At 34.4% G+C, this 57,671-nt stretch carries 50 protein-coding genes and 1 riboswitch (2 of these 51 cut by a window edge); of the genes, 35 read left to right on the forward strand and 15 right to left on the reverse strand.

The features are described 5' to 3' along the window. From CN601_RS15940 to CN601_RS16010, 15 genes are all read left to right on the forward strand, one after another. Positions 1–1,088 carry the 3' portion of a malate:quinone oxidoreductase gene (locus tag CN601_RS15940; protein WP_098171606.1) on the forward strand. It extends 412 nt beyond the left edge of the window, so 1,088 of the gene's 1,500 nt are visible here — the last part of the coding sequence; its start codon lies off the left edge, out of view; the stop codon is at positions 1,086–1,088. 377 nt (positions 1,089–1,465) lie between these two features. After that, positions 1,466–2,716 carry an ABC transporter substrate-binding protein gene (locus CN601_RS15945; RefSeq protein ID WP_098119060.1) on the forward strand — a complete coding sequence of 417 codons (1,251 nt, stop codon included), beginning with the start codon at positions 1,466–1,468 and terminating at the stop codon, positions 2,714–2,716. Between the two features lie 108 nt (positions 2,717–2,824). Continuing rightward, positions 2,825–3,745, forward strand: coding sequence for a carbohydrate ABC transporter permease (locus CN601_RS15950; RefSeq protein WP_179865580.1), 921 nt, complete (start codon positions 2,825–2,827; stop codon positions 3,743–3,745). 89 nt (positions 3,746–3,834) lie between these two features. Next, entirely contained in the window at positions 3,835–4,593 is a 759-nt protein-coding gene (locus tag CN601_RS15955; RefSeq protein ID WP_179865581.1) for a carbohydrate ABC transporter permease, read from the forward strand. 27 nt (positions 4,594–4,620) lie between these two features. Further along, a complete protein-coding gene (locus tag CN601_RS15960) occupies positions 4,621–5,886 on the forward strand; it encodes a Gfo/Idh/MocA family protein (RefSeq protein ID WP_098171608.1) in 1,266 nt (421 codons plus the stop codon). 100 nt (positions 5,887–5,986) lie between these two features. After that, positions 5,987–6,706: a GntR family transcriptional regulator gene (locus CN601_RS15965; protein ID WP_098171609.1), complete on the forward strand. Its 720-nt coding sequence runs from the start codon at positions 5,987–5,989 to the stop codon at positions 6,704–6,706. A 68-nt stretch (positions 6,707–6,774) separates the two neighbouring features. After that, complete coding sequence (locus CN601_RS15970) at positions 6,775–7,986, forward strand: SIS domain-containing protein (RefSeq protein ID WP_098171610.1); 1,212 nt, start codon at positions 6,775–6,777, stop codon at positions 7,984–7,986. Beyond that, positions 7,983–8,834 carry a tagatose-bisphosphate aldolase subunit GatY gene (gatY, locus tag CN601_RS15975; protein ID WP_098171611.1) on the forward strand — a complete coding sequence of 284 codons (852 nt, stop codon included), beginning with the start codon at positions 7,983–7,985 and terminating at the stop codon, positions 8,832–8,834. The genes CN601_RS15970 and gatY overlap by 4 nt, the downstream gene beginning before the upstream one ends. Positions 8,835–8,838: 4 nt before the next feature. Next, on the forward strand, positions 8,839–9,786 hold the full coding sequence (gene pfkB, locus CN601_RS15980; protein ID WP_098171612.1) for a 1-phosphofructokinase: 948 nt from the start codon (positions 8,839–8,841) through the stop codon (positions 9,784–9,786). Beyond that, positions 9,774–10,706, forward strand: coding sequence for an ROK family protein (locus CN601_RS15985; RefSeq protein WP_098171613.1), 933 nt, complete (start codon positions 9,774–9,776; stop codon positions 10,704–10,706). Before pfkB ends, CN601_RS15985 begins: the two co-directional genes overlap by 13 nt. A gap of 78 nt (positions 10,707–10,784) precedes the next feature. Then, positions 10,785–11,939 carry an N-acetylglucosamine-6-phosphate deacetylase gene (nagA, locus tag CN601_RS15990; protein WP_098171614.1) on the forward strand — a complete coding sequence of 385 codons (1,155 nt, stop codon included), beginning with the start codon at positions 10,785–10,787 and terminating at the stop codon, positions 11,937–11,939. A gap of 337 nt (positions 11,940–12,276) precedes the next feature. Further along, the gene (gene helD, locus CN601_RS15995) at positions 12,277–14,628 is read left to right on the forward strand and encodes an RNA polymerase recycling motor HelD (RefSeq protein WP_098171615.1); all 2,352 of its coding nucleotides are present in this window, start codon (positions 12,277–12,279) and stop codon (positions 14,626–14,628) included. Positions 14,629–14,968: 340 nt separating this feature from the next. Further along, positions 14,969–16,000, forward strand: a complete 1,032-nt coding sequence (locus CN601_RS16000) for an ATP-binding cassette domain-containing protein (protein ID WP_098171616.1) — start codon at positions 14,969–14,971, stop codon at positions 15,998–16,000. After that, positions 15,997–16,800 (forward strand): ABC transporter permease, encoded by an 804-nt coding sequence (locus CN601_RS16005; protein ID WP_098171617.1) that lies wholly within the window; start codon positions 15,997–15,999, stop codon positions 16,798–16,800. Before CN601_RS16000 ends, CN601_RS16005 begins: the two co-directional genes overlap by 4 nt. Before the next feature lie 208 nt (positions 16,801–17,008). Next, a riboswitch (purine riboswitch) is annotated at positions 17,009–17,112 on the forward strand. Between the two features lie 209 nt (positions 17,113–17,321). Then, a complete protein-coding gene (locus CN601_RS16010) occupies positions 17,322–18,617 on the forward strand; it encodes a nucleobase:cation symporter-2 family protein (RefSeq protein ID WP_098119047.1) in 1,296 nt (431 codons plus the stop codon). A gap of 145 nt (positions 18,618–18,762) precedes the next feature. Here the strand turns inward: CN601_RS16010 and CN601_RS16015 are convergent, their stop codons facing one another. Beyond that, positions 18,763–20,064, reverse strand: coding sequence for an O-antigen ligase family protein (locus tag CN601_RS16015; RefSeq protein WP_098171618.1), 1,302 nt, complete (start codon positions 20,062–20,064; stop codon positions 18,763–18,765). A gap of 429 nt (positions 20,065–20,493) precedes the next feature. On the opposite strand from CN601_RS16015, the gene murQ reads away from it, so the two are divergent. Further along, entirely contained in the window at positions 20,494–21,384 is an 891-nt protein-coding gene (murQ, locus tag CN601_RS16020) for an N-acetylmuramic acid 6-phosphate etherase (protein ID WP_098171619.1), read from the forward strand. A gap of 20 nt (positions 21,385–21,404) precedes the next feature. Next, on the forward strand, positions 21,405–22,820 hold the full coding sequence (locus CN601_RS16025) for a PTS transporter subunit EIIC (RefSeq protein ID WP_098171620.1): 1,416 nt from the start codon (positions 21,405–21,407) through the stop codon (positions 22,818–22,820). 57 nt (positions 22,821–22,877) lie between these two features. Here CN601_RS16025 and CN601_RS16030 read toward each other — a convergent pair whose 3' ends face one another. After that, positions 22,878–23,789, reverse strand: coding sequence for a Gfo/Idh/MocA family protein (locus tag CN601_RS16030; protein WP_098171621.1), 912 nt, complete (start codon positions 23,787–23,789; stop codon positions 22,878–22,880). A 420-nt stretch (positions 23,790–24,209) separates the two neighbouring features. On the opposite strand from CN601_RS16030, the gene CN601_RS16035 reads away from it, so the two are divergent. The 11 genes from CN601_RS16035 (at position 24,210) to CN601_RS16085 (ending at position 37,192) form a co-directional block, all read left to right on the forward strand. Next, positions 24,210–25,829 (forward strand): sensor histidine kinase, encoded by a 1,620-nt coding sequence (locus CN601_RS16035; protein ID WP_257131723.1) that lies wholly within the window; start codon positions 24,210–24,212, stop codon positions 25,827–25,829. A gap of 2 nt (positions 25,830–25,831) precedes the next feature. Continuing rightward, positions 25,832–26,626, forward strand: a complete 795-nt coding sequence (locus tag CN601_RS16040) for a response regulator transcription factor (RefSeq protein ID WP_098171622.1) — start codon at positions 25,832–25,834, stop codon at positions 26,624–26,626. Positions 26,627–26,718: 92 nt separating this feature from the next. Further along, positions 26,719–28,026, forward strand: a complete 1,308-nt coding sequence (locus CN601_RS16045; RefSeq protein WP_098119041.1) for an extracellular solute-binding protein — start codon at positions 26,719–26,721, stop codon at positions 28,024–28,026. 85 nt (positions 28,027–28,111) lie between these two features. Beyond that, positions 28,112–28,987 carry a carbohydrate ABC transporter permease gene (locus CN601_RS16050; RefSeq protein ID WP_098171623.1) on the forward strand — a complete coding sequence of 292 codons (876 nt, stop codon included), beginning with the start codon at positions 28,112–28,114 and terminating at the stop codon, positions 28,985–28,987. Positions 28,988–29,078: 91 nt separating this feature from the next. Continuing rightward, on the forward strand, positions 29,079–29,906 hold the full coding sequence (locus tag CN601_RS16055; RefSeq protein WP_098119121.1) for a carbohydrate ABC transporter permease: 828 nt from the start codon (positions 29,079–29,081) through the stop codon (positions 29,904–29,906). A 47-nt stretch (positions 29,907–29,953) separates the two neighbouring features. After that, on the forward strand, positions 29,954–30,589 hold the full coding sequence (locus tag CN601_RS16060) for a YesL family protein (protein ID WP_098171624.1): 636 nt from the start codon (positions 29,954–29,956) through the stop codon (positions 30,587–30,589). Between the two features lie 30 nt (positions 30,590–30,619). Further along, entirely contained in the window at positions 30,620–31,591 is a 972-nt protein-coding gene (locus CN601_RS16065; RefSeq protein ID WP_098171625.1) for an aldose 1-epimerase, read from the forward strand. 33 nt (positions 31,592–31,624) lie between these two features. Then, positions 31,625–32,959, forward strand: a complete 1,335-nt coding sequence (xylA, locus tag CN601_RS16070; protein WP_098119037.1) for a xylose isomerase — start codon at positions 31,625–31,627, stop codon at positions 32,957–32,959. 86 nt (positions 32,960–33,045) lie between these two features. Next, a complete protein-coding gene (xylB, locus tag CN601_RS16075) occupies positions 33,046–34,545 on the forward strand; it encodes a xylulokinase (RefSeq protein WP_098171626.1) in 1,500 nt (499 codons plus the stop codon). A 28-nt stretch (positions 34,546–34,573) separates the two neighbouring features. Beyond that, on the forward strand, positions 34,574–35,557 hold the full coding sequence (locus CN601_RS16080; RefSeq protein WP_098171627.1) for an aldo/keto reductase: 984 nt from the start codon (positions 34,574–34,576) through the stop codon (positions 35,555–35,557). A 30-nt stretch (positions 35,558–35,587) separates the two neighbouring features. Beyond that, positions 35,588–37,192, forward strand: a complete 1,605-nt coding sequence (locus tag CN601_RS16085) for a glycoside hydrolase family 43 protein (protein ID WP_098171628.1) — start codon at positions 35,588–35,590, stop codon at positions 37,190–37,192. Between the two features lie 91 nt (positions 37,193–37,283). Here the strand turns inward: CN601_RS16085 and CN601_RS16090 are convergent, their stop codons facing one another. Both CN601_RS16090 and CN601_RS16095 read right to left on the reverse strand, forming a co-directional pair. Further along, positions 37,284–38,120 carry a hypothetical protein gene (locus CN601_RS16090; RefSeq protein ID WP_098119033.1) on the reverse strand — a complete coding sequence of 279 codons (837 nt, stop codon included), beginning with the start codon at positions 38,118–38,120 and terminating at the stop codon, positions 37,284–37,286. A gap of 216 nt (positions 38,121–38,336) precedes the next feature. Next, a complete protein-coding gene (locus CN601_RS16095; RefSeq protein ID WP_098171629.1) occupies positions 38,337–39,866 on the reverse strand; it encodes an MDR family MFS transporter in 1,530 nt (509 codons plus the stop codon). Between the two features lie 211 nt (positions 39,867–40,077). On the opposite strand from CN601_RS16095, the gene CN601_RS16100 reads away from it, so the two are divergent. The 3 genes from CN601_RS16100 to CN601_RS16110 all read left to right on the forward strand — a co-directional run bounded on the left by CN601_RS16100 (position 40,078) and on the right by CN601_RS16110 (position 43,502). Further along, on the forward strand, positions 40,078–40,968 hold the full coding sequence (locus CN601_RS16100) for a TetR/AcrR family transcriptional regulator (protein WP_098119031.1): 891 nt from the start codon (positions 40,078–40,080) through the stop codon (positions 40,966–40,968). 265 nt (positions 40,969–41,233) lie between these two features. Then, entirely contained in the window at positions 41,234–43,309 is a 2,076-nt protein-coding gene (locus tag CN601_RS16105; protein ID WP_098171630.1) for a carbon starvation CstA family protein, read from the forward strand. Continuing rightward, a complete protein-coding gene (locus tag CN601_RS16110; RefSeq protein ID WP_098119029.1) occupies positions 43,299–43,502 on the forward strand; it encodes a YbdD/YjiX family protein in 204 nt (67 codons plus the stop codon). The genes CN601_RS16105 and CN601_RS16110 overlap by 11 nt, the downstream gene beginning before the upstream one ends. 51 nt (positions 43,503–43,553) lie before the next feature. Here CN601_RS16110 and CN601_RS16115 read toward each other — a convergent pair whose 3' ends face one another. The 6 genes from CN601_RS16115 to CN601_RS16140 all read right to left on the reverse strand — a co-directional run bounded on the left by CN601_RS16115 (position 43,554) and on the right by CN601_RS16140 (position 49,877). Then, the gene (locus tag CN601_RS16115; protein ID WP_098171631.1) at positions 43,554–44,225 is read right to left on the reverse strand and encodes a YdeI/OmpD-associated family protein; all 672 of its coding nucleotides are present in this window, start codon (positions 44,223–44,225) and stop codon (positions 43,554–43,556) included. 111 nt (positions 44,226–44,336) lie between these two features. After that, positions 44,337–46,280, reverse strand: coding sequence for an ABC transporter permease (locus tag CN601_RS16120; RefSeq protein WP_098171632.1), 1,944 nt, complete (start codon positions 46,278–46,280; stop codon positions 44,337–44,339). Further along, entirely contained in the window at positions 46,270–47,031 is a 762-nt protein-coding gene (locus CN601_RS16125) for an ABC transporter ATP-binding protein (protein ID WP_098119026.1), read from the reverse strand. Before CN601_RS16125 ends, CN601_RS16120 begins: the two co-directional genes overlap by 11 nt. A 105-nt stretch (positions 47,032–47,136) precedes the next feature. Further along, positions 47,137–48,141: a sensor histidine kinase gene (locus tag CN601_RS16130; protein WP_098119025.1), complete on the reverse strand. Its 1,005-nt coding sequence runs from the start codon at positions 48,139–48,141 to the stop codon at positions 47,137–47,139. Further along, complete coding sequence (locus tag CN601_RS16135) at positions 48,141–48,827, reverse strand: response regulator transcription factor (protein WP_098171633.1); 687 nt, start codon at positions 48,825–48,827, stop codon at positions 48,141–48,143. Before CN601_RS16135 ends, CN601_RS16130 begins: the two co-directional genes overlap by 1 nt. A 195-nt stretch (positions 48,828–49,022) precedes the next feature. Next, positions 49,023–49,877 carry an O-fucosyltransferase family protein gene (locus CN601_RS16140; RefSeq protein ID WP_098171634.1) on the reverse strand — a complete coding sequence of 285 codons (855 nt, stop codon included), beginning with the start codon at positions 49,875–49,877 and terminating at the stop codon, positions 49,023–49,025. A 251-nt stretch (positions 49,878–50,128) separates the two neighbouring features. Between CN601_RS16140 and CN601_RS16145 the strand changes: the two genes are divergently transcribed. Then, a complete protein-coding gene (locus CN601_RS16145) occupies positions 50,129–50,731 on the forward strand; it encodes a TetR/AcrR family transcriptional regulator (protein WP_098171635.1) in 603 nt (200 codons plus the stop codon). 45 nt (positions 50,732–50,776) lie between these two features. After that, positions 50,777–51,424 (forward strand): MBL fold metallo-hydrolase, encoded by a 648-nt coding sequence (locus CN601_RS16150; protein ID WP_098171636.1) that lies wholly within the window; start codon positions 50,777–50,779, stop codon positions 51,422–51,424. A 147-nt stretch (positions 51,425–51,571) separates the two neighbouring features. Here the strand turns inward: CN601_RS16150 and queF are convergent, their stop codons facing one another. Genes queF through queC form a run of 4 tightly spaced genes read right to left on the reverse strand, consistent with a single transcriptional unit; the run spans position 51,572 to position 53,918 of the window. Next, positions 51,572–52,069 carry a preQ(1) synthase gene (gene queF, locus CN601_RS16155; RefSeq protein WP_098171637.1) on the reverse strand — a complete coding sequence of 166 codons (498 nt, stop codon included), beginning with the start codon at positions 52,067–52,069 and terminating at the stop codon, positions 51,572–51,574. 5 nt (positions 52,070–52,074) lie between these two features. After that, positions 52,075–52,791 (reverse strand): 7-carboxy-7-deazaguanine synthase QueE, encoded by a 717-nt coding sequence (queE, locus tag CN601_RS16160; RefSeq protein WP_098171638.1) that lies wholly within the window; start codon positions 52,789–52,791, stop codon positions 52,075–52,077. Next, positions 52,784–53,260, reverse strand: a complete 477-nt coding sequence (queD, locus tag CN601_RS16165) for a 6-carboxytetrahydropterin synthase QueD (protein ID WP_098119019.1) — start codon at positions 53,258–53,260, stop codon at positions 52,784–52,786. Before queD ends, queE begins: the two co-directional genes overlap by 8 nt. Further along, positions 53,253–53,918 (reverse strand): 7-cyano-7-deazaguanine synthase QueC, encoded by a 666-nt coding sequence (gene queC, locus CN601_RS16170; protein WP_098171639.1) that lies wholly within the window; start codon positions 53,916–53,918, stop codon positions 53,253–53,255. Before queC ends, queD begins: the two co-directional genes overlap by 8 nt. A gap of 1,542 nt (positions 53,919–55,460) precedes the next feature. Here queC and CN601_RS16180 point away from each other — a divergent pair. Both CN601_RS16180 and CN601_RS16185 read left to right on the forward strand, forming a co-directional pair. After that, the gene (locus tag CN601_RS16180; protein WP_098171641.1) at positions 55,461–56,639 is read left to right on the forward strand and encodes a ParM/StbA family protein; all 1,179 of its coding nucleotides are present in this window, start codon (positions 55,461–55,463) and stop codon (positions 56,637–56,639) included. 9 nt (positions 56,640–56,648) lie between these two features. Next, entirely contained in the window at positions 56,649–57,254 is a 606-nt protein-coding gene (locus CN601_RS16185) for a hypothetical protein (RefSeq protein ID WP_098171642.1), read from the forward strand. Between the two features lie 60 nt (positions 57,255–57,314). Here CN601_RS16185 and CN601_RS16190 read toward each other — a convergent pair whose 3' ends face one another. Continuing rightward, positions 57,315–57,671, reverse strand: partial view of an EamA family transporter gene (locus CN601_RS16190; protein ID WP_257131727.1) — the end only. The gene runs 546 nt beyond the window's last position; 357 of the gene's 903 nt are visible here — the last part of the coding sequence; its start codon lies beyond the right edge, outside the window; its stop codon occupies positions 57,315–57,317.

A 57,671-nucleotide genomic window follows, 5' to 3' on the forward strand; every position in this document is an offset into this window, starting at 1 on the left:
AAAATCCTTTATTTAAAGGGATGGAATACTCAGAAGACGCTGGAAAGCTAAAAGAATGGATCCCGCTAATCATGGAAGGACGCACATCTAATGAAGCAATAGCGGCAACAAAAATAGACTCTGGAACAGACGTTAACTTTGGAGCTTTAACACGTATGATGTTTGAGCACTTAGAAAGCAATAATGTTGAGATCAATTATAAACATAGTGTTGAGGACATTAAACGTACTAGCGATGGCTCTTGGGGTGTAAAAGTTCAAAATCTTAACACTGGTAAAACAGAATACCACACTGCAAAATTCGTTTTTATCGGAAGTGGAGGAGCAAGTCTACCTTTACTACAAAAAACTGGTATTCCTGAGTCAAAACATATCGGAGGATTCCCAGTTAGTGGACTTTTCTTAGTATGTAACAACCCAGAAATTGCTGAACAACACCATGCAAAAGTCTATGGTAAAGCCAAAGTTGGTGCTCCACCGATGTCTGTACCACATCTTGATACAAGATATATTGATAATAAAAAGTCATTATTATTTGGACCGTTTGCTGGGTTCTCACCAAAGTTCTTAAAGACTGGTTCAAATTTAGATTTAATTAGTTCTGTTAAACCGAATAATGTGATGACGATGCTAGCAGCTGGCGTTAAAGAAATGGCATTAACGAAGTATTTAATTCAACAAGTATTACTATCAAATGAAAAGCGCATCGAAGAATTACGTGAGTTTATTCCGAACGCTAAGAGCGAAGATTGGGATATCGTAGTTGCTGGTCAACGTGTACAAGTTATTAAAGACACAGCGGCTGGAAAAGGCACGCTCCAATTTGGTACTGAAGTTGTTAGTGCACAAGATGGAACAATTGCTGCATTGCTTGGAGCTTCACCTGGTGCTTCAACTGCTGTTCATGTAATGCTTGAAGTATTAGAAAAATGCTTCCCGCAGCATATGATGGAGTGGGTACCTAAAATTAAAGAAATGATTCCTTCATTCGGTATTTCACTAGCAGACAACCAAGAGCTTTTTGAAGAAATTCAGGCTTCAACATCAAAAACGCTTGGACTAATCCAAAAAGAATTAGTTTATAGCTAATTGTTAAAACAACTAGGAACCTCTGATCGACTTTGATTAGAGGTTCTTTTTTTGGTTATTTCAGAAGCCTATTAGTAGAAAAATGATGAAATATGTCGATTTAAATTTTCGGAAAATTTCTAAAAAGGGGTTCAGGATTTAAAAAAGAGGTGATATACTACATACAACTGGTAATGACATCATTACTAATAAGTTGTTTTGAAGGATAACAGGGGGTGTTAGAAATTTTATGTGAGGGGCAAACAAAATATTTGTAAGCCTTTACATAACAACTGGTAATAACATCATGACAACGTTTGTATTCCAAGGGACGTCTTTTGAAAGAAATTTTTAGTTTAAAAGGCTACTAAATTTTTAAGAGAGAGAAGGGGAACGGGATGAAAAAATGGCTTATTATGCTTTTAACTTTAGCTTTAGGACTACTAGGTTTAGCTGGATGTGGCAGTGATAGTACATCTGGAGATGCGAAGGATGGAAAAGTTGAAATTACTTATGGATTTTGGGATAAAAAACAAGTACCTGCAATTAATGAAATTATAAAATTATTTCAAGAGAAAAATCCTGATATTAAAGTAAAAACTGAACTTACACCATATGCACAATACTTTCAAAAGCTAGAAACAGCAGCAACTGGCGGAGCATTACCTGATGTTTTATGGATGAATGGGCCGCATGTGGTTCAATATGCGGAAGGTAAAGTAATTGTTCCACTTAGCGACTTAGCTTCAAAAGATAACTACAGCTTGGATAATTATCCTAAGTCACTAATCAATCTTTACACTGTTGATGGTAGCCTATATGGGATCCCAAAAGATTTTGATACAACGGGATTATGGTATAACAAAAAGATTTTTGATGAAGCAGGCGTTCCATATCCAGACGATACTTGGGACTGGAATAAATTAAAAGAGGTTGCCAAGAAGCTTACGAATAAAGATAAAGGAATTTATGGATTTGCTGCCTTAATGGGTAACCAAGGTGGATACTATGATTTCATTTGGCAAAATGGTGGACATATTATTTCTGATGACGGCAAGTCTGTCGGATTTAATCAACCTGAGGCAATTGAAGCACTTAAATATAATATTAGTTTCATTAAAGATGGTTTATCTCCAACTCAAGCTCAAATGACAGAAACAGCACCATCGGAGTTATTCTCTTCTGGAAAGATTGCAATGATGTTTGATGGTCCATGGATGGTACCAGAATATAAGAAAAACCCTGATCTAAATGTAGCTGTTGTACCTAAAGGAAAACAGCGCGCAGTTTCTATACATGGTTTAGCTAACGTGATTGCAGCAAACACGAAGCATAAAGATGCTGCTTGGAAATTTGTTCAATTCTTAGGCTCTAAAGAAGCAGCAGAAGTATACGCAAAAACAGGCACAGTAATTCCTGCTTATAATGGTACGCAAGAAGCTTGGTTAAAGGCTGTACCGACAATGAATCTTCAAGCGTTTATTGATGGAGTGAACTATTCAGTTCCATTACCAAGTGTAAAAAACACAGGAGAAATCTGGCAGTATGAAACAGATATCTTGAAAAAGGCTTGGAGTAATGAAGAGAGTGTTGAAGATGCTGCGAAAGAGTTAACAAAAAAAGCAGACGAGGCTCTATCTAAGAACTAGAAAAAATGAAGAGAAGAAGCTCTAGTCATACGAAACTTACTTCTTCTCTTTATTTCCTTAAAAGGAGTGAATACAGTGAAGGAAATGCCTCTACAAGTTGAAGTTGAAATGAAATCAAAAAGTAAGTTAAGGGCACCTAACTTAACAAAGACAAAGAAACGTTCAGACTATTTTTGGGCTTATTTAATGATCGCTCCTACGATGATTGGTTTAGCAATTTTCTACTTATGGCCAATCATTCAAACGGTTTACTTTAGCTTTACTGAGTGGGGAGCATTTGGGCAATATGAGTGGACTGGATTAGCTAATTATAAACAAATGCTACATGATTCTAACCTGTTACAGTCCTTTAAGAATACGGGAATCTATATTCTATTTACAGTACCAATCGGTATTTTCTTATCGATTCTAATAGCCGTTCTCTTGAACCAAAAAATTAAAGGAAAATCTGTTTATCGCACATTGTATTTTTTACCTGTTATTACGATGCCAGCAGCAATCGCTATGGTTTGGAGATGGCTATATAATTCCGACTATGGACTTTTAAATTATCTCTTATCCATCTTTGGAATTAAAGGTCCGCACTGGGTCAGTGATCCAAAGATTGCATTATATTCTATAATTGTTGTAGCAATTTGGAGCGGACTTGGCTATAACATGGTTATTTTTCTTTCTGGACTCCAAGGAATTCCAAAAACATATTACGAAGCAGCGGAGATTGATGGTGCTGGGCCAATCAGGGTCTTCTTTAAAATAACACTACCGTTACTTTCCCCAGTTATATTCTTCGTAACAATCATGTCCTTTATTGGGGCATTCCAAGTGTTTGATTTAATTTTTATGATGATTGGAAAAAGCAGTACAGCTTTGGAAAGTACTCAATCGATTGTGTACTTATTTTACCAGCATGCATTCGTGTTAAATGATAAAGGCTATGCGGCGGCAATCGCAGTCTTATTATTAATTATTATTTTAATCATTACAGCGATTCAAATGGTTTTACAAAAGAAATGGGTTCATTATGATTGAAGGAGGAGTAACCATTGGAAAAAACGAGACAACTTGTTTCTAGTAAAACAATTCTAATCCATTTAATTCTAATTATCGGCTCATTGGCGATGGTCTTCCCTTTCATATGGATGATCCTTACTTCATTAAAAACTTATGCTGAGTCGATTCATGTTCCACCTGTTTTCATTCCAAAGAATTTTCAATGGGTGAATTATAAAGATGTATTTGATTTACTACCATTTTTTAAATTCATGTTTAACACACTAATTATCACTGTCATTCGTACTGGTGGGCAATTACTTTTATGTTCTTTAGCAGCTTACGCTTTTGCAAGAATTGAATTTCCAGGGAGAAATTTTCTTTTCTTAATCGCTTTATCGGTTTTAATGGTACCAGGACAGGTGTTTTTATTACCGCAATATATGATCATGGTTAAATTAGGATGGTTAAATACATTACAAGCAGTAATAGTTCCAGGGTTATTTAGCGCTTTTGGTACATTTTTACTACGTCAATTCTTTATGGGCTTACCTAAGGAATTGGAAGAAGCAGCTAGACTAGACGGTTGTAATCATTTTCAAATTTATTGGAGAATTATGCTTCCCTTAGCTAAGCCAGGTTTAGTTGCTTTAGGTATTTTTACAACATTATGGAGCTGGAATGAATTAATGTGGCCTATGATTGTTAATAGCTCTCCAGATACAATGACATTATCAGTCGGTTTATCTTCTTTACAAGGTCAATACTTAACGAATTATCCAGTTTTAATGGCAGGATCATTTTTAGCAATTTTACCAATGCTTATTTTATTTATGATTTTGCAAAAACAGTTTATTGAAGGAATTGCAGTTACAGGAAGTAAATAAAAACTTTAAGAGGGTTGGAGGAAACTAATTATGAAAGCAGCGTTAATAGGTGCAGGAAGTAGAGGATTTTATGCATATGGGTCATATGCCCTACAGTATCCACATGAAGTTCAATTTATTGCTGTAGCTGAACCTAATAAAGAAAAAAGAGAAAAATTTGCAGAGGCACATAATATACCTGAGAACATGAGATTTGAGGATTGGACTGAGCTATTAGAAAAAGAACAATTATGTGAAGCTCTTTTAATTTGTAGTCCAGACCGTGACCATTACAAGCCAGTCATGAAAGCAATTGAAAAAGGTTATAGTATTTTGTTAGAAAAACCAATGTCACCAAAACCAATTGAGACATTGGAAATAGCTGAAGCAGCAAAAAAACATAATACATTATTAACAGTTTGCCATGTTATGAGATATGCACCATTTTATCAAGCATTAAAGGAAGTAGTTGAGCAAAATGTGATTGGAGACATCGTTTCGATCCAATGGAATGAGAATGTTGGATACTTCCACCAAGCCCACAGTTTTGTACGTGGTAATTGGAGAAATTCAGCTGAATCTAGCTCGATGCTTTTACAAAAAAGCTGTCATGATATGGATATGCTTGCATGGTTAATTGGAACAGAGTGTAAGAGTGTTTCTTCATACGGAAGCTTAACTTACTTTAAAAAGGAAAATGCGCCAGAAGGTTCAACATACCGTTGTTTGGATGGTTGCAAGGTTGAAAAAGAATGCGCGTACTCTGCGGCAAAATGGTATTTACATGATCGAGATGTTTGGCCAGCAAACGTTATTTCGGCAAATTCTAGTCTTGATAGTAGATTAAAAGCCATCCAAGACGGCCCATACGGACGTTGTGTATATCATTGTGATAATGATGTTGTAGACCATCAAGTAGTTAATTTATTATTTGAAAATGATGTAACAGTTGCATTCACAATGACTGCTTTTACAAATGAAACCTTCCGTAACTTTAAAATTATGGGAACAAAAGGCGAAATTATTGGAAATGATACTAAAAATGAAATCGAAATTAACTATTTTTCAGGTAAAAAAGAATTAATCAGACCTTCGACAGTCGATGGTGGTCATATGGGGGCTGATACAAGTATCATGGCTGATTTCATACAATGCGTAAAGGACAAAGATCATGGAAGCTTAACTTCTGCCATCGTATCAGCTAAAAGCCATATGATCGCTTATGCTGCAGAGGAGTCAAGAGTTTCTGGAACAATGATTTCTTTAAAAGAATATATGCAAAATATAAAAATGACAAAAGAGGAAGTTTTGTAGAAAAATCTATTGCGACATATGTGGTAACTTTTTCAATATTATGTATAATATATGTATATTTAACTGGTTATGACAAAGATACCACCTAAAGGAGCTAATCATGGTTGAAAAAGATTCACGACTTCCTCTTTATTATCAATTAATGGATATTTTATTAGAAAAAATCGAATCAGGTGAGTTGGCAGAAAATGACCAGCTACCATCTGAACGAGAATTATGTGATACGTATCAAGTTAGCCGCACAACTGTAAGACAGACAATGCAGGAGCTTGAAAAACAAGGTTATATTTATAAACTTCATGGCAAGGGGACATTTGTTTCGCAAAGGACGTATAACCAAAGTCTTGTAAAATTTTATAGTTTTACAGAGGAAATGAAAAAAGCAGGGAAGACCCCTACTACAACTGTCGTTTCTTTTGAAAAAGTCAACTGTAGTAGTAAAGTTGCAAAGGTCATGAATATACCGGTCGAAGAAGAAGTATTTAAGATTGTTCGGCTAAGGCTTGCAGACGAGGAACCAATGTTATATGAAACCTCTTATGTACCAGTACAGGATTTTAAAAATCTTTCAAGTGAAGAATTGCAACATACGCCAATGTATGAAATCTTTCGAACTCAGTACAATGTGAACATTTCTAGTGCTTTAGAAAGCTTTATGGCAGTAAGTGCAAATAAAGTCGAATCCGATATGTTGAAGATGAGTGAGGGTGCACCATGCCTAAAGCTAAAGCGAATTACTTATGATCAAAACAAAGTAATTGAGTATACGATTTCGATTGCTAGAGGAGATAAATTCACTTACACGGTAGAGCTAAAATAGATACTTGAGTATCTATTTTTAACTCTACTGGTAATGATGACATTAACAGTATGGTAGGAGGAAAAAGGATGAAGCTTTTAAAAGCAAGTGAATATGAAAGAATGAATGTTGGTGCAAGTAACACAGCAAAAGAAATTGCCCAGCAACCTAGATTGTGGAATGAAACAAAAGAACTCATTTTATTTAATAGAGATAAAATTTTTTCATTTTTAAAGAGCATTGAAAATAAACACGATCAATTACGCATTATTTTAACCGGTGCCGGAACATCTGCATTTGTCGGTGACACCGTTCTTCCTTATTTAAAACAAATTGTTAACAGCAAAAAAACAATAGTTGAAAGTATTGCTACAACAAATATTGTTTCCAATCCCTATTCTTATTTAGATAAGAGCCTTCCAACAATTATGATTTCCTTTGCACGTTCGGGAAATAGCCCAGAAAGTTTAGCGGCTATTAACTTAGGTGAACAAGTTATTGACGATTTTTATGGCATTATTTTTACTTGTAATCAAGATGGACTGTTAGCCCAAAAGAAGAAAAATGATAAAAATCACTTAGTTATTTATATGCCGGAGGAAGCGAATGATCAAGCTTTCGCGATGACGAGCAGCTTTACGACTATGCTCCTTTCATCGATTCTTCTTTTCAATCTCGATCAGATTCATACATGGGAGAATACGCTTGATGAAATGATTCGCACAGGTCATTCAATTATTAGCGATAGTGAAGAAAGTATTAAACAACTAGCTAATTCATCCTTTCAAAAAGTTGTCTATTTAGGATCGGGAGTATTTGAAGGATTAGCGAGAGAAGCATCTTTAAAGTTATTAGAGTTAACTGGAGGGTCAATCCCGATTACCTTTGATACTTCATTAGGTTTTAGACATGGACCTAAGTCAATTTTGGATAAGGATACAGTCGTCATTATCTTTCTATCTAGCAACCCATATACAAGGCAATATGATGTAGACATTTTAGAAGAAATCTATAAGGAAACAAATCGTGGAAAAGTCATAGCAATTTCATCGTCATCGGATCATGTAGCCGAATCCTATAGTGACATTTTCTATAATGTAGGACTCCCAAAAATTAATGAAGATATTCTTCTTACCTTCCCATTTATTTTATATGCGCAAACTTTTGCTATGTACAAATCTATTAATCTCGGTTTTTCACCAGATAATCCATCTCCATTAGGAGTAGTAAACAGAGTTGTTAAAGGTGTAAAAATTCATGCCTATGCTAATGAACTAAAAAATGGAGGAGATTTTTCATGATAACTTCAAGAAGTACGATTCTCTCAGATGCCCAGTCTAAAGGTTATGCTGTACCGGCATTCAATATTCATAACATGGAAACGATGAAAACCGTTTTAGAAACAGCACAAGAGCTAAGGTCACCGGTTATGATTGCAGCGACTCCTAGTACGGTTAGTTATATGGGACAGGAATTTTTTATTAATATGATGGAGGCTGCAAAAAAAAGCTATGATATTCCAATTTGCTTTCATTTAGACCATCATGAAAAAGTGGAAGATATTAAAGTTTTAATAGAAAGTGGAGTTCCTTCAGTTATGATTGATGCATCGCATCATAATTTTGAGGAAAATATTCGAATCGTACGTGAGGTAGTAGATTATGCTTCATCATTTGGAGTCGCAGTGGAAGCAGAGCTTGGGCGTCTTAGCGGGATAGAAGATGACTTAGAAATAGATGAAAAGGACCAAATTTATACGAATCCAGCACAGGCTAAGGAGTTTGTTTTTAGAACAGGCATTGATTCATTAGCCGTTGCTATTGGTACTGCACATGGTCTATATAAAGGTGAGCCTAAATTAGATATTGAACGTCTAGGTGCAATACAAAGAGAAGTCGATATCCCTTTAGTTCTTCACGGAGCATCAGGCTTATCTGATGAATTAGTACAAACAACGATAAAAAATGGAATTTGCAAAGTTAATATTGCTACTGAATTAAAGATGGCTTTTGTGAAAGGATTGCGTCAATATTTAAATGAACAACCAGATGCCAATGATCCTAGATATTATTTTAAATATGCTGTGCAAGAAATGAAAATGGTAGTAGCTGATAAGATTAAAATGTGCGGTAGCATGAGTCGAGGATAGGAAAATGATTGCTACGATAACAATAAATCCAGCAATTGATATTCGTTATAATCTTCCTGCCTTTCAGTTGGATGAAGTAAACCGTGTTCAATCTGTAGATAAAACTGCTGGCGGAAAAGGACTAAATGTTTCACGCGTCTTGTGTCAGCTAGAGGCTACAGTTACTTGTACCGGATTTTTGGGTGGGAAAAGTGGCGAGTGGATCGCTGAACAACTTTCAATTTGGAGTTTAGAAAATCAATTTGTAAATATAAAAGGTGAGACAAGATTTTGTCTAGCAATTGAATCAAAAGAAGGGCATACAGAAATTCTTGAACAAGGTCCTGAAATATTGGAGAATGAAAGAGAAGAATTTTTGAAAAATTTCGATATTATTTTGGATTCGAATCAATATATAGTAGCTTCTGGTAGTTTACCAACTGGAATTGAATCTAACTTTTATAGGCAACTAATAGAAAAAACAAATCAAAAAGGCAAATACTTTCTATTAGATTCAAGTGGAGAGTCATTAGCAAACGGCATTAAAGGGAAACCATTTTTAATAAAGCCAAATAAAGAAGAGTTATGCAAGTTAATAGGGTTAAATGACGTTTCGCTAGAGGATATGATTAATTACAGTTTAGACATTTGCCGAAAGGGTACTAATTACGTTTTACTTTCTCTAGGAAAAGAAGGTGCCCTTTTAATAAGCGAAAACAAAATACTAAAAGCTATTATTCCCACTTTGACAAATGTTCATCAAGTTGGTTCGGGTGATAGCATGCTTGCTGGTTTTACATTTGCACATTCTAAAGGTTATCTAATTGAAGATGTTTTCAAGTGGTCATGTGCCTGCGGGATGTCAAATGCTGCATCAGAGCAGACCGGTTCGATTGAATTATCACAAGTTCAGGATTTCTTTAATCAAATAAAGGTGGAGGAATTAGTAGGGGGGAAGGAATGGAATATGTAGTTTGCTTTGATATTGGGGGTACATTCATCAAATATGGATTAATAAATCGTAATGGTCAATTAGCTTTCAAAGATAAAGTACCGACTCCTATAAGTAATATAAAAAGGCTGCTTCCTGATCTTTTAGCCGAGAAAATAAAAAGTCTCCAAAATGACTTTTCAATTGTAGGGATTGGAATCTCATCATGCGGACTCGTTAATCATGAAACTGGTGAAATTTTATTCTCTAATAATATACCTGGCTACACAGGAATGAAGCTAGCTGAAATACTTTCCGATTTATTTAATTTACCAGTTAGTGTCGAGAACGATGTAAAGAGTGCTTGCTTAGGAGAAATGTGGAAGGGTGCCATTCAAGGGAAACAGAATGTAGTGTTTTTAACATTAGGAACCGGAATTGGAAGTACGATTATTGTAGATGGGAAGATCGTGAGTGGTACACGTCATTTAGCTGGAGAATTAGGTCATACTGTAATCGTTAGCGGTGGCCGTTCTTGCGGGTGTGGTCGTAGAGGCTGTTTTGAACGATACGCCGCTACATCAGCCTTCGTAAATGACTTTATTGAGGAAAAAAAGAAAGAAGGCATAACTGTAGAGAATATCTCAGGAGAAGAAGTACTAGCTTTAGTTGAGGAAGGGGACTCGGTTGCATCAACCGTTTATCAAAAATTTATATGCCACATTAGTGTGGGTTTATCAAATATTGTCCACCTTCTAAACCCGGAAGCCATTATAATCGGTGGAGGAATTGTTGAGCAAGGTGACAAGTTTATACAAGACATTAACTCTGAGATAAAAAAAGAAATCATGCCGATTTATAATCAAGATACCATCGTATATGCTTCAATTCTTGGAAACGATGCTGGGTTGTATGGAGCGTGTTATACAACTTTAAAAAAATTAAACTACTTAAAGGTATAATAGATCGAGTTGACAGGCAACATTCCACATAGTGTTGCCTTTTGTTCTTACTTAACGTAATGACATGGGGGGAGCTAAGTGAAGGCAATCAAGGTTGGAAAAATTTATACACCTGAGAAAGTATTTGATAACGGATATATAGTAATTGAAAATGGAAAGATTAGTAAAGTTACCGAGAACAGACCTTCTTGTGAGATTTTAGATTTTTCAAGCTTCGAGGCTATTCCTGGCATGATTGATCTACATATTCACGGACTTGCAGGAAATGACACGATGGATTGTAGTGTCCATGCTTTGCAAGAAATGTCTTTGTCACTTGCACGCCATGGCGTTACAGGCTTTTTACCGACTACACTGACAGATGATTTTGAAAAAGTTAAAAAAGCAGTCGTGAATGTAAGTGAAGTAATAGGTCATACAGACGGTGCAGAAATAATTGGCTCTTATGTTGAGGGACCGTATATTACGAGCGAGCACCGCGGTGCGCATCCTGTAAAGTATATGCGTGAGCTAAATGTGGATGAGTTAACTGAACTAATTAAAATTTCAAAACGTACAATAAAAGTCATTACAATTGCTCCAGAAAAGGAATATGCCCAGGAAGCTATTAAATATTTAACGGAAAATGGTATTCATGTATCGATGGGGCATACAAATGCCGATTACGATACAACAAATAACGCTATCGAAAATGGAGCAATGATCTCAGTTCATACGTTTAATGGTATGAGGGGATTTAATCACCGTGATCCGGGATGTCTAGGTGCCGTTTTAACAAATGATGATTGCTATTGTGAATGTATAACTGATTTACAGCATGTCCATCCTGGAGCAATTAAACTTCTATACAAAACAAAAGGGAAAGATCGAATCATTTTAATAAGTGATTCAATGGCAGCTGCAGATTTACCAGATGGAGATTATACGCTGGGCTCATTAGAAGTTATAGTGGAAAATAAAATTGCCAGAACGGTAGAAACCGGTTCATTAGCAGGTAGTACAACTAATTTAATGGAATGTTTAAGAAATATTAAAAAGGTACTAGAGTTACCTTTAGAAGATCTTTTGCCAATGGTAAGTCTAAACCAAGCAAAACTACTTAAAATTGACACTGAGGTCGGAAGCATAGAGCCAGGAAAAAAAGCAAATATTGTTTTAATTGATCACAAATTCAACGTTAAAGCGACGATCGTAAACGGAAATTTTGTCTATGAAAATGATGAACAAGAATGAAAAGAAAAAGTGGATTTGAATAAAGTTTTGCAGAAGTAGCAAATTAAAGGATGTATTGAAGAAGTTAATATAAAAATTAATTGACCTTACTATAAGTGGACATAACGTCATTTTTAGAGGGTCTTTTTAGTGAATATGGGCAATGTAACTGATTAGTTGAGACGAAATAATGATGATTTTAAATGAGGAGTATTGCTTAAAGTAAAAAAACGTGGTAGATTAATACAGTATATATAATTAAATTTAAGGTGTAGGTCATATTTTCCCTATCTTAATTTTACTATACAAATCCTCTTAAGTCAACCCCCATTTTTATCTTTTAAAAGGAGTGTATGATATGAATACCGAACTTCAAAAAGAACAAGAAAGAGTAAATGATGTATTAGAAGTTATTACTGATCGAATCAGCAGTGTAACAGACGAAACAACTCAACGTAAAAACGAAGTAATTAACGTTCGTAAAAACTTTTGGGATGAAGTTAAAATTAATACAGATAGTTTTGATGACTATCTAGAAACAATTATTAGTTTAAGACAACAGGCGCAATACTTAGCAATAGGTCAAATAAACCATAAGCAAGCTTCCAATCGCTTATCTGCTCTACGCCGAATGAAAGACGTACCGTACTTCGGTCGAATTGATTTCAAAGAAGATGGTGTTCCTGAAACGGAAAAAGTTTATGTCGGCGTTTCAACCTTAATGGATGATACTGGAGAAAATATTTTAATTTATGATTGGAGAGCACCAGTTTCGAGTGTTTATTATGATTATCCACCAGGTCCGGCTGAATATGATACACCGGGTGGTAAAATAAGTGGCGTATTAGACCAAAAATGGCAGTACATTATTCGTAATGGTGTCATTGAATCAATGTTTGATACTAGCCTTACAATAGGGGACGAAATTTTGCAGCATGTGCTTGGCAAAGGAACAAACAAGCATATGAGAAGTATAGTAGCCAGTATTCAAAAAGAGCAAAATCAGATTATACGTTATGACAAAGGTCGATTGCTAATTGTTCAAGGTGCAGCGGGCAGTGGAAAGACATCTGCAGCTTTACAGAGGATTGCTTATTTACTTTATAAATATAGAAATTGGATAAAGGCCGATCAAATAATTTTATTTTCACCTAATGCAATGTTTAATAATTATGTATCAAGAGTTTTGCCAGAACTAGGCGAAGAAAATATGCAACAAGTCACATTCCAAGAATACTTAGTGCATAGGCTTAGCGATGCTTTCCAAGTTGAGGATAATTATGAACAATTAGAATACGTTTTAACAGCTATGGATGATCCTTCTTATAAGACAAGAACTGCGAGTATCCGATTTAAAGCTTCAACTCATTTTTTCGAGACTATTAAAGCATATAGGCAATCTTTAGAATCGTCTGGAATGGTTTTTCGAGGGTTTAAATTCAGAGGAAAATCAATCGTTACAGCTAAGCAAATTTCTGAAAGATTTTATAGCACCGATACGACTTTTAAATTTAACAACAGACTTGAGAAATTAACTGAATGGTTGAACAAAATAATAAATGATACAGAAAAAGCTGAATTGAAAAAAACATGGGTACAAGATGAAATTGAATTGCTTAGTAAAGATGATTATCAAAAAGCATATAAATTTTTACAGAAAAAGCGTGGCTCCACAGAGGACTCATTTGATGATTATGAACAAGAAACTAGGATCTTAAGTAAAATGATTGTACGTAAAAAGCTAAAGCCACTTCGTGAGTGGGTTAAAGCATTACGTTTCATTGACATAAAGGGAGTTTATAAACAGTTATTTTCTGAACCAGCTCAAATTGAGCAATGGATTAAAGGGGATACGCCAAAAGAGTGGGAAGATATTTGTCAGTTAACATTAAAGATGTTAGATGAAGGTAAATTGCTTTATGAAGATGCTACACCGTATTTACTTTTGAAAGAATTGATTCAAGGTTTTCAATCGAATGTTTCAATTAAATTTGTGCTTGTAGATGAAGCGCAAGATTATTCTCCGTTTCAATTCGAGTTTTTGAAGCGCTTGTTCCCAGCAGCAAAAATGACAGTACTTGGTGACTTCAATCAAGCTATTTTTGCACATGCCAGCGAAATGGGAGATTTCAATGTGCTGAAAGATTTATACGGGCCGGATGAAACGAATGTCATAAATCTGACTCGTAGTTATAGATCAACCGAACCGATTGTAGAGTTTACTCGAAAACTCATACCAGCAGGAAATCTAATTAATGCATTTGAACGTTCTGGTGAAAAGCCAGTATTAACACAGCTATCAAATCGAGAGGATCTGCACAGTCAAATTGCTTCTAAAATTGAGGAATTAAATAACAGTGACTTTAATACAATCGCAGTTATTTGTAAATCGACTGAAGAAAGCATAGATGCATATGAAGCGTTAAAAGAAATAGAAGGAATTAAGCTTGTGAAGAGAAACTCAGTTGAATATGAACAAGGTGTAGTCATTATTCCTGCATATTTGGCAAAAGGAATTGAATTCGATGCCGTTATAATATATGATGCATCGGCTCAAGTTTATGGAGATGAGAGTCTGAGAAGATTATTCTACACTGCATGTACAAGAGCAATGCATCAATTACATTTATATAGCTTAGGTGAAGCGACCACTTTTTTAAGTGGGGTTTCTTCTGATTTACTACTAAATCAAACGATTGTGCATGATTAACTAAAATAGGGCTACCCCATCAGTCAGGCTATTTGACAGATGGGCGCTCCTTTTTTAATTGAACAGTTATACCCCTAAATCTCATCCTTATTTTCAATTGTCCTACACATACTCGGCAGCCCAGCTAAAGACCCACCACTAAAATTTTTTACTTTTAATTGAATCGATTTTAAATCGACTCTATTTTTAGGACTTCTTTATTAAAATTCAAAAACACTCTTAAAGAAACTTTTACATTATAGTTCATACTTAATTCACAATTTATGGATATATTCATTGTGTAATCAGTCAAAAACAATCAAAAAATCGTAAAGTAAGAATTTGAAAAGGAGGAACTACATTGGAATTTATAAACAAAAAAATAATTACCCCAAATAATGGAGATTTGGCAGTAGAAGCACGCGGATTAGTTAAAACATTTGGTGAAAATCGTGCAGTCGACGGAGTAGATTTAAATGTTCGTGCAGGTAGTATTTATGGTGTATTAGGACCAAATGGAGCAGGGAAAACAACAACTATTAGAATGCTAGCTACGTTACTTCGACAGGACGCAGGTACTGCACAAATATTTGGATATGATGTATTAAAAGAGGCTCAAATTGTACGTCAATTAATTGGAGTCACTGGTCAGTATGCATCAGTTGATGAGTCTTTAAGTGCAACGGAGAATCTTATTATTTTCTCAAGATTATTAGGCTTAGGAAGAGCGGAGGCACGTAAGAAAGCAGCTGATTTATTAGAGGAGTTTGATTTAACGGAAGCTGCAAAACGTCCACTGAAAAATTTCTCAGGCGGGATGCGCCGTAGACTAGACTTGGCGGCAAGTTTAATTGCTCAGCCACCACTTATCTTCTTAGATGAACCAACAACTGGATTGGATCCTCGTACACGTAATCAAATGTGGGACACAATTCGTCGTTTAGTGAAAAGCGGTTCAACGGTGTTACTTACTACACAGTACCTTCAAGAGGCGGATGAACTAGCAGATCGAGTTGCTGTTATTGACCGTGGTCATGTAGTAGCAGAAGGTACCGTGGATGAATTGAAAGCTTCAGTTGGAACTTCTTCATTGCAATTAAAAATCCAAGATGTTAGGGATATTCAAGAAGCACGTCAAACTGTAGAGCGGGTACTAAAAGTAAAGTCGAATGTAAAACCAGAAGAAGGAAAGCTTACGGCTCCTATGGCGGACGCTGACCTAGTAACTGATCTACTAATTGCTTTACGTGATGCCGGTATCCAATTAGTAGAAATGAGCGTACAAAAGCCTACGCTTGATGAAGTATTCCTTACTATTACTGGAAATGGATTAGAAAATGATGGTTCAAAGGAGTTTGATAAATCAAAGGAAATGGAGGGAGTTAGAGCATGAGTACTTCAACTGCGTATCGTGAGCTAAAAAATAGAACGAGTTTCAAGCAAACTGTAAAAAATTCGTTTACAATGGCCTATCGTGGAGTTCTAAAGATAAAGCGTACACCTGAACAACTGTTTGATGTTACACTACAACCAATTATTTTCACACTGATGTTTACTTATATATTTGGCGGAGCAATCTCAGGAGATGTTAAGAGCTACTTGCCAGTAATCATACCAGGGATTTTAGTGCAGACTGTAATTACTACATCAATCGTTACGGGTGTACAATTGCGGGAAGATATGGACAAAGGCGTATTCGACCGATTTAAGTCACTTCCAATAGCACGTATTGCCCCACTAGCAGGAGCACTATTAGCAGATACTATTCGTTATACGATTGCAACTGTACTTACTTTTAGTATGGGATATATTATGGGCTATCGTCCAGAAGGCGGATTAGGTTACGTAGCATTAGCCGGACTTCTTGTCATTGTATGCTCTTGGGCAATTAGCTGGATTTTTGCCTTTTTTGGAGTAATTGCACGTACGGCTTCAAGTGTACAAGGGATATCAATGCTTGCACTATTCCCATTAACTTTCCTTTCAAATGCTTTTGTACCAGTAGATACAATGCCAAATTGGCTTCAGTGGTTTGTAAAAATAAACCCAGTTTCTCATCTAATAACTTCAGTAAGAAATCTTACGAACGCAGGAACTGCTGGATCAGATTTAGTGATTTCTCTGATTGGTGCTGCTGTAATCGTAGCAATATTTGCACCGTTAACTGTAAAAGCATATATGCGTAGAACATAAGAGAAGGTGTTCCGATTAGGTGTTTCCAAATGGAACACCTCTTTTTGTATAGTAAGAAAGTAAAAATTGGTAGCAGTGAAGAAAAATCGACTTAGATTCCAAATTTAGGTATAAGTGTAATTGCTTATCTGACTAAGGTTTGTTAAACATCGAGTTTTCTTTATCATTTCTACTTGAAAATATTGAAAAGCTTGTGTAACATAATTTAGGTACAAATAGATAAATAACTCATATAATCATGGGGATATGGCCCATAAGTTTCTACCGGACGACCACTATAATCGACCGACTATGAGTGAAAGCACATCTAGGGTTCCGCATACTTGTCTATGACATATGGCTGGTCCGAGCGATGTGGGCACATTAGTGCTACACCATTAGGGATAAAAACCCAGAAGGACAGGTTTCACTTGAGAGAAACAGACTCAAGTGGAGCCTGTCTTTTTTTGTTTTATAAAAGAGTAAGAGTTGTACGCCAATAAATATAAATAGGTTTAGCAAGGAAAAGGGAGAGAATCAGATTGTTAAGTAAACAAAAAGCATTTACATTAGGTTTTCAGCACGTAATGGCCATGTACGCAGGTGCAGTCGTTGTACCGCTTATTATTGGTGGAGCACTTAAACTGAGCCCTGCTCAGATTGCTTATCTGATTGCAGCCGATTTATTTACTTGCGGAATCGCAACAATCCTACAAAGTATGGGGACAAAATACTTTGGTAGCAAATTACCAGTTGTTTTAGGTTGTACCTTTACTGCAGTAGGACCAATTATAGCTATTGCATCTACTTCAAACTTACCAACAGCTTATGGGGCAATTATTATTTCTGGGATATTTGTTATAGTAGCTGCGCCCTTTTACGGAAAGCTTTTAAAGTTTTTCCCTACAATTGTAACAGGATCAGTTGTAACGATTATTGGACTTTCTCTTATACCAGTAGCTATGAATAATGCAGCGGGCGGTCAAGGAAGTGCAGACTTTGGTCAAAAACACAATTTATTATTAGCACTTCTTACACTTGTAGTCATTTTAGTCATTAATCGATGGGCTAAAGGATTTTTACGCACAATTTCAGTACTTGTTGGTTTAGTAGTTGGAACAATCGCAGGATACGCAATGGGGATTGTTCATTTTTCGAGCGTATCGGAGGCATCATGGTTTAGTATTGCTCAGCCATTTTACTTTGGAGCTCCAAAAATCAGTTTTACAGCCGTTATTACAATGATTATTGTGTGCATTGTTAGTATGGTGGAATCGACTGGAGTATATCTTGCAGTTGGGAAAGCGACTAACCAAAAAGTAAAACAGGATCAGATCGTAAATGGCTTACGCTCAGAAGGACTTGCGATTATGCTCGGTGGAATTTTTAATGCATTTCCATACACGGCTTTTTCTCAAAACGTTGGCCTAATCTCACTTACAAAAGTTAAGTCTCGCGAAGTGATCTACGCCGCGGGAAGTATCATGGTAATTTTAGGATTATTACCTAAACTAGCAGCATTAACGACAGTTATTCCAAATGCCGTTCTTGGTGGAGCAATGATTGTTATGTTTGGTTCTGTAGCAGCTGCTGGAATATCAATTCTTTCAGAAGTTGATCTAGGAAAAGGCGATAACTTACTAATCGCAGCTTGTAGCATAGCAGTTGGATTAGGTTCGGCAACGCTACCTCAAATGTTTGATCAACTACCGGACTTCTTAAAAATGTTAATGCAAAACGGCATCGTAACCGGTTCATTAACGGCAATTATTTTAAATCTATTCTTAACAAAACGAGATATAGTAGTAGAAGTGCAAGCTACGAAAAAAATATCATAATTCATCTAAAAAGACCCCTAAACTAAACAGTTTTGGGTCAGTCTGAAAATCAAATTTTGTGGACGATGTCTATACTACTAAGACCCCAAACGAAACAAGTTTGGGGTCTTTTGAACTTTCATTTCAATTAAATCATCATTATTTCTTATAAATTATTATATTTATTGCTAATAATTTTTGATTTTAAATAATGAAATATCGTGTAAGAACTGACGACGATCCTAGCTGTGCTACCGTAAATACTTCTATGGAGTGACGAAATTTCTATATTATATTGAATCCGTTTTGAATAATGATCCCAGCATCCGAGGAAGACGACCGTTAAAAAGCCAATTTGTGGAGAGAATATTGGCTCATCAAAAATCCCCGTAAACAAAATAATGGGCAATCCAAGTATAAAGCTGTTCACTAAACTCTTCTTATTAAGTTTAAAAAAGAATAAATGAATGCATTTTGCAATATTTACACTAGCAAGTATTAGGAAAGCTAGCCCACCTAATGTTCCATATTCTGCAAACATACCAAGTAATATATTATGGGCATGTGGTGTGTATTGATTATATTGCATGAAATATTCTTGACCAAAGCCGATTGGCGTCACACCAAAGAATGGGTGGTTTTCCCAAATACTATATGAGTTTTTCCAAATATCTACTCTTTTTTGGCTCGCCTGAATAACAGAATCTGCTCTTGGCATTATATAAATCAAAAATTTATAAAAGATAAGGCCAATGAAAGAGCAAGTAAAGAAAAGTACTCGATTTAGTCTGAAGATAAATAGCAAGTAAATTGAAATCATCGTTGCAAATCCGGCTCTAGAGCCAGTTAGAAAAACTCCGTAACTAAGTAAGAGCTGAATTGGAAGTTGCCAAGCTAAACAATTGTAATGTTTCTTTCGAATGCTAGCGAGTAAGCTACCGAATAGAAAAGAAATAGCAATTAATAAAATATACACATTAAAATTTGGATTGTAAGCACAACCAATCAGACGGTTAAAATGTATTGGTCTAGCATCCCAAAATAATACAGTACCTAATAAATAGTCAATGGCCTTAGGAAATACTAACCATTTGGATATCCATCCTATTACACAACTATAAACGCCCCCGAAGATTATGATTAAACGAAACCTTTGAAATAATTGACTTCTTTCCGACCCTAAAATCCTACAATATAAGCCCCAGTAGCCAAGAATTAGGATACTGACTAGTAAATATAAACCATTTCTACCTAAAAGAGCAGCACCAAGTGTAGAAATAAGAAGGCATAAGAAAAAATACGAACTAATTGAATAAATGAAACGCTTATTAATAAACCAATGAGTATAAAGTGTTTGTAGCCCAATCACCAGTAGTAACAACATACCTAATGGAGGTAAGAGAAAACAAAAAAGTATGCTTTTCTCTAATATAGACAAACTTTTGTAAACATGTATAAACTTTTTCATTGTGTACCTCTTTTGTTAAGTGACATAAATATCCTTAATCATTGGGAGGATGATGTTTTTTAGCGGCTTGTTTTTATTTGTGGAGTGAATGTATTTATAAATTGGATGTGATTAAAATTACAATCATATTTAAAATACTTAGGTTTAAAATACCACATTAGTTTATTAATTATGTTTTGAAAATGTAAATTGAATTTAAACTTTTATGTTCAGCCTAATAAATGTAAAACGATTAAATTTATGCATCTTTTTAATAAAAATTAACAGAATAAATTTTGGTAAATGTGTATTTTATGTTAACAAAACGTGAACATAAAATAAGAAAATTTTCCCTTATAAATATTTAATGTTGAAATTTTATTTCAAAGATAGTTATAATAAGTATGAAATTAAATTTACTTTCAAATAATTACTTGAGGTGAAATACACATGCTTGAGAATTTAACAACTGAATCAAGAAATGAAAAAACAATGAATTTAGATGAAATGTCTATAGAAGAATTTTTAACAGTAATGAACGAAGAAGATGCAAAAGTTGCCGCTGCTGTTCGAAATGAAATTCCTAATATCTCAAAAGCTGTTGAAAAAATTGTAACGGCTTTCAAGAGTGGTGGTCGTTTAATTTATATTGGTGCAGGTACAAGTGGCCGTATCGGATTATTAGACGCGGTAGAGTGCCCTCCTACATTTGGAACAAGTCCAGAAGAGGTAGTTGGATTGATTGCAGGTGGAGAAAAAGCTTTTATAAAAGCCGTTGAAGGTGCTGAGGATAGCGAAGAACTTGCCATCCAAGATTTAAAGGATATTAAGCTAAGTAAAAATGACATAGTCGTAGGAATTGCAGCAAGTGGTCGTACACCTTACGTGATCGGAGGTTTAAAATACGCTAAAGAAATTGGTGCAGCTACTGTGGCAGTTAGCTGTAATAAAGATTCAAAGATTGGTCAAGAAGCAGAAACTGCAATTGAAGTAGTGAATGGACCTGAAGTATTAACTGGTTCAACAAGATTAAAAGCAGGTACTTCTCAAAAGTTAATTTGCAACATGTTATCGACAGCATCAATGGTTGGTATTGGAAAAGTATACGGTAATTTAATGGTAGATGTTCAATCTACAAATGAGAAGCTGGTTGAGCGTTCAAAACGAATTGTAATGGAAGCAACATCTTGTACGTATGAAATTGCCGAAGAATTTTTAACGAACTCAAATCAAAGTCCTAAAGTAGCAATTGTAATGATTCTTACTGGATTCACTTATGAACAAGCAATTGAACAATTGAAAAAGTCAGAAGGATTTGTCCGAAAAGCGATACAAAAATAAATCTTTTGGGGGATAAAAAGATGGATAAATATCAAAGAATGGCTTCTGAAATAGCAGACGCTATTGGTGGTACTGATAATGTAGTTTCGTATACGAACTGTATGACAAGACTTCGTGTCAATGTTGCAGATCGTAGTTTGATCAATGAAGAACAAGTTAAAAAGATTAACGGAGTTCTAGGAACTGTTGATGATGAGACTTATCAAATCATTTTAGGACCTGGTACGGTAACAAAAGTAGCTGAACAGTTTGGTCTTTTAGACAACAATTCAACAGGAAAGACTAAAGCTACTTCATCAGAAGCCTTAAAAGATAAGGGCTCAGATATGAAAGCCGATATAAAAAAGAAAAATAACACTCCATTTAAAAATTTCTTACGTAAAGTCGGTAATATCTTTATTCCACTAATCCCAGCATTCGTTGGGGCAGGTTTAATTGCAGGTATTGCATCGATTTTATCAAACAATATAACTGCACATAATTTGGATGCAGGAACTTGGTCACAATATGTAACAGTATTAAATGTAATTAAAAATGCAATTTTTTCATATTTAGTAATTTACGTAGGTATTAATGCTGCGAAGGAATTTGGAGCTACACCATCCCTTGGGGGAGTAATTGGTGGTGTAACACTTTTAACGGGTATGGTTCCTGAACAACCAATTAAAAACATCTTTAATGGTGATCCATTGGCTCCAGGTCAAGGTGGTATTATTGGTGTTTTACTAGCAGTGTATTTATTATCAGTTTTAGAAAAACAATTACGCAAAATTGTTCCAGACTCTTTAGATATTATCATTACACCTATGATTGCTTTACTAGTAGTAGGTTTGCTTACAATTTTCTTCATCATGCCATTTGCAGGATTTATTTCTGACAACTTAATTGGCGCAATTAACTGGATTATTGCAAAAGGCGGTATTTTTGCAGGATTTATACTAGGTATGGGATTCTTACCATTAGTAATGTTAGGCTTACATCAAGTTTTAACACCAATTCATATCGAGTTAATCAATACAACTGGTGCTACAGAATTATTACCAATACTTGCAATGGCAGGTGCTGGTCAAGTTGGAGCAGCTTTAGCACTATGGTTACGTTGTAAAAAGAATAAATCTTTATCAAATATGATTAAAGGTGCTCTTCCGGTAGGTATTTTAGGTATTGGTGAACCATTAATTTACGGTGTTACTCTACCTCTTGGTCGACCTTTTATTACTGCTTGTATCGGTGGTGGTATTGGCGGAGCTGTAATTGGAATGTTTGGTAACGTTGGAGCAATTGCAATTGGTCCTTCAGGTGTGGCATTAGTTCCACTAATTGCACACGGAATGTGGCTTAAATATTTAATTGGATTACTTGCAGGTTACGCAGGTGGATTCGTCCTTACGTATTTATTTGGAACTCCAAAAGACGCAATGGCTGAACAAGAATAAATAACATAAATATAACCCGAATAACTAGACATAAAGTCTATTATTCGGGTTTTTTATTTAGTTTATATTGGAATCGATATACTGAACGATTTTTTCGCAAATTTCATGAGTGATTAAGGAATCGTCTATTGAAGGATCTGGTGTTTTATTCTGTACTATACAGTCAAGAAAGTGATCTACGATTTGATAAAAACCGCGCTTAAATAGAGTTGGTTCCCAATCACCAAATTTAGTAAAACTAATTTCTCCATTATGATAATGAGTAGTTTCGACTAAACCACTTACAACAAATTTACTTTCAGGTGTCATATATTCAATAATTTCTTCCGTGACACCATTGTTCCTGTTCATTATTCCAATAGCTGTGCAACCATCACCAATTAGCTGGATGACTAGATGTTCAAGTAAGCCATCTTTTTTTAAGAAGTTTATGTTTAAATCAACCACTTTAGTCGACATTAAGAACCTTAGCGTATCTATCACATGAATAAAATCTTCTACAACAAACCTCCTAGAATAGCCAGGAAAGTTAAATCTATTTTTTTGCATGATAATTAAGTTGGCTTTTCCATGTAAAGTGAGCTCTTTTACTCTAGGGATAAAACGTCTATTAAATCCAACCATAGCTATTTTTCCACTTTCTTCAGCTAACCTTACAATTTCTTTTGTTTCATGAAAATTTACCGATATAGGTTTATCAATATAGACATTAATGCCATTTAATAATAATTTTTTAGTTACTTCGAAATGGGCATCAGTGGCCGTACTTACGAATGCCGCATCAATATTCTTCTTTAGTAGTTCTTCAACTGAATTAGCGGTTTCTGCAATTCGATATTTTTTGGATAGACTGTCTAATGTTTCTTGATTTCTCGTACAAAGCACTAATTCTATATTTTCTTTCTCTGAAAGAACAGGTAAATAAGCTTTTTTAGCGATATCACCTAAACCGATTATGCCGATTCTCATATAAAAACACCTCATTGCATTTTATAAATTGAAAAATAATAGTCCATAAAATAGATATATGTATGTAATTTTACTAAAAAATAGGTAAATCTGTTAAGTATTGTACTATATTAAATTTTTTTGAAAAGTTTTCTAAAAACTATTTATTTACTGCAGCTTTTCTCTTAATACCTACTGCGCTCGTTTTTTACAATATAGGCGTTTTTAATATTCAGACTAATACTAAATATAGTATGATAACTTTAAGGAAAGCCCTTACAACAATTTATTACTGAAAAGGTGATTACAATCGTCAACATTAGACTACGGTTGAAAAAACTAAATACTTTACGCAATCAAATATTGGCCGTTTTCTTGATTGTTATGATGATTGTTTTATCCATTGTATCAATTATGGTGTATAACCAAGTTGGAACTTTGATGAAAGATACAACAAAGAAACAAATCAAAGAAACGGCTGTTGAAGCAAACGGAAGAATGGAAACCTTGTATAAACAAATTGATACGTTATCAAATCAATTAATGACAAATGAGACAGTTCAACAAATATTACTCGGCTTGAAGAATGGAGAGAGTGTTGATTTTAATAAAAGACAGTCATTAATTAGAGTAATAAATAACTCTTTAGCTTACTCAAATGGGATCTCCTCATTTGAGTTATATTCTTCAGAGGGAAAACGTATTTATCCTTTTGGCGAAAAGGACATATCTAGTGTGATTGATGAAAAGTGGGTAAAAGAAGCGGAAGCAGAAAAAGGAAGATTGGTGTGGGTAGGTAAAGATCCTAAAAATAGTAATTACTCTTATGCGATTAGAAGGGTTAGCTTAATGGATCGATGGTTTTCAAATGGCGGCTATTTAGTGGTTAGGATATTAAATAGTTATTTTCAAGTTGAAGAAAGCAATTTAGCTCCTGGAGAGAAGGATTATATGATGCTTCTTGATAGGGATTTAACACCAATAACAGACAATTACGGTATTAATATTCAAAAGTTTTTACTAGACGGATATGAAACGATAGAAGTAAATAAAAAGCAATATATGATTGTTAAACAGCCATCTACAAAAACGGGCTGGACACTTGTCATCTTAAAGCCTACAAGCTTTTTAAATGAACGGGTAACGCCAGTAAGAAAAGCCACTCTTTTCTCTGGAGCCATTGGATTCATTATCTTTGTAGTATCTTCAATTATACTAGCGACAATGATCACTAGACCGATTAAAAAGCTGACAAATACAATGAAAAATGCAAAGATGGACGAGCTAAAAATTAACAAGGAAAGTCCAGCTTCATTAGAAATTATTGAGTTAAATAGGACTTATAACCAAATGGTTGAAAATACGAATCATTTAATTCAAGTCGTTTATGAAAAAGAATTACTTCGTAGCCAAACTGAGTTGAAAGCTTTGCAGGCTCAAATAGATCCACATTTTCTTTATAATACGTTAAATGCGCTTTATTGGTCTTTGGACGAAAAGGGTGAGGATGATTTAGCGGAAATAGTCATCGCAATGTCAGGGCTATTCCGCTATACAATTGGAAATGAGAATAGTAGCGAATGGGTGACGATTCAAGCTGCCTTAGAACAAATTGAACGTTATTTACAAATCATGAAAATGAGATTAGGAGAACGATTATCGTGGGAGATTTCAGTTGAGCCTGATCTATTAAACATTAATATACCGAAGCTCCTAATTCAGCCATTAGTTGAAAATGCAATTATGCACGGAATAGAAAGTAATCGAGAACAGGGGATTATTTTAGTAGGGATTAAAAAGATAAATCATTCAGCTAATATTTTAGTCACTGTGAAGGATAATGGTCCAGGAATTGATAAGGAGACACTAAGTGACCTTAATTTAGCAATTAAAAACAATAATGTGTCATCCTTTAAAGGCATGGGAATGGCGCTCACTAATATTAATAAAAGAATTAAATTATATTACGAGGGGTATGAATTAAACGGTCTTCGTTTAGAAAGCGAGATCGGCAAAGGTACAACTGTATTATTCGAGGTTCCAGACAAAGGTGGGGAATAATAGTGGATGCAAAAACAATACTAATTGTCGATGATGAACAAACAACAAGGCAAGGTCTGAAAAAAACACTAGAGAAATGGTCAAATGGAAGGTTTGAAATTCTTAGTGCCGCTAATGGTCAAGAGACATTTGAACAAATGAGCAAGACAAAAATTCATCTACTAGTCACAGATATTTGTATGCCTGAGATGAATGGGTTAGATCTATTAAAAAGTCTTAAGGATAAAGGGTATAAATTTGTTTCTATTATTATTTCAGGTCACCCGGATTTTGAATATGCCCAGGAGGCAATCCGACTAGGGGTTGTAAACTATTTACTAAAACCGGTAAGTAAACAAAAGTTAATTGAGGCTATTGAACAAGCGCTAGAAAAAGAAGCGAGTATTGAACGCATTGAATATATAGAAAAAGTCGCTGATAAAAAATTATTAAAAGTAGAGCAAGTGAGTAGCCAGTCTAATACGATTAAGGAAGCAAAAAAATTTATTAATAAAAATATAAGCAACCAGATTTCATTAAAAGAAGTCGCAGAAGCAGTGCATTTAAACGCAAGTTATTTTAGTGTGTTGTTTAAAGAGCAAGTTGGATTGACGTTTAGTGAGTATTTGACTCGAAAGCGACTACAAATTGCAAAAAATCGTCTGCTGACGACAGATTTACAAATTGAAGAAATTGCCCTAGAAGTGGGCTATCAGACAGCTAAATATTTCATCAAAATCTTTAAGGATTACGAGGGAATAACGCCTAGTAAATATAGAAAAGTCTCTGAACTTGATGAATCTTTAATCCAAAAATAGTGGAATTTTATCCAATCGTGGTTACCTTACCGCGATTTTTTTTTAATGCTAGAATTTATTTGTAAGGAAAATTCAAAAAATGGAGGTTTGACATGTTTAAGAAAGCGTATTCATTAATGTTAGCACTAGTTCTTATATTGATGGTTGCTTTAACTGGTTGTGGTAGTTCTGATAATGCCTCTACTGAAAGCGGTTCCAAAAAAGTAATTAAGTTTATGCATCTTTGGCCAGCTGGAAGTTCTAAGCAACAAAACCTAATTGTTTCAGACATTATTAAACAATACGAAGCCGAACACAAGGATGTAAAAATTGAAGTAGAAGTTCTTGAAAATGAGCAATACAAAAACAAGATTAAAGTTCTTTCTTCCTCTAATGAATTACCTGATGTTGGATTTACTTGGGCAGCAGGATATATGACTCCATTCGTAAAAGGTGGACTTTTCGCAGATTTAGATGACGTGTTAAATAGCGGATTAAAAGATTCTTTCGTATCTGGTACAACAGAAGCATATGCAATTGACGGTAAAACTTATGGTCTACCACTTGAATTAAACATTGCTCCAATTTATTACAATAAAGCAATCTTTAAAAAGTACAATCTTCAAGTACCACAAACATATAGCGAGTTCCAAAATGTTGTTAAAACATTAGCTGGAAAAGGTGTTGCTCCAATCGCATTAGGAAATAAGGATCGTTGGACAGGTTCACTTTGGTATATGTACTTAGCAGATCGAATTGGTGGATCTGAAGTATTAAACAAAGCAATTAATCGTACAGGAACATTTGAAGACCCTGCGCTTGTAACAGCAGCAAAAGAGGTTCAAAACTTAGTAAAAGAAAATGCATTTAATAAAGGATTTAATGGTTTATCTAATGATGAAGGAAAATCTGAATTCTTAAATGGAAATGCAGCAATGTATCTTATGGGAACATGGGAACTACCAAACTTTACAACGAACGAAGAAATTCCAAAAGATTTCCGTGACAATGTAGGCTTCTTTAAATTCCCTACATATGAAGGTGGAAAAGGAAATATTAATAGCTGGGTTGGTGGACCTGGAGTGGGACTATTTGTAGCAGAACATTCGAAGGTAAAAGCAGAAGCGAAAGACTTTGTTAAATTCTTTGTTCAAAAATGGGGAGAGCAATCCGTTGAAAAAGCAGGCGTAATTCCGGCAACAAAAGTTGATACTTCAAAAGTAAATTTACCACCATTATATATTGATGTATTAAATCAATTAAACCAAGCTAGTAACTTAACGCTATTTGCAGACGTACAAATGAGTGCATCTGTAGCTGAAACTCACTTAAATTTAATTCAGTCTTTATTTGGAAATGAAGTGAAACCAAAAGATTTTGCTAAACAACAAGAGCAAGCTTTAAAAGCAGAAGATAAGTAATTTCTGACTTTATGAAAAAGGGCATATAGGTTTTAATCTTATATGCCCTTTTATTACTAACTAAAGAGGAAGGAGTTGAAACGAAATGAATAAAACAATGTCGAATAAAAAAATAATTGCGCTGTATATTACACCAGCTCTTTTTCTAGTTCTTGCTTTGATTTACGTTCCGATTGTACAAACAGGATACTTTGGCTTAATGAAATGGAATGGAATCGGGGAAAAGGAATTCATAGGCTTAGAGAATTATTCCCACTTATTACATGATCCTCTATTTTGGAAAAGTGCTTTCCACTCCTTTTTATTAGCCGTATTTTCGGCAGTCAGTTTAATTGGTTACTTGTTCATCTCATTTATACTTGCTGGAAAAATTAAAGGTGCTGACCTTCTTAGAAAAATTTATCTAATACCAATGCTACTTGCCTCTGTTGCAATTGCACAGCTTTGGCTTAAAATTTATCACCCAACTAATGGGATATTAAATAGCATACTTGTTTCTCTTGGAGTTCATAATCCTCCTGCTTGGTTAGCAGAAACTAACCTAGCGTTATACGCGATTATTATTCCGATTATTTGGCAATATGCAGGTTTTTATATTTTGATTTACTATGCAGCTCTTAAAAATATTCCTGAATCTCTAATTGAAGCGGCAAGGATTGATGGGGCGACGCCATTACAAATTGCAATAAAAATAAAACTACCATTAATTATGAATGTTGTTAAAGTCACGATTGTTCTTGCGGTAGTTGGATCACTTAAGTATTTCGATTTGATTTATGTTATGACAGGCGGAGGACCAAATGGTTCTAGTGAAGTAATGGCTTCCTATATGTATCAAAAAGCTTTTAAAGGCTTTGACTTTGGATATGCAAGTGCAATTGGCTTTTTCTTATTAATTATTTGTTTAGTTGTTACTTGGATTATTCGAAAATTTCCTGAATCTAATAATGATATTTACTAAATAGAAAGGGGGATTATAGGTGGATACGGTAAGAGCTTCAGGATCTCAAGCTATTGTAACGGAGAAGAACACAGACCGTAGTACAAATAGAATGTTAGGAAAAATTGCTTATGGGCTCATGTACCTTTTCCTTATAGTCGTAGCGATTTTTCAAATTTTTCCGATCATCTGGCTATTTCTTTTTTCATTAAAAAATAATCAAGAAGTTTTTAATATGTCTCCTTTTTCTTTACCTGAAAGCCCAAAATGGGAGAATTATACAAAAGTTTGGACTGAAGGAAACATAAGTCAGTACTTCTTTAACAGTGTGACCTATACAATTGCTGCTGTTATCTTAACGGTTGTACTAGCAAGTATGGTTACCTTTGCAATAACAAGAATGAATTGGAAGGCAAGTAAGTGGGTATTAGGAATATTTATGGTAGGTTTAATGATTCCAGTCCATTCAACGCTTATTCCATTATTTAATACGTTTACGAAAATTAATTTAATTGATAATCCACTTTCGGTAATACTTGCATACACAGCTTTTAATCTACCAATTACGATTATGATCTTAATTGGATTTTATGAAGCTTTACCTAGAGAAGTGGAAGAAGCTGCAATTATGGATGGGGCTTCGATTAACCATATCTTCTTTAGGATTACGTTACCAATGACGTCTCCGGTAATTGCTACTGCTGCAATTATCAACATGATTTACAACTGGAATGAGTTTGTTTTCGTTAATACGTTTATTAGCTCAGATAAATTTAAAACATTAACAGTAGGTATTCAAAACTTTATTGGCCAGTATACAACTGACTGGGGAGCAATCGGAGCTACGTTAGTGATCAGTATTTTACCAATTTTAATTGCTTTCTTTATTTTAAGTAATCGAATCGTTGAAGGAATTGCGTCTGGGTCAGTAAAAGGATAATCACTATAGATAAAGGTATTAATGTTTTCGTAAAGGAGAGTGATTAGATGATACTCGGAAAAACAATGGGGAAACTGTTTACGGTATGTGAATGGATTATGAAATTAGCGTACGTCAATCTACTATGGTTTCTCTTTTCAATCGCAGGACTAATCATATTCGGTTTTTTCCCTGCTACAGTAGCCCTTTTTACTATTGTTCGTAAATGGATTTTAAAAGAAACGGATTTGCCGATTTGGAGAACATTTCTCGCTGTATTTCTTAAGGAATTTAAAAACGCTAACAAACTTGGATCGGTTTTCATATTCAGCGGAATATTCCTAGCTTTTGATGTGTTTTACATTCGAACGGTAGAAGGGCTATTCCAGTTTATACTAATCGTTCCTTTATTAATCATTGCAGCTCTTTACTTAATGATTTTACTTTATATTTTCCCAATCTATGTACATTACGATTTCAAACTGAAGGAATATATAAAAAACGCATTCTTTTTAAGTATCTTTCATTTTCATATTACATTGTTAATGCTAATTAGCTTAGTAGCCATTTTATTTTTACTGCTGTACGAACCAGGATTAACTCCATTCTTTGGTGCTGTATCAATTGCGTGGATTTTCATGTTTTGTGGAATGTACAGTTTCAATCGGTTAAACGTAAGAAAAAGCAAGATTAGTAATGTCTAGAATTTAGAAATGACAGAACGGGGAATAAAGATGAGTACTTATGCTGAAGAAATCTCTTTTTTAGACGAACCAGCGATTAAAGCGGGTAATAGTGAATTGGAGATTATTATTATTCCTGGGTGGGGTTCGAACTTGATTTCCATGGTCCATAAAGGTTCAAATACAGAGCTTTTAAGAGTTCCGACCTCTACTAAGGAATATGTAAACAATCCAGTTCTGTTTGGTACTCCAATTTTATTCCCGCCTAATCGAATTGATCGAGGTAAGTTTAGCTTTAATGACAGGACTTACCAATTTGAAATTAATGAATTAGATAAACAGAATCACATCCATGGCTTTGTTCATACAAGGAAATGGGAGGTAGTAAGTATTGAAGTCAATGATCATACAGTAAAAGTTGTTACTGAGTTTGATTCAAGTAAACATGATGATGTTATGGCTCAATTTCCACATCACTTTATGATCAGGATGAACTATATATTAAATGATAATTTATTTGCTAAAAAAGCAGAAATTATAAATAAAAGTAATGAGTCTTTACCGTTAGGATTTGGATACCATACTAGCTTTTTATTCCCTGAAGAAACGTCAATTCTCAAACTTCCAGTTAAGAAACGTTGGAAACTAAATGATCGATTCTTACCAACGGGGGAACTAGAAGATATTGAATACAAAGATGAGTTAAGTGAAGGAATGAGCTTGTATGGACTAGAGTTGGATGATGTTTTTCTATCTAGTCCAAATGCTAGTGGACTCCAAACAGCACAAATAATGAATCAATCAACGGGAATTGAGATTAACTACACCGTTGATCAAAGTTTTAAACACTGGGTCGTTTATAACAAGGATGGGAGAAGCGGTTTTTTATGCCCTGAGCCTTATACGTGGGTAACCAACGCTCCAAACCTTAAAGTAAATGAGGAATTGACTGGCATACAAAGGATTGAGCCAGATGATATGAAAGTATTGCGCACATGGATTGTTATTTCACATAAGTCATAGAATTTAAAACTACTATTTTAGGAGGAATTAAACATGAGTTACTTTACTAATATTAATAAAATTAAATTCGAAGGTCCTAAATCAAAAAATCCTTTTTCATTTAAATATTATGATCCTCAAAGAATCATCAATGGTCAAACAATGGAGGATTTACTAAGATTTTCAGTTGCATACTGGCACACATTTACTGCAGACGGTTCAGATCCATTTGGAGCAGGAACAATGCAACGCCCTTGGAATCACTTAGCAGGATTAGATCTTGCTAAAGCCCGTGTAGAAGCTTCATTTGAATTTTATGAAAAGCTAGATGTTCCATTCTTCTGCTTCCACGATTCAGATGTTGCACCTGAGGGAAATACATTAAGTGAAACTTATAAAAACCTAGATGTAATTGTAGAAATGATTAAAGAATATATGAAAACAAGTAAAACAAAATTGCTTTGGAATACAGCAAATATGTTTACTCATCCTCGCTATGTAAATGGTGCTGCTACGTCTAACAATGCAGATGTATTTGCATATTCAGCAGCAAAAGTAAAAAAAGGATTAGAAGTTGCGAAAGAACTTGGAGCAATCAACTATGTATTCTGGGGTGGACGTGAGGGCTATGACACACTTATGAATACTGATATGAAACTTGAGCAAGACAACCTAGCGCGATTCTTCCACATGGCTGTAGATTACGCAAAAGAAATTGGATTCGATGGCCAGTTCCTAATCGAACCAAAACCAAAAGAGCCAACAAAACATCAGTATGATTTTGATGTAGCAACTGGACTAGCTTTCTTACAAGCTAATGGTTTAGAGAAGCAATTTAAATTCAATATTGAAGCGAACCACGCAACACTTGCGGGACATACATTTGAGCATGAATTACGTGTTGCTCGAATTAATGGAATGCTTGGTTCAGTCGATGCCAATCAAGGAGATAAATTAATTGGTTGGGATACGGATGAATTCCCTACAGATCTATATTCGACTACACTAGCGATGTATGAAATCATAAAAAATGGCGGTTTAGGAAAAGGCGGATTAAACTTTGATGCGAAAGTAAGAAGGGGCTCATTTGATGTAGAGGATTTATTCCATGCTCATATTGCTGGAATGGATAGTTTTGCAATTGGCGCATTAGTAGCAAGTAAATTAATTGAAGATAAAGTATTTGAAAACTTTATTGAAGATCGCTATAGCAGCTTTACTTATGGAATCGGCAAGGAAATCGTAGATAATAAAGCAAATTTCCGTACACTTGAAGCATATGCGTTAAATTTAGGTGAAATCCAAAATAAATCTGGTCGTGAAGAGCGTCTAAAAGCAGTATTAAACCAATATTTATTAGAAGCGATTTCTGAATTCGCAACGGTTTAAATGACCATAAAATGTGCTGGGAATTTCACTATTTCCAGCACATTTTTCTCATACGATGGGATTAAAAATGATAAGGGATGATTGTTATGAAATATGTAGTAGGTATTGATTTAGGTACAAGTGCTGTAAAGATTTTATTAGTTAATCAGTACGGCGAGGTTTGCCAAGAAGTGTCTCGTTCCTATCCATTAGTTCAAGAGAAATCTGGATATAGCGAGCAAAATCCTGAAGAGTGGGTTGAAAAAACAATCGATGGACTTACCGAGTTAGTTAGAGATTTTAATGGACATCCGAATGATATTGAAGGGATTAGCTTCTCAGGTCAAATGCATGGTCTAGTGTTGTTGAATAAAGAAAAAAACTGCCTTCGTAATGCGATTTTATGGAATGATACAAGAACGACTAAGCAATGTGAATATATCAATGAAATCGTAGGCGAAGAATGCCTACTTGGAATAACGAAAAATCCAGCTCTTGAAGGATTTACTTTACCAAAGCTTCTTTGGGTAAAAGAATTTGAACCAGAGATTTTTGAACAAGCATCAGTATTCTTGTTACCTAAAGATTATCTTCGCTATCGTCTTACTGGTGAAATTCATACTGAATACTCAGATGCAGCGGGAACATTACTGTTAAACGTAAAGGAAAAGCAGTGGAGTGAAGAATTATGTACTAAATTTGATATTCCTTTACATCTTTGCCCGCCAATTGTTGAGTCACATAGTTGCGTAGGAACAGTTACAGAAGAGGTTTCTAAACTGACAGGACTTAGTCGCGAAGTAAAAGTATTTGCAGGTGGAGCAGATAATGCTTGTGGCGCAATTGGCTCAGGAATTTTAAAAGAGGGTAATACGCTATGTAGTATTGGTACTTCAGGGGTTGTCCTTTCTTATGAAGAGCACGGCGACCACAACTTTAAAGGTAAGGTTCATTATTTTAACCATGGTAAGGAAGATGCTTTCTATTCAATGGGTGTAACGCTTGCAGCGGGATTTTCTTTAAGTTGGTTTAAGGATACGTTTGCAGAGCATGAGAATTTTGAACAATTACTAGAAAGTGTAGATCAAGTTTCAATTGGTTCAAAGGGTTTACTGTTTACGCCATATTTGGTTGGTGAAAGAACGCCGCATGCAGATTCAGTTATAAGAGCTAGCTTTATTGGAATGGACGCATCACATAAGAGAAATGACTTTGCAAGGGCTGTCATGGAGGGAATTACTTTTTCATTAAATGAGTCAATTGAGATTTTCCGACATAACGGTAAAAAGATTGATTCAATTATTTCGATTGGTGGCGGTGCAAAGAATCCTGTATGGCTTCAGATGCAAGCAGATATTTTTAATGCAACGATTATTAAACTTTCGAGTGAACAAGGACCTGGAATGGGAGCGGCAATGCTTGCTGCGTATGGTTGCGGTTGGTTTGATTCATTAGAGGCTTGTGCAGAAGATTTTATTAAACCAATTACTTCATATAAACCAATTGAAGAAAACGTTAAAAATTATGAGAAGCTTTATTTAATTTATAAACAGGTTTATACAAAAACGAGGGAACTAAATGTGATGCTTTCGGAATTTAGAAAGTAGTACAAAGAGCTAAAAGGAGGGGGTCTACTTGAATTACCGGGAGCTTGGTAATACAGGTTTAAAGATTAGTGAGGTAAGCTTTGGTACTTGGGCTATTGGTGGAGCGTGGGGAAAAACAGATGATAATGAAGCATTAAAGTCATTGCAACACGCGATAGATCAAGGTGTGAATTTTTTTGATACTGCGGATGTTTATGGTGATGGACATAGTGAGGAGCTACTAGCTAAAGCAACAAAAGGGCTAGAAGATAAAATATATATTGGAACAAAGTTTTGTCGAAAAGGTGACATCTTTGCACCAGAAAATTACTCATATGAAGCGGTTAAATCCTATTGTGAAGATAGTCTGAAACGATTAAATCGTGATGTGATTGACTTATATCAAGTTCATTGTCCAGCTACTGAAATATTAAAGGATGGACAAGTGTTTGATGTGCTAGATCGTTTACAAAGTGAAGGGAAAATCCGTCATTATGGGGTAAGTGTAGAGACGGTTGAAGAAGGGTTGATTTGTTTAGAGAACCCAAATGTGAAAAGCCTACAGATTATCTTTAATATTTTTCGTCAAAAACCATTAGCGGACCTACTTCCTGAAGCTTATAAAAAAGGAGTAGGAATTCTTGTAAGATTACCATTGGCTAGTGGGCTATTATCTGGTAAATACACGGTTGATCATATTTTTGAAGAAGATGACCACAGAAACTTTAACGAAAATGGAGCTGCCTTTAATATTGGAGAAACATTTGCAGGATTGGGATTTAAAAAGGGCGTAGAGTTGGAGAATCGAATTAACTGGATTACTGAAGATAGGTCAACTATGGCTAGTGCAGCACTTAGATGGATTTTAGATCAAAAGGAAATTACATGCGTCATTCCTGGATTTAGAAACCAACACCAAGTGAATGAAAACTTAGAAGCAATGAATATCCAGTCTTTTTCGAAAGCTGAATTGGATCAGTTAGAGCTGTTCTATCAAAAAAATGTTTCTGAGTTTATTAAAGGAGCTTACTAAAAAATAAAGATTCATATGGAGGAGTTTAAAATGGCTAAAATCAGCAATCCAATTTTACCAGGATTTAATCCGGATCCAAGTATTTGTCGAGTTGGGGAAGATTATTACATCGCAGTATCAACATTTGAATGGTTTCCCGGAGTTGGAATTTACCATTCAAAGGATTTAAAAAATTGGCGCTTAGCATCAAGACCTTTAAACCGTTTAAGTCAATTGAACATGATGGGTAATCCTGATTCAGGCGGTATTTGGGCTCCCGCATTATCATATCGAGACGGACAGTTTTGGCTAATTTACACTGATGTAAAAGTAGTCGAAGGTCAATGGAAGGATTGTCATAATTACCTTGCAACATGTGACACGGTTGATGGAGAATGGTCAGATCCAGTTTACTTAAATAGTACAGGTTTTGACCCATCCCTATTCCATGATGAGGATGGAAAGAAGTATTTAGTCAACATGGTTTGGGATCACCGTATAAGCAATCATAGCTTCTATGGTATTTCACTACAAGAGTACAGCGTAGAAGAAAGGAAACTGATTGGAAAAGCAGAGGTAATTTTTAAAGGAACAGATATTAAACTGACGGAAGCACCACATTTATATAAAATAAATGATTACTACTACTTATTAACAGCAGAAGGCGGCACGAAATACGATCACCAAGCGACGATTGCCAGATCAAAACAATTAATGGGTCCGTATGAAGTACACCCAGAAAACCCGTTGATTTCGTCATTCCATGCTCCAAGAACTCCACTTCAAAAAGCAGGACATGCATCAATTGTTCAAACACATACTGATGAATGGTTTCTTGTCCATCTAACAGGAAGACCATTACCAAGAGAAGGTCAACCGTTGTTAGATCCTAGGGGCTTTTGTCCATTAGGAAGAGAAACGGCAATTCAAAGGCTTGAGTGGAAAAACGATTGGCCTTATGTTGTGGGGGGAAATAGTCCTTCACTTGAAATAGAAGGTCCAAAAATTGGTGAAATAAAATGGGAAAGCGATTATCCAGAGAAGGATGACTTTAACTCAGAAGAATTAAACCCTCACTTTCAAAACTTGAGAATTCCATTAGGTGAGAAAATCGTTTCGCTAAAAGACAATCCAGGACATCTTCGTCTTTATGGAAGAGAATCACTTACATCTAAATTTACCCAGTCATTTATAGCAAGACGTTGGCAGGATTTTAATTTTACAGCAGAAACAAAGGTGGCATTTAATCCTAGTACATTCCATCAATCTGCTGGTTTAGTCAATTACTATAACACTCAAAATTGGACTTCATGTCAAATTACTTGGAATGAAGAGAAGGGCAGAATTCTAGAATTAGTAACATGTGATAATTTTACATTCGATCAGCCTCTTCAAGGAAACGAAATTATTATTCCGGAACATATTGAATATGTGTACCTTCGAGTAGATGTGAAAACGAATGTTTACCAGTACTCTTACTCATTTGATGGACAAGAGTGGACAGCAATACCTGTGACACATTATTCCTATAAACTATCTGATGATTATATTCAAGGCGGAGGATTCTTTACGGGTGCGTTTGTTGGAATGCAGTGTCAGGATACGACTGGGCAAGGGCTTCATGCTGATTTTGATTATTTTATTTATAAAAAATAATAAAGAGAGTGTCTCGAAGATTTTTAACGAATCTTTGGGACACTCTCTTCATACTTTTCAGATACTTTGTATAAAAATAGTAGAGATTTACTTAATATTTAATTCTTACTGCCTCATCTTCCAAATGCATTAAGTGTAGTTGTTTTGAAAGATAAAGTTTTAGTTCTTCATCATCATATAGTAATGCCTTCGATTGGGCTTCGCGTAGAAACACCAATTTTGCTTCAACTGAGGAAGTTTCAAAAAAGTGAACTACTTCGTCAGTATCTAATGATAGATCATTATCATCAAACTTAAATAACTTTTGAATTCTTGGTTCTTCCGTTATCGTTGCAGACTTATTTGTGATCCCTAAGCTATCCTCGGTCGGTAATAAGATTTCACTTTCTCGCTCATTTTTGACTTCGTTTAAATAGCTTTCGATTGAGTTAATTGATTCAAGGGAAAATCTTTGTTGAAGAGCCTTTCTTGCTTTGGCATCGTAGCCTTCAATTGTTTGAGTTGCAGCTATTTCAGGGACACTGTGAAATGTATCCTCATCAGAAGTAACATCAACCACCTCTACAGCACCTGGTGCATAGCAAAGTAGCCTTAAGAAATCACGTAAGTTTCTAGCAACGATTTGTACTGGATCATCAGAGTCCATTGGAGAAACACGTACAATATATGCATTTTCTAAATCATTAACTTGGCCAAAATCAGTTAAAAAGCCAAAATGAACTCCATCTGAACCAGTATTTGCAAATTGGATTACATCTAATGGGGTATTTAAATAACGAGTATCGATTTTTTCATATGAGAAAAATAGTCCACCTAATTCTCCAAATTGTGTTATTCCTTCACTTTGTAATTCACTTTGTAAGTTAATAGCGTTAACTAGTGTTTTTGGAATCTCATATTTTCCGTAATTCAACTTAACTTGATCCATTTCAGTGTTCTCCTTCGTGGTCTGATTACCTGTCATAAATAGTATAAAAGCGATTAAAAGAGTTAAAATAATTTTTCTTAGCACATTTAAACCATCCAATAAGTTAGTATTAAATAATAAAGATTTATTCTAATAATTCATTAATTAAATTATAACTTTTTATATTTGAAGGTTAAATAAAAAAAGTTCAACCAATTAAATTGGTTGAACTTTTGTTTAATTCCCGACTAACTTTTTCTTAAAATTTACATCCGTATTTTCGTTAACTACCGGTTCTTCTGCTGCTATTGATCGTTTAATAAAGAACGAAAGAATCAGCGCTACTGCTATAACGAAAACTGTCACATAAAATGAGAAATTAATACCTTCAAGCATTGCTTTCATCGTGATTTCTTGTTTGATTTGAGCAATCATATCAGGTGTTGGTTTACTTGTTACATGCTTCATTGCTTCAGCAGATAATTCTTTAGCTTTCGATGCTGTACGATTTGACATAACTGTAATTAATAAAGCAGTTCCAATAGCACCAGATACTTGCTGTAATGTATTGTTCATAGCAGTTCCGTGTGGATAGAATCGTTTAGGTAACTGATTTAAACCATTTGTTGATACAGGCATCATTACCATTGACATACCGAACATACGTAATGCATATAAAACAATAATTTGAGTGTGGGTTGTATCCAGCGTTAATTTACTTAGTAAATAAGTAGTAATCGTCATAATGATTAAACCGGTCATCGCAAGAATTCTTCCACCGATTTTATCAAATAATTTACCTGTGATTGGTGACATAACTGCCATTAATAGAGCACCAGGTAATAGCATTAATCCCGCATCAAACGGTTTAATGCCGCGAAGTGTTTGAGTATAAATTGGTAAAAGCATCATTGCTGAGAACATAGCCATTGTAACAACGATTGAAATCGCCGAAGATAAGGCGAACATAGGGTAACGATAAACTCTAAAGTTCAACATTGGTGTATCAAGTTTTAATTGACGAGTGATAAATAGTATTAATGAAAGAACCCCTACAATTAAAGCAACATAAGCTTTTGGGCTTTCCCATCCATCAGTTCCAGCAGAACTAAATCCGTACAATAATCCACCAAATCCTAGACTTGATAAAAGAACTGAAAGAAGATCGATCTTACTATTTGATTTCTCTTTTTTATCTTTTAGTAAGAAAAAGCCAATAATTAAAATTGTTAATGCAATTGGTGATACTACATGGAAAAGCATTCTCCAATCGTAGTGTTCAATAATCCAACCAGATAAAGTTGGTCCAATTGCTGGTGCACCCATCATTACTAAACCGAAGAAGCCCATTGCAGTTCCGCGTTTTTCAACAGGAAAGCTAGTTAACATTACATTCATTAATAATGGCATTAAAATAGCCGAACCTGAAGCTTGAATCATACGGCCAGTTAATAATAAAGGAAAGTTATGCGCAAAACCTGCGGTAAAAGTACCGATATTGAATAAAAGTAGTGCTGTTATAAATAAATGTCTAACAGAATATTTTTGGATTAAAAAAGCTGTGGTTGGAATTAAGATCCCATTAACTAACATATATCCAGTAGATAGCCATTGAACTGTTGATGGCTCAACATCCAAGTCCTTCATGATTGAAGGCAAAGCAATATTTAATAATGTATTGTTTAAGAACGCAATAAACGCCCCAATCATCAGGATTGTAATAATCCCGTATGGTGGGCGTACCGATTTACTCATGGAATGGTCCATGATTCCCCCTCCTTTGTACAACTAGTTCATTTTTTTGAACTGTGTTTCCATCTTCTATATAACATAATATGATATACCATTCATTCATTAGATGCAATTATAATAACCATTAGAAATCTTTAATAATCTAATGAGATATTTACTAGTTTTAAATGCTAAAATAATGTACTATGTTTTTTAAGCAGTAATTAACTAGAACCAAGGTGATTATATGAATGATCGTAAACAGCATGTCGTAAAAATAGCCCATGAATTGTTTATTGAAAAGGGATTTCAATCGACGTCTATCCAAGACATACTAGATTATAGCGGTATTTCTAAAGGTACATTTTATAATTATTTTTCATCTAAAAGTGATTTAGTAGTCGCATTATTTAATACGATTTATAAAAAACTTGAACAAGAAAGAAATGAGTTATTAATCGGTCAGAGTCCTTCTGATATTGAAATTTTCATTAAGCAAGTAACTTTATTAATGGAAGCAAATAGAGATAATAAATTGATTTCTCTGTTTGAAGAAGTAATTTATATAAATGACCTTGATATCAAGCAATTCATTAGAGAAGGTAATTTCAAAACATTAAATTGGGTGTATACACGATTTTTAGACATTTTTGGTAGTGAAAAAAAAGTTTTCTTATTAGATAGTGCCATTATGTTTTTAGGTATTATTCACCATAATGTGAGATACTATGACCTTGCCAAGGATATCAATACTAGTATGGATCAAGTTGTCCGTTATAGTGTTAAACGTATAATTAAGATCGTTAAAGATGTTGAGGAATCTGGAGAACAATTATTTAATTTGGAGCTTTTAGATAGATGGTTACCAGTAAGAAAGACTGAGGAAAATCTTCAACAAAAGCTTTGTAGTATTATTTGCATTATGAAAAAGTCTGTGCTAAATAGCGATGAACAACAAAAATACAATGAACTACTAGACTTTTTGCAAAATGAGTTGTTGCAGTCAAAAACGCCACGTAAGTATTTAATTGAAAGTGCTCTAGTATCTTTAAACGAAGGAAAAATGTTATTAGGGGAACAAGAATTACAAAGGCTGAACGAACTGATTGACATTAATTTTATTCAAAAAGTTAAGTAGTCAATTTAATATGAATGAAAACCATCTTGGCTTTTAAATGCTAAGGTGGTTTTTTTATGTAAGTTAACAATCGTTACAAGTTGTATTTTCACTTGAACTTCCCTAATTAGGAAAGTTCAATATAACTTTCGTCTACTTTTTTGTAGAATATTTAGCTTAAAATCAGTAAAAATGTCGTTTTTATACTTTTTTTACCATTAATTGACAAAAAATTCTGAATTGATGATATACTTTCAGTTATAAATGGAGAAGGAGGTTCTTGTTTGTGAAATCTTTAAAATCAATCGTAGTTTGGGGATTAATTTCGGTACTTGGGGCTGTCTGTTTTTCTGTCTTAGCTTTAAAAAGAGGGGAGACAATTAATGCGATTTGGCTCCTCACAGCAGCTGTTTGTACATATGCAGTAGCTTATCGGTTTTATAGTAAGTTTATTGCAGAAAAAGTGTTTAAACTTGATGAAGACCGTAAAACACCTGCAGAAATTAACAACGATGGGAAAGATTTTGTACCGACGAACAAGTGGGTATTATTTGGTCATCATTTTGCAGCTATTGCTGGGGCTGGACCACTAGTTGGACCAATTTTAGCTGCGCAAATGGGCTATTTACCTGGTACGATTTGGATTATTGTAGGAGTTGTATTTGCAGGGGCAGTACAGGATTTTGTTATTTTAGCAGCTTCGACGCGTAGAAATGGTAAATCGCTCGGAGAAATGATTAAAGAAGAGATTGGCCCAATAACCGGGGTCATTGCATTAATAGGTATTTTAGGCATTATGGTTATTCTATTGGCTGTATTAGCACTAGTAGTTGTAAAAGCTCTTGCGGGAAGTCCGTGGGGAATGTTTACAATTGCAGCAACTATTCCAATCGCACTTTTCATGGGTATTTATATGCGATACATCCGTCCAGGTCGAGTAGGGGAAGGATCATTTATTGGTGTGATTTTACTACTACTTTCTTTAGTTGCTGGACAATATGTTGCAGAAAGTCCAACGCTGGCAGCGATGTTTACATTCAAAGGTGAAACAATTGCGCTTATGTTAATTGGCTACGGATTTATAGCATCGGTTTTACCAGTATGGCTTTTATTAGCTCCACGAGATTATTTAAGTACGTTTTTGAAAGTTGGTACGATTTTAGCTTTAGCGGTTGGAATTATTTTTGTGGCACCAGATTTACAAATGCCAGCTGTTACAAAATTTATTGATGGCTCAGGTCCTGTATTCGCCGGAAATCTATTTCCATTTTTATTTATAACAATTGCATGTGGTTCTGTTTCTGGATTCCACGCATTAGTTGCATCTGGCACTACACCAAAAATGATGGAGCGTGAAACGCATGCCCGTGCTATTGGGTACGGTGCTATGTTAACAGAATCATTCGTTGCAGTAATGGCAATGATTGCGGCGTGTTTATTAACGCCAGGAGCATACTTTGCGATCAATAGTCCACCTGCGATTATTGGAACAGACGTGAATCAAGTGGCTCAAGTAGTTTCGAGTTGGGGATTTACCATAACGTCTCACGAATTATCTACGCTAGCAAAAGATGTTGGAGAGCAAACAATCCTTTCGCGTACTGGTGGTGCGCCAACTTTAGCAATTGGTATGGCGGCACTCTTTTCTAAAGTAATCGGTGGAAAAGCATTAATGGCTTTTTGGTATCATTTCGCTATTCTATTTGAAGCACTATTTATCTTAACAACAATTGATGCGGGTACTCGTATTGGACGATATATGACGCAGGATATCCTAGGTAATGTATACAAGCCATTTGGCAAAACAGATTCCCTTCCGGCTAATCTAATTGCAACCGCTATTTGTGTGTTCGGATGGGGTTATTTCCTTTACCAAGGAGTTATTGACCCACTTGGTGGAATCAATACTTTATGGCCTTTATTCGGTATTGCGAATCAAATGCTTGCGGCAATTGCATTATTACTCGGCACAACGATCTTGTTGAAAATGGGGAAAAAAGCTTATGCATGGATTACGCTAGTGCCGACTATTTGGATATTAGTAGTTACAATGACTGCAGGGTGGCAAAAGATATTTCATCCAGTACCAAAAATAGGATTCTTAGCGCATGCTAAAATTTTTAAAGATGTAGATGCTGGTACAATTCTCGCTCCGGCAACTAGTCATGCACAAATGAATCAAATTATTTTAAATGACTATATAGATGCAACGATTTGTGGATTATTTATGCTCATCGTACTCCTAGTTTTAATTGCTTCGATACGAAATTGGATCAATATATTGTCTAATAAACCAATAAAATTACATGAAACTCCTTATATAAAACGAGAAGAAAGCGATCCTAAAAATTATGCATTATAAAATAAAGGAGTTCAAAAAATATTATAAACAGTTCATTAGTCTACTTGTTGGCGTACCAAGCTATGAGAAATACGTAGAACATATGAAAACTCACCATCCTAATCAACCAGTTCAAACGAGAAAAGAGTTCTTTATCGAAGCACAAGAATCCCGCTTTAATTCGAAAGGTGGAAAAGTAACTCGTTGCTGCTAAAGAAAAAAGCTCAGTCAGAAAATCTGGCTGAGCTTTTTAGTGTATACGCAATTATTTATGGTCTCTACGATATAAATCCAGCGTTTTATACCCTGCACCTAATACCACTTTCATTTCTTCACGCCTTTTTTCTTTTGTTGCTTCTTGCTTAGCGCTATATATATGGCGAGCCCAATCTTTTCGATATCCAGGAGTGAGAGATTGATAGATCGTAAGCAGTTCAGGCGTTTCCTCTAAATCCTTTTCAACGTTTGGTATGAGATCAATATAATCATCTACACATTGACTAGCTTTTGAAGAGTTTGTAGCTTTTGTTTTCGAATCGTCCTTTAATCCAACTACTGTAAAAACATCATCCAGTCCTACCATCCGAGCAAATTTAATGGTGCTTGAACCGAGGTAGCCACTCTCGTCTGCACCTAATCCTTCAAATAAATCGTCGCGATGAATATAAGTAGGATATACTTTGTTGCCTTTTTTAGGATAGGCTACAAAAATATAACCGTTTTTATTTAAGTAGTCATTATCTATAATCTTTGTCATGAGCTCTTTAAGTGAGTCCATATTAAGTACGAAAGCAAATATTAGATCGTAAGGAGAATTCAATAGATCTGTTTCAAAATAGGGTAAATCTGTAAAATAATTTGTATTACTAGGTTGAAATAAAACTGTCGCTTTTTTATATTTTGTTAAGTTTAGCTTTTCAACGATTGTTTTTGTCATTTTGATTCACCTTTAAAGTAGTTTTTATATAGCTATTATAATTCAAAAGAAATAAAAAAATAATAGAAGCTCAAATCGGACTTCTATTATTTAGTAGGTATTTTCTTATTTTTAAAGAGCTTCTTTAATTACTTTTTTATAATAAAGAACGGATAATATACCAAATACAGAGTATAAAACGGCATATAAAACCATGACAATGATCATTGGTGTCCAAACTTCAGCACCAAATAAGAACCATCCAGACTGGACAGCGAAATAGCTATGAACTAGTCCAATTACGAGTGGAATACCGAAATTAAACAACTGTTTAGATCGAATTCCTCTTAATAAATCACTATGAGAAAAACCAAGCTTACGTAAAATTGTGTAATTAGGCTTTTCATCAACACTCTCATCCATTTGTTTAAAATATAAAATACATCCAGATGTCATTAAGAATGTTAATCCTAAAAATCCGACGATGAACATAATAAGCCCCATATTTGCTTTCTGACTATTAACGATTTCAAGTCGAGAATCATTAGGATAATTTTTATCCAATTGATCATCCATATAGATGCCATTTGCCTTTTTGATTAAATTCTCATCACTTATATTAATACCGTTATATTCAGTAGATTTTTTTTGAATAGATGAATCGAGATTCTGTTTTATACTTTTATAAACTTGATCATCTACAATAACTGTAGGAAATCCTCCGTTTGTAAAGTATGAAGGGATAATTTTATCACGTTTTAAACCTAAATAGTTTAGCTTAAATGTTTTCTTTGTACTAGATATTTCAAGATTCCCCGAATCCTTCAATGTCATAAATTTTTGAAGCATATCATCATAACCGGTAAATAGTGCTTCATTTGGAGCAAGATTCACTTTAGCCGCTTTTTCGTTTACGACCGCTAGTGGGAACTTATCTGCATCCTTCATCATTCCATCTAACTGTTTATCTAGTATATTCTTTATATTTGCATTAACTTGAAGAACTTCGATGTGTTTTTCTGTATATTTAATGCCACTTTTATCAAGAGCGGATGTGAAAGTTTGTAAATCCTTCTGATTGCCTAAGAAAAAATCAGCAGGGACATGGCTCTCCGCCGTTTTTTCAGCAGAATAGTAAGATATATAACTTAAAGATAATAAGCCAATAGCGAGACCTGATACGGTTGTAATAATCGTCAGTAATAAAGCATTAGACTTCATTCTAAACATGATTGAAGATAATGATAGGACATCGTTTATATTTAAATAGCCATTTTTCTTTTTGCGAATAATATTTAAAATAAAACGAACTGAACTTTTATATACTAAATAAGTTCCAATTATAACTGACGCTAAAATATAGATCATTGCTGAAAATAGCTCAGTCATCGTAGTAAAATCACCATCAAATAGTTTTGATGATAAAAAATAACCTGAGATGATTAATAAAATACCTAAAACTCCAATAGAAATCTCAAATACAGACATTTTTTTAAGTTTTCCTTCAGTCGATGAGACCACTCGGAATAACGATAAAATCGTTTGTCTTTTAATAAAAACGTAATTCATTAACATAATGAATGCATAAATCACAACAAACACAATTATTGTCTGAACTAATGCTTGTGTTGAAAAATGCAAACTAGCAATTGCTTTAACCCCTGTGATTTTATATAAAATCATAATGATTAGTCTTGAAATTGAAAAACCTAGTAAGATCCCAATAACCAATGAACTAAAATAAAGAATAAAGTTTTCAACTGTTAGAATTCGAAAAATCCTGTCTTTCGTCATTCCAATTAATTGAAACAAACCAATTTCTTTACTTCTTCTTTTAATAAAAATCATATTTGCATATAAAAGGAAAATCGACACAATTGCAACAAGTAATATCGACGCTGAGCGAATTGCAGCTCCACCTTTAATTGAACCCTTTGTGGCGTCCATGGATGGATCGTACTGTAGGGTAACAAATGAGAAGTACAAGGCAGCACTAAAGACTAAAGCGAAAATATAAAGATAATAGTTCTTTATGTTTTTCTTTAAATTTCGGAATATCAAGTGATTAATGCTCATGGTGAACACCACCTAATACACCTTGAGTTTTCATGATGTCTTTAAAGAAATTCTGTCTTGTTTCATCGCCTTTGTGAAGTTGTGAATAAATTTGTCCATCTTTAATAAAGATAACTCGATTACAAAAGCTTGCTGCTACTGGATCATGTGTAACCATTATAATTGTGGCATTTCTTTTTTCATTTAGTTCGCTTAATTTATTTAATAAATCTGATGCAGACTTTGAATCTAAAGCACCTGTTGGCTCATCCGCGAAAATGATACTAGGTTCATGAATAAATGCTCTAGCAGCCGAAGTACGTTGTTTTTGGCCCCCAGAGATTTCATTCGGATACTTATCTTTTAATTCAAAAATACCAAGCTCTTTAGCAATTACATCAAATTTTTGATTTGCCTCACTAGGCGACGTTTTAGTAATTGATAAAGGAAGAAGAATATTTTCTTTTACAGTTAATGTGTCTAGTAAATTGTATTCTTGGAAGATAAAGCCCAAATAGTTTTTACGAAATTCTGCTAATTGCTTTTCTTTCATATCCGTAATATCTTTGCCTTCAATTGCAATAGTGCCAGTATTAATCTTATCAATCGACGAAAGAACATTTAATAAAGTTGTTTTACCCGATCCAGAAGCACCCATAATACTAACGAATTCACCTTTTTCGATGTTTATATCGATGCCACTTAAAACTTCTTGTTTATTAAATTTATTTCCGTAACTTTTATGAATTTTCTTTGCTTCTAAAATATTCATTTTCGTACACCCCTTTATTTTCATTTGATAAAGTAAGTATAAAAGGTTCCTTCTATTGTTTCCTTTGATTAACCGAACAATAAACAAAAGCATGTGACAATTTTGTCACATGCTTGTTATTTTTACAAATTCATTTCGTTTCGGGAAAATTAACGTGAAAATTGAGCCTTTATCTAGTTCTGATTTTACTTGAAACGTAATATGTAGGGACAGTGCAGCCTTTTGTGCTAAATATAAGCCCATGCCTGTTGAGGCGTTATCTTGATGTTGGGTCGTAGAAGTAAAGCCTTTTTCGAAAATGCGCGGTAAATCTTTTGAATGTATGCCGCGACCAAAGTCTTCAATTTCAAGAATAACTTGCCCATTTCTTTGTTTACTTGTAATTCGAATGTCAGAGGAGGTACTATATTTTACTGCATTTGTTAAAAGCTGTCTTATGATATACGAAAGCCATTTTGCATCACTATAAACTTCTAATTCCTCAAGTTCAATATCAAAACCGATTCCTTTATGTATGCACCATGACTGTAATGTCTTAATTTCTGGAAATAGCACATCTTCAAGCTGAATTTTTTCGATATAAAGATCGTTTTCAATAAAAGGTATTCTTTTTTGATGGAGCTGCTGATCTAGTAATAAGTGGATACGCAACCATTCGAATGTTAAGTTTGATTTTAACTTTTCATCCTTCATTCGATCAATCATTAAGTTCATTGCAGTTAAAGGTGTTTTCACTTCATGAATCCAAGATAGGAGATCGTCCTTTTCTTCTTCTAAATGGGTTTGATTTTGAACCGCTACTTTTTTTAATAAGATTGTTTGATTCGTTAAACTGTTTTCAACTATTTCTTCAAACGGACTATTAGAATCTACAATTCCTGTCAAATCAAGATCATCTTCACGATCGATCAGACTCTTATAGAATCTAGTTTCTTTTGGATACCGAACGACTAAAAAAATAATAAACAATAATAGTGATAAAAAGACAATATAAAGCAGTGAAGTTAAAGGTATTGAAGAATCAATAAATGAAACAAATAAAATGAATACCTGTGATAGTAGAAAAAAAAGAATCCAACTAATTCGCTCAATTAGAAAGGTTTTAATCATCAGAATTCCTCTTCTAGAGCAACGTAACCTTGCCCTACTTTTGTTTCAATAGATTGTCCTAATCCAATTTCATCAAGTCTTTTTCGTAAACGATTTACATTTACTGTTAGGGTATTATCACTAATAAAACGCTTATCTTCCCAAAGTCCATTTATTAATTCCTCACGACTAACAATTTTGTTCTTTTGTTCAATTAACAGTTTTAAAATATAAATCTCATTTTTTGTGAGTTCAATTGCTCCACTTTCATTTGAAACAGTATTTTTTTCATAGTCGACGGTGGCACCACACCAAGTTTTAAGTGCGATTTTCTCAGTATTATAGTTATAAACTCGACGTAAAGTAGCTTGAATCTTGGCGATAAGAACGTCAAAATGGAACGGCTTTTGGACAAAGTCATCTGCGCCAAGCTGCATCGACATGACCATATCCGAAGGGTGGTCTCTTGAAGATAAAAAGATAATTGGGACATTTGAATGGGAACGAATCATACGACACCAATGAAAACCATCGTATTTTGGAAGTTGGATATCAATGATGACTAAGTCTGGTTTAATCTCAGTAAATTCTTGAATTACTTTACTAAAGTCTGTTATCCCAAATACCTCATAGGACCATCCAGTAAGGCGATCTTCAATTTCAGAGAATAGAGAAGAATCATCCTCAATGAGTAATAATTTAAACAAATCTATTCACCACTCTTTTTATTTCTTTTTCATCATTGTAAATTATAATCATATTGTGCGCCACAAACGAAAAATTTTACTAAAATGATAGTGAAAAAGTAATAGTAGGAAAGTACGACAAAAATACCCTAATCATATTGAAAAGGGTTTAAAGTTTATTTTCGATAAATTACAGTTCAAACACAAATGAGTAAATTAAATTCGAGGAAACCACAATTCCCAAAGAGGTTGATAAGTTGGCCAAAGTTGAGTTGTTACTTTATCAAAACCACGATAATGACGTATATAACCAGCCAGATAAGCAAATGAAGAGGCATGCAGACCAGAGAAATGAGGTGCACCAATACAGACAAGCCAGTCAACCAATGCCTGCTCTTCTAAGCTTAAATCATTTAACTGTTTTAGTAGACTGGGCTGGTTTTTCAAAACTTCTAGTTTGTTTAAAATAAATAAGTTAGGTAGTTTATCATTAAATATCTGAGCAATTTTATTAAATTTTTCCTCTTTAATACCTGCTGCGATGTAGACTGCTGATAAGTCTGGTGTATTAATCATATCGATAGCTTGTAATAGTTGATTTTCGATATAACCTTCAAAATCTGTTGTGGAATCTGAATGGAAATTCACTAATTCATCTTCAATTCTTAAATGAATTGCCTTCCAATTTGAATATGATGACATTGAGTCAATTATGGCATTTGAAATCGTTAATACTTTTTTTGCAAATGGGAAATGATTTGCTATAAAAGCCCCATTTTCTTTGTTCTCTTCTGATGTCATAATTCGATTTAAAAATCGACTACAGAAAACAATATCCTGCTTAGTACTATCAATATTCTCTGGTAGATTTACTAAAATATTTTCTTTTGATAATAATTGAGTAAGCTCTTTTAAATCAACAAAGGCGTCAAAACTGATCTTAGAAAAATTAATGTCGAAATCAATGATATCACTTGAATTTCTTGTTTGAAAATCATTTATAATAATGCCGACTTTATTCCCTTGTTTAGAAAAGTATAATGACTCACCAATTACTCTAAAAAAAGCCATTAGCTGGTTACATAATCCTTCATTATTTTCTGGACTATACTTAAAATACAGAATTAGTGACACATCCAATCTATAAAAATTTCTACGAGACAAGTTCAACTTGTTTTTACTACAATATGTACACACTGTGGAGATGGTTCCTCAAGTAGTTTTTTCTTGATGTTATAACCTCTTTACAAAATTAAATCAGTGGTATAATATTTAAAAAACCGACCGGACGGTATGTTGGTTGGAATGGAAAGGTAGAGAATATGGTAAATACAAGAGAGCACATCATCAATACGGCTTTAACGCTGTTTTTGCAGAAAAGCTTTAAAGAGGTAACGATGAGTGAATTAGTTAAGCAGAGTGGAATGTCTAAAGGGGCATTTTATCATTATTTTGATAGCAAAGAAGGGCTATTTCGTGAAGTAGTGAACACGGCTGCTGAAATTAGTCATATTAATTTTGACCAAATCCAACAGACTACATTAAAGCAATTTTATGAAAATTATTTGTCATTAATTCAGGAGACTAAGTCGGAATCCACATTTATGAGAATTATCGGTAATTCTCCAACAAGTCGCTTAAAATTCACAACATTGTTAACCGAGGCTAACAGACTATTCCCAGAATTTACGGATGTCCTTCTCCAATTGCATGAAAATGAGTTAAATGGGTGGATTAAGGTTGTTGAGCAAGCGATTGAGAGTGGGGAAATTCGAACAAAAATGCCCGCTCAACATATTGCGGAAATTTTCGTAAATATATCCAATGGAATAACGAAGAGAAGTAGATTGTACAATAGTCAAATTGAAATTGCTTCGAGAACAAAAGTTTTGTGGGATAGTTTTTATGAGGAGTTAAGAACTTAACAAGGGTTGAATATAAAACAAAGATAATTAGAGGATGTGCTTATTATGCAAATTAAATGGTTTGGTCAATCTGCCTTTTTGATAACTACAGAGGCTGGGAAAAAGATTCTAATCGATCCATTTGATCGTTTCCTCGGATATAAAATGCCTAAGCCCATCGAAACGGATATTGTTGCAGTCACACACGATCATGGAGACCACAACAAAATTCATGTTGCAACTGGAAATTATGAACTTGTCAATGAAGCAAAAGAGTACAATTGCAGTGACGTACAGATAAGTGGATTCAAGACGTACCATGATAAAGTAAATGGAAAAAAGAGGGGAGAAAATATACTATTCAGGTTTAAAGTCGACGGTTTGACGATCTGCCATTGTGGAGACTTAGGCCATCTTTTAACGGAGGACCTTATTAAAGACATTGGTAAGGTGGACGTTCTTATGATCCCAGTCGGCGGCAAAATGACGTTAAATGGTGAAGAGGCCGCAAAAGTGGTGCAACAGCTAAATCCCACAATTACTATTCCCATGCATTACCGGACGAAGGCACTATCAATCATAGGGATGTTGTTATTCGAAAAAGCAGATAAATTCATTAAAGCTACAGGTCAGAGGTCAACTGAAGTAGGAATATTAGACATTAACTCAGAGAATTTATCGCAATATTCTGGTGTTGTTACTATGCAATATTAGTAAACTATTATATTAGAAATAAACTAGTATTTTAATGCGAGCTTGTTAAAATTTTAAAAATATAGCCTCCTTGTATAGAACACGGAGGCTACAAGTGTTAGGTCATCATGAATATGACCAGAATTTAGTAAAATAAAGTCTCAATTCTTAACGATTATCAATCTTTTCAGGATATAAATCGTGATTCATCATACGATGTTCAGCTATCTTTTCGTATTTTGTACCTGGACGGCCATAGTTACAATATGGATCGATTGAAATACCGCCACGTGGAGTGAATTTACCCCAAACTTCAATATAACGAGGATCCATTAATTTGATTAAATCATCCATGATGATATTCATGCAATCTTCATGGAAGTCTCCGTGATTGCGGAAGCTAAAGAAGTAAAGCTTTAATGATTTACTTTCAACCATTTTTTGCTCTGGAATATAGCTAATATAAATTGTCGCAAAGTCAGGCTGACCAGTTTTTGGACAAAGTGAAGTAAATTCAGGGAAATTAAATTTTACGAAATAATCACGATCAGGGTGAGTATTATCAAATGTTTCTAAAATTCCTGGGTCATATTCAAATAAATATTTTGTGTTGTTGCTACCAAGTAATGATACTTCTTCAAGTGAACCTTTTGATCTTCCTACCATTTTGATTAAACTCCTCTCTTATTTCCCCAAACAAATGCATGTAATTGAGGTAAAACTTTTACGTTTTTAAAGATATTTGATTTCATTGCTTCATCTATAAGCCATTCATAACGTTTTAACATGTATTGTAATAAAGTTCCATCATCCGCATTTAACCAGCTATTTCCGACTTGTAAAAAGAACGGAACATGTGGGAATTTTTGATGAACGGTTTCTGCATAAGCTAAGTCTTTTTCATCAAAAATAACAACCTTTAAGCAAAACTTTGGGTGATTTTTTAAATTTTGAATAATGCTTCCTAACATATCGAAGTCAGTATTCATACCACTACTAGGTGGTTTAGGTGATAATGTTACCTCATCTATAGAAGGTAACCATGATTGCCACTTACTACCTTGGGTTTCAAGAGCTAAAGTCATATTTTTTTCTTTTAATAACTCTACTACAGGTCCTAATGAAGGAAGTAGGGCAGGGTTTCCACCAGAAATTGTTATATGTGAGAATGTATCGCCGCCTAAGCTCACTAAATTCTCCCAAACCTCTTCTGCGGTCATCCATTTAATATTTTCTTTTTCGCTACCATCCCACGTGAAAGAAGAATCGCACCAACTACAAGAATAATCACAGCCTGCAGTACGAATAAACATCGTTTTTTGGCCGATTGCCATCCCTTCACCTTGTACAGTAGGTCCGAATATTTCAAGTACAGGAATTTTACTCATTAATCATCCACTCCCTACGAGCTTCTGCGTAGCAAGTAGGCGTTTCAAATAAACGAACAAACTCTACACGAATATCTTGTGCCGGATTTGTATGAGCCTTAAGTGCATTTTCCATTTGCTCATAAATCCAAACAACCATATTTTCCGCTGTTGTATTCATTGGAGGTAGCATTTCATTTAAATAACGATGATCTAAATAGATTTCAATTTTTTCCTTCCAAATCTGTTTAATATCACCGAAATCAATGACTAAGCCGATCTCATCAACAAAACCACTAATTCCAAAAATGACTTTGTACGTGTGTCCATGTAAATTTTTACATTTACCTTCATAGCAATGTAAGTGATGTGCAGCATCAAAAGTAAATTCTTTATTCACTAGAACACGTTTATGGTGGTATTTTAAGTCTTCTTTTTTGATGTGCTCATCAATCTTATGAAGTCGATCTACGATGCGAAAATCAAACATGCTTTGCGGCTCCTTTCGATTGTAGATAACGTTCTAAACCAGCTCGACGAAGCTCACATGCAGGACATTCTCCACAACCGTCAGAAATAATACCATTATAGCAAGTTAACGTTTTATTTTTAACGAATTCAAATGCATTCAAATCATCGGCCAACTTCCAGGTGTCAGCTTTATCAATCCACATAAGTGGAGTATGAATAACAAATGGATAATCCATTGATAGATTAAGAGTTACGTTTAATGATTTAACGAAGATATCTCGGCAGTCAGGGTATCCGCTAAAGTCAGTTTCGCAAACACCAGTAATAATGTGTTTCGCGCCTTTTTGTTTAGCAAGTACTGCTGCAAAAGATAAGAATAATAAATTACGTCCATCTACGAATGTAGAAGGTAATTCACCTTCTTCGTGAGTAATTTCAATGTCTGTTCTTGTTAAAGCATTTGGAGCAAGTTGATTTAACAAGGACATATCAAGTATATGGTGGGGGATATTTAATTCCTTACATATATCTGCAGCTACATCTAATTCTAGTTTATGACGTTGGTTGTAGTTGAACGTAACAGCCTCAACTTCACCAAATTGTTGCATAGCCCAGAATAAACAAGTAGTACTATCTTGGCCACCGCTAAATACAACGATTGCTTTTTCATTTTTCATATTTCTTCTCTCCTTTACGTGTTTAAAAAGAAGAGGGCATCCCGAATAACAAAAATAAAAACAATATGACAATATTGTTTTTGCCTTATTTTTTTGTAGAGGGGGGTTTGCGACCTCTACCATAAGCGATCTAACTTATGGATTTTTTTATTAAATTTTCTTTCTATCTAATTGTACTAGGAAAGTACAATCATAATTCCCATTATAATCGTTTCATCATAAAAGAACAAAAACTTTTGTAGGAAAGTAAAAAATTTCAAATTTGAGTAATAAATTTAAGATCTGGTGGAGTGTTTTAGCACTATTGTTTATATCATGATTAGGAGTTGCATGGTTTAAAACTGTTATTTATTTTGTATATAAATTGATAGGGGAATCGAATTAAAAATAAGGAATTAATTCTGGTTTAATTGCCAATAGGCTAGAGGATCAATTGATTATTAATTTTTTCAATGTAAAGGATGCTGTATGATGTTGATTTCCACTGCAGGGTTCTCGCTTTCCATGGGGCGAGATTCTTGAGCCTCCTCCGCGTGCCGCCTGTGGGGTCTCAGCCTTCCCGCATTTCCCATAGGAGTCGAGAACCCTTCCGTTCCAATCAACTTCTTCAAAATAAAAAAGAATGTAATACAGCACCTTATTAATCCCCCCTAGTTTGAGAAAAATATAAATTAGATACTCAGTAATTTTGCGCATATCTGTAAATCTTTTACTTATTAATAAATAATTAAATTCGTTCATCAAACAATTAGCATCACAGTAATTTATATTCTGAAAAAGTGCTATTACTAAAGTTTGTTGGTATTTCACAAGCAAATTCTAGTAAAACAAAAAATAACATCAACATAATAAACTCGCCATTAAATAGATCGCTTAGTAGCATTTTAACTATTGACTATTTTATTTTTCAACACTCTGAAATTTAAGTAGAAATTTATGAATTTGGCGTGTTTTTTGGCACCATTGATTGTGTCATGACTAGGAGTAGCAGGCATTGAATCTGATATTTATTTAAATAGAAAGCTCTGGATTAATTGCGTAGAATTTATTTCATTTTCTGTTAGTAAACAACAAAGTTTTATTTCAAACGACAAAATACGTGTCAGATTTTTTGCTTTGTTGATAACTTAGCTTTTTGTTTTACAATTATAAATTATCCACAAGCTGATTATCTTTTTTAGCTATCCACAAGTTGAGAGGTGGGAGCAATTTATCTACAGGTTAATTTTTAATAATTGTAGTTTTTAAGTAAGTTGTACACATTCTTGTTTACAAGTATACGTTTTGTAAACAGTTGTACACATATTTGTACACAAGTTTACAAGAAGTAAACATTTTGTATACGGAAAAGTATACTTGTACACAAAGTTGTACACATGTTTATGTGTTTACCGTTTTGTATACAAGATGACAATTTAGTTACATTTTTATGATAGTTCAGTGCTGAACATTGACCAAAAGGCTAAATTTAAGTTAATCTATTATCAGAATTATCTATTAATATGTAAACTTTTTAACCTATTAATGAAAGGGATGATTTTAATGGTAAAGGCACGTATTGCGGCAATTGATGTAGGAAACGATTCACTCAAAGGGATTTTTGGGAAGATGGAAAATGAAATTAATATTCCTAATATTATTGCTAGGGATACGGAGGATCGTCCAATCATAGGGGTAGAGGAATTAGACAACCAAGAGCCGGTTGATGGTATTCATATTCGAGTACACTCTCCTACGTTAAAAGAAAATAATTCGATCTATCGTGTGGGACATTTGGCAACAAAAAGCAGTAATGCGTCAGAATTAGATCCAGGAAGCAATAAGTCTGAAGAAGATCAAACACTAATTATGTTGTTTGCCGCTTTAGCATTAGATGCAGCACGAGAAGAAAATACACATAATAAGAATTCAAATAATGTTATTGATGCTACATATATTTTAGGGACAGGTCTTCCACTTAGAGAAGTTAAAGAAGGTAAGGATGTAGGGTATCGTTCAAGATTGCTAAGCTCTGTACACCAAGTCGAGTTTTTAGTAACACCTAAATACCAAGGGGTAAAGGTAAATATTAAGTTTGAAGAAGTTAAAGTATACCCAGAAGGATTCGCCGCATTCATTAATCTTGTTATGGATAACGATTTAAACATTATTAATAAAGCACTTATTGATAAAAGAATCTTAATCCAAGATATTGGTGGCTTATCTACTGATGTAGCAGTTATTAAAAATAGAAAAGTTGATGATGATAAAGCACAAGGTTTTAATCTAGGTGTATCAGAATCACTTGAAGCTATTCGTGAAGAAATCCGTTCAAGACATGGGATTGAATTAGATAGCCGCAGGGATGTAGTTGAAATAATAACTAAGAAAAGTGATCGAAACCATATCATGGTAAAAGGTAGTAGGACAAGCGTTCATGATATTGTTGATCGAATCCTTCTTGAGTTAGCAAAGAAACAATATCGCCATTTACGTAATATATGGCAAAGAAATTCACAAACGGAAATTTGCTATTTCATTGGTGGAGGATCTCTTATCTTAAAGGATTATATTAAAACGCTTAATAATAACCTAGACGGATATAATATCGATTTCTTTGAAGATGAAAAAGAAAGCATTTGGATGATGGCTAATGCATATTACAAACTAGTTGCAGATTTTTATAGAAGAACTCAAAAGGAAAAGCAACCTGAAGAACAAAAATTAGCTAAAACAAAATAAGGTGATTTTATGAATGAGAAAGAATTGATGAGAGGGCAACCCATAACCTTCCGTATCCCATCAGATACGCCTGATCAGATTGTTAAACAATTACGACATCTGAAGGAAACTGAAAGGAGAAACTTTTCTAGTAAGATTGCCGAATTTGTAATGGATGGGGTAAATAATTCTCTATCAAAGCAAAAACAGACAATAACAATTCCACTTCCTAAAAGTTTAAGTAAAGCCCAAAAGGATTGGTTAAAACATGAACATTCGGAGGCGTTATTAGGAAATATTGTCTACCAATTATTAATGGATCCAATTAGAACCGCATCGCTTCTCACTTCAATTAATAGTAATTCTCTAGAAATTGATGAGGCACTTTATTTGAATGAAGAAGTTGCGGCCGTAAATGAAATAATGGGTGAAACTAATTATAAGGAACAGACTAGGGAAGCTAAACTAAATGATATAGAAGAAGCTGAAACAAACGTCAATCATGATGACCTTGATCTGGAGAACTTTGATTGGACAACTGCTAGTAAAAATGAAATAACAACAAATGATGAGGATGAAATAGAAGAAGATATGGATGATCTTCTTGGAGAATTTCTTGCTCAAATGAATAAATGAAAAATGGAAAAGGGACCGAAAATTATGGATCGGTCCCTTTCTTCGTTTCCTAATTATTTTTTATGAAAATTGAACCGACGACTTTCTTCTAAGGAATTCAGGTAAAATAATACCAACTAAAATTAAAATAATACCAAAATATTGTGGCATACCAATCGTTTCCTTTAATACAATTGCTGACATTAATGTAGCAGTTGGCAACTCTGCAGCTCCTAATATAGAAGCTAGACCTGATCCAGTTAAAGGAACTCCTTTAGAAAACATTAAAGTAGAGAAAAACGGACCAAGAAAGCCAAGAATTAAACCATATTTTGTTAAGAGCTCCACGAATAAACGTCCATTTGTAAAAAATGTAGGTGGTAAAAAGATGGCACAAATGATAAAGCCACCAGTTATCATTAACGCAGTTTTTGTCAT

The organism is Bacillus sp. AFS017336, from assembly GCF_002555445.1.
GTDB lineage: Bacteria > Bacillota > Bacilli > Bacillales > Bacillaceae_G > Gottfriedia.

Coding starts and splice junctions, on each gene's coding strand:
- CN601_RS15945 (WP_098119060.1), top strand. CDS start 1,466: ATGAAAAAATGGCTTATTATGCTTTTAACTTTAGCTTTAGGACTACTA.
- CN601_RS15950 (WP_179865580.1), top strand. CDS start 2,825: ATGAAATCAAAAAGTAAGTTAAGGGCACCTAACTTAACAAAGACAAAG.
- CN601_RS15955 (WP_179865581.1), top strand. CDS start 3,835: ATGGTCTTCCCTTTCATATGGATGATCCTTACTTCATTAAAAACTTAT.
- CN601_RS15965 (WP_098171609.1), top strand. CDS start 5,987: ATGGTTGAAAAAGATTCACGACTTCCTCTTTATTATCAATTAATGGAT.
- CN601_RS15970 (WP_098171610.1), top strand. CDS start 6,775: ATGAAGCTTTTAAAAGCAAGTGAATATGAAAGAATGAATGTTGGTGCA.
- gatY (WP_098171611.1), top strand. CDS start 7,983: ATGATAACTTCAAGAAGTACGATTCTCTCAGATGCCCAGTCTAAAGGT.
- pfkB (WP_098171612.1), top strand. CDS start 8,839: ATGATTGCTACGATAACAATAAATCCAGCAATTGATATTCGTTATAAT.
- CN601_RS15985 (WP_098171613.1), top strand. CDS start 9,774: ATGGAATATGTAGTTTGCTTTGATATTGGGGGTACATTCATCAAATAT.
- helD (WP_098171615.1), top strand. CDS start 12,277: ATGAATACCGAACTTCAAAAAGAACAAGAAAGAGTAAATGATGTATTA.
- CN601_RS16005 (WP_098171617.1), top strand. CDS start 15,997: ATGAGTACTTCAACTGCGTATCGTGAGCTAAAAAATAGAACGAGTTTC.
- CN601_RS16015 (WP_098171618.1), bottom strand. CDS start 20,064: ATGAAAAAGTTTATACATGTTTACAAAAGTTTGTCTATATTAGAGAAA.
- murQ (WP_098171619.1), top strand. CDS start 20,494: ATGCTTGAGAATTTAACAACTGAATCAAGAAATGAAAAAACAATGAAT.
- CN601_RS16025 (WP_098171620.1), top strand. CDS start 21,405: ATGGATAAATATCAAAGAATGGCTTCTGAAATAGCAGACGCTATTGGT.
- CN601_RS16030 (WP_098171621.1), bottom strand. CDS start 23,789: ATGAGAATCGGCATAATCGGTTTAGGTGATATCGCTAAAAAAGCTTAT.
- CN601_RS16035 (WP_257131723.1), top strand. CDS start 24,210: ATGAAAGATACAACAAAGAAACAAATCAAAGAAACGGCTGTTGAAGCA.
- CN601_RS16045 (WP_098119041.1), top strand. CDS start 26,719: ATGTTTAAGAAAGCGTATTCATTAATGTTAGCACTAGTTCTTATATTG.
- CN601_RS16050 (WP_098171623.1), top strand. CDS start 28,112: ATGAATAAAACAATGTCGAATAAAAAAATAATTGCGCTGTATATTACA.
- CN601_RS16055 (WP_098119121.1), top strand. CDS start 29,079: ATGTTAGGAAAAATTGCTTATGGGCTCATGTACCTTTTCCTTATAGTC.
- CN601_RS16060 (WP_098171624.1), top strand. CDS start 29,954: ATGATACTCGGAAAAACAATGGGGAAACTGTTTACGGTATGTGAATGG.
- CN601_RS16065 (WP_098171625.1), top strand. CDS start 30,620: ATGAGTACTTATGCTGAAGAAATCTCTTTTTTAGACGAACCAGCGATT.
- xylA (WP_098119037.1), top strand. CDS start 31,625: ATGAGTTACTTTACTAATATTAATAAAATTAAATTCGAAGGTCCTAAA.
- xylB (WP_098171626.1), top strand. CDS start 33,046: ATGAAATATGTAGTAGGTATTGATTTAGGTACAAGTGCTGTAAAGATT.
- CN601_RS16085 (WP_098171628.1), top strand. CDS start 35,588: ATGGCTAAAATCAGCAATCCAATTTTACCAGGATTTAATCCGGATCCA.
- CN601_RS16090 (WP_098119033.1), bottom strand. CDS start 38,120: ATGGATCAAGTTAAGTTGAATTACGGAAAATATGAGATTCCAAAAACA.
- CN601_RS16095 (WP_098171629.1), bottom strand. CDS start 39,866: ATGGACCATTCCATGAGTAAATCGGTACGCCCACCATACGGGATTATT.
- CN601_RS16100 (WP_098119031.1), top strand. CDS start 40,078: ATGAATGATCGTAAACAGCATGTCGTAAAAATAGCCCATGAATTGTTT.
- CN601_RS16110 (WP_098119029.1), top strand. CDS start 43,299: ATGCATTATAAAATAAAGGAGTTCAAAAAATATTATAAACAGTTCATT.
- CN601_RS16115 (WP_098171631.1), bottom strand. CDS start 44,225: ATGACAAAAACAATCGTTGAAAAGCTAAACTTAACAAAATATAAAAAA.
- CN601_RS16120 (WP_098171632.1), bottom strand. CDS start 46,280: ATGAGCATTAATCACTTGATATTCCGAAATTTAAAGAAAAACATAAAG.
- CN601_RS16125 (WP_098119026.1), bottom strand. CDS start 47,031: ATGAATATTTTAGAAGCAAAGAAAATTCATAAAAGTTACGGAAATAAA.
- CN601_RS16130 (WP_098119025.1), bottom strand. CDS start 48,141: ATGATTAAAACCTTTCTAATTGAGCGAATTAGTTGGATTCTTTTTTTT.
- CN601_RS16140 (WP_098171634.1), bottom strand. CDS start 49,877: ATGGCTTTTTTTAGAGTAATTGGTGAGTCATTATACTTTTCTAAACAA.
- CN601_RS16145 (WP_098171635.1), top strand. CDS start 50,129: ATGGTAAATACAAGAGAGCACATCATCAATACGGCTTTAACGCTGTTT.
- CN601_RS16150 (WP_098171636.1), top strand. CDS start 50,777: ATGCAAATTAAATGGTTTGGTCAATCTGCCTTTTTGATAACTACAGAG.
- queF (WP_098171637.1), bottom strand. CDS start 52,069: ATGGTAGGAAGATCAAAAGGTTCACTTGAAGAAGTATCATTACTTGGT.
- queE (WP_098171638.1), bottom strand. CDS start 52,791: ATGAGTAAAATTCCTGTACTTGAAATATTCGGACCTACTGTACAAGGT.
- queD (WP_098119019.1), bottom strand. CDS start 53,260: ATGTTTGATTTTCGCATCGTAGATCGACTTCATAAGATTGATGAGCAC.
- queC (WP_098171639.1), bottom strand. CDS start 53,918: ATGAAAAATGAAAAAGCAATCGTTGTATTTAGCGGTGGCCAAGATAGT.
- CN601_RS16180 (WP_098171641.1), top strand. CDS start 55,461: ATGGTAAAGGCACGTATTGCGGCAATTGATGTAGGAAACGATTCACTC.
- CN601_RS16185 (WP_098171642.1), top strand. CDS start 56,649: ATGAATGAGAAAGAATTGATGAGAGGGCAACCCATAACCTTCCGTATC.